General features: G+C 59.1%; 48 protein-coding genes, 1 tRNA gene and 1 riboswitch (2 of these 50 running past the window's edge). Of the genes, 17 read left to right on the top strand and 32 right to left on the bottom strand.

The window, feature by feature from the left end; all coding sequences use genetic code 11:
* From darG to N1937_RS20340, 6 genes are all read right to left on the bottom strand, one after another.
* Positions 1-486 carry the start of a type II toxin-antitoxin system antitoxin DNA ADP-ribosyl glycohydrolase DarG gene (gene darG / locus N1937_RS20315; RefSeq protein WP_260056854.1) on the bottom strand. The gene continues 615 nt to the left of window position 1, outside the view, so the window shows 486 of its 1,101 coding nt (coding positions 1-486); it begins with the start codon at positions 484-486; its stop codon lies off the left edge, out of view.
* A 13-nt stretch (positions 487-499) separates the two neighbouring features.
* Positions 500-1,147 carry a type II toxin-antitoxin system toxin DNA ADP-ribosyl transferase DarT gene (darT, locus tag N1937_RS20320; protein WP_260056855.1) on the bottom strand — a complete coding sequence of 216 codons (648 nt, stop codon included), beginning with the start codon at positions 1,145-1,147 and terminating at the stop codon, positions 500-502.
* A gap of 127 nt (positions 1,148-1,274) precedes the next feature.
* Positions 1,275-1,583 (bottom strand): hypothetical protein, encoded by a 309-nt coding sequence (locus tag N1937_RS20325; protein WP_260058990.1) that lies wholly within the window; start codon positions 1,581-1,583, stop codon positions 1,275-1,277.
* Positions 1,583-2,266: a ParA family protein gene (locus N1937_RS20330; RefSeq protein ID WP_260056856.1), complete on the bottom strand. Its 684-nt coding sequence runs from the start codon at positions 2,264-2,266 to the stop codon at positions 1,583-1,585. The genes N1937_RS20325 and N1937_RS20330 overlap by 1 nt, the downstream gene beginning before the upstream one ends.
* 451 nt (positions 2,267-2,717) lie before the next feature.
* Positions 2,718-2,792 (bottom strand) — tRNA-Val (locus N1937_RS20335).
* 31 nt (positions 2,793-2,823) lie between these two features.
* The gene (locus N1937_RS20340) at positions 2,824-3,969 is read right to left on the bottom strand and encodes a DUF2806 domain-containing protein (RefSeq protein WP_260056857.1); all 1,146 of its coding nucleotides are present in this window, start codon (positions 3,967-3,969) and stop codon (positions 2,824-2,826) included.
* A 194-nt stretch (positions 3,970-4,163) separates the two neighbouring features.
* Between N1937_RS20340 and N1937_RS20345 the strand changes: the two genes are divergently transcribed.
* Positions 4,164-4,931, top strand: a complete 768-nt coding sequence (locus tag N1937_RS20345) for a transglycosylase SLT domain-containing protein (protein WP_260056858.1) — start codon at positions 4,164-4,166, stop codon at positions 4,929-4,931.
* A gap of 109 nt (positions 4,932-5,040) precedes the next feature.
* Here the strand turns inward: N1937_RS20345 and N1937_RS20350 are convergent, their stop codons facing one another.
* Positions 5,041-5,589 carry a T4SS efffector SepA family protein gene (locus N1937_RS20350; RefSeq protein ID WP_260056859.1) on the bottom strand — a complete coding sequence of 183 codons (549 nt, stop codon included), beginning with the start codon at positions 5,587-5,589 and terminating at the stop codon, positions 5,041-5,043.
* 363 nt (positions 5,590-5,952) lie between these two features.
* Here N1937_RS20350 and ligD point away from each other — a divergent pair, with 363 nt between their 5' ends.
* Complete coding sequence (ligD, locus tag N1937_RS20355) at positions 5,953-7,035, top strand: non-homologous end-joining DNA ligase (RefSeq protein WP_260056860.1); 1,083 nt, start codon at positions 5,953-5,955, stop codon at positions 7,033-7,035.
* Between the two features lie 94 nt (positions 7,036-7,129).
* Entirely contained in the window at positions 7,130-7,960 is an 831-nt protein-coding gene (locus N1937_RS20360; RefSeq protein WP_260056861.1) for a GIY-YIG nuclease family protein, read from the top strand.
* Between the two features lie 96 nt (positions 7,961-8,056).
* On the opposite strand, the gene N1937_RS20365 is transcribed toward N1937_RS20360, so the two are convergent.
* The 5 genes from N1937_RS20365 to N1937_RS20385 all read right to left on the bottom strand — a co-directional run bounded on the left by N1937_RS20365 (position 8,057) and on the right by N1937_RS20385 (position 14,998).
* The gene (locus tag N1937_RS20365; RefSeq protein ID WP_260056862.1) at positions 8,057-8,236 is read right to left on the bottom strand and encodes a hypothetical protein; all 180 of its coding nucleotides are present in this window, start codon (positions 8,234-8,236) and stop codon (positions 8,057-8,059) included.
* A 466-nt stretch (positions 8,237-8,702) separates the two neighbouring features.
* Positions 8,703-9,680: a hypothetical protein gene (locus tag N1937_RS20370; protein ID WP_260056863.1), complete on the bottom strand. Its 978-nt coding sequence runs from the start codon at positions 9,678-9,680 to the stop codon at positions 8,703-8,705.
* Positions 9,681-10,079: 399 nt separating this feature from the next.
* A complete protein-coding gene (locus tag N1937_RS20375; RefSeq protein ID WP_260056864.1) occupies positions 10,080-10,583 on the bottom strand; it encodes a hypothetical protein in 504 nt (167 codons plus the stop codon).
* Positions 10,584-10,768: 185 nt separating this feature from the next.
* Complete coding sequence (locus N1937_RS20380) at positions 10,769-13,744, bottom strand: VPA1269 family protein (protein WP_260056865.1); 2,976 nt, start codon at positions 13,742-13,744, stop codon at positions 10,769-10,771.
* A 9-nt stretch (positions 13,745-13,753) separates the two neighbouring features.
* Positions 13,754-14,998 (bottom strand): hypothetical protein, encoded by a 1,245-nt coding sequence (locus N1937_RS20385; protein WP_260056866.1) that lies wholly within the window; start codon positions 14,996-14,998, stop codon positions 13,754-13,756.
* 1,734 nt (positions 14,999-16,732) lie between these two features.
* On the opposite strand from N1937_RS20385, the gene N1937_RS20390 reads away from it, so the two are divergent.
* Genes N1937_RS20390 through eat form a run of 3 tightly spaced genes read left to right on the top strand, consistent with a single transcriptional unit; the run spans position 16,733 to position 20,266 of the window.
* Positions 16,733-18,130, top strand: a complete 1,398-nt coding sequence (locus N1937_RS20390) for an ethanolamine ammonia-lyase subunit EutB (RefSeq protein ID WP_260056867.1) — start codon at positions 16,733-16,735, stop codon at positions 18,128-18,130.
* Positions 18,127-18,873: an ethanolamine ammonia-lyase subunit EutC gene (gene eutC, locus N1937_RS20395; protein WP_260056868.1), complete on the top strand. Its 747-nt coding sequence runs from the start codon at positions 18,127-18,129 to the stop codon at positions 18,871-18,873. The genes N1937_RS20390 and eutC overlap by 4 nt, the downstream gene beginning before the upstream one ends.
* 28 nt (positions 18,874-18,901) lie before the next feature.
* Positions 18,902-20,266: an ethanolamine permease gene (gene eat, locus N1937_RS20400; protein WP_017966314.1), complete on the top strand. Its 1,365-nt coding sequence runs from the start codon at positions 18,902-18,904 to the stop codon at positions 20,264-20,266.
* A gap of 156 nt (positions 20,267-20,422) precedes the next feature.
* On the opposite strand, the gene N1937_RS20405 is transcribed toward eat, so the two are convergent.
* The gene (locus N1937_RS20405) at positions 20,423-20,941 is read right to left on the bottom strand and encodes a DUF2937 family protein (protein WP_162116821.1); all 519 of its coding nucleotides are present in this window, start codon (positions 20,939-20,941) and stop codon (positions 20,423-20,425) included.
* A 147-nt stretch (positions 20,942-21,088) separates the two neighbouring features.
* On the opposite strand from N1937_RS20405, the gene N1937_RS20410 reads away from it, so the two are divergent.
* Positions 21,089-21,331, top strand: coding sequence for a hypothetical protein (locus N1937_RS20410; RefSeq protein WP_162116822.1), 243 nt, complete (start codon positions 21,089-21,091; stop codon positions 21,329-21,331).
* 129 nt (positions 21,332-21,460) lie between these two features.
* Positions 21,461-21,613, top strand: coding sequence for a hypothetical protein (locus N1937_RS20415; protein ID WP_017966311.1), 153 nt, complete (start codon positions 21,461-21,463; stop codon positions 21,611-21,613).
* An 82-nt stretch (positions 21,614-21,695) separates the two neighbouring features.
* Here the strand turns inward: N1937_RS20415 and N1937_RS20420 are convergent, their stop codons facing one another.
* On the bottom strand, positions 21,696-21,986 hold the full coding sequence (locus N1937_RS20420; RefSeq protein WP_018448136.1) for a BON domain-containing protein: 291 nt from the start codon (positions 21,984-21,986) through the stop codon (positions 21,696-21,698).
* A 63-nt stretch (positions 21,987-22,049) separates the two neighbouring features.
* Positions 22,050-22,700 carry a hypothetical protein gene (locus N1937_RS20425; RefSeq protein ID WP_170257084.1) on the bottom strand — a complete coding sequence of 217 codons (651 nt, stop codon included), beginning with the start codon at positions 22,698-22,700 and terminating at the stop codon, positions 22,050-22,052.
* A gap of 382 nt (positions 22,701-23,082) precedes the next feature.
* Between N1937_RS20425 and dxr the strand changes: the two genes are divergently transcribed.
* A complete protein-coding gene (gene dxr, locus N1937_RS20430) occupies positions 23,083-24,273 on the top strand; it encodes a 1-deoxy-D-xylulose-5-phosphate reductoisomerase (protein WP_260056869.1) in 1,191 nt (396 codons plus the stop codon).
* A gap of 55 nt (positions 24,274-24,328) precedes the next feature.
* On the opposite strand, the gene N1937_RS20435 is transcribed toward dxr, so the two are convergent.
* The 7 genes from N1937_RS20435 to hemA all read right to left on the bottom strand — a co-directional run bounded on the left by N1937_RS20435 (position 24,329) and on the right by hemA (position 33,065).
* Positions 24,329-25,402, bottom strand: a complete 1,074-nt coding sequence (locus N1937_RS20435) for an ABC transporter ATP-binding protein (RefSeq protein ID WP_222293023.1) — start codon at positions 25,400-25,402, stop codon at positions 24,329-24,331.
* 23 nt (positions 25,403-25,425) lie between these two features.
* Complete coding sequence (locus N1937_RS20440) at positions 25,426-27,348, bottom strand: glycoside hydrolase family 127 protein (RefSeq protein WP_260056870.1); 1,923 nt, start codon at positions 27,346-27,348, stop codon at positions 25,426-25,428.
* Positions 27,349-27,368: 20 nt separating this feature from the next.
* Positions 27,369-28,232 (bottom strand): carbohydrate ABC transporter permease, encoded by an 864-nt coding sequence (locus N1937_RS20445; protein ID WP_170257088.1) that lies wholly within the window; start codon positions 28,230-28,232, stop codon positions 27,369-27,371.
* Complete coding sequence (locus N1937_RS20450) at positions 28,229-29,146, bottom strand: carbohydrate ABC transporter permease (RefSeq protein WP_162116828.1); 918 nt, start codon at positions 29,144-29,146, stop codon at positions 28,229-28,231. The genes N1937_RS20445 and N1937_RS20450 overlap by 4 nt, the downstream gene beginning before the upstream one ends.
* A 75-nt stretch (positions 29,147-29,221) precedes the next feature.
* A complete protein-coding gene (locus tag N1937_RS20455; RefSeq protein ID WP_170257089.1) occupies positions 29,222-30,460 on the bottom strand; it encodes an ABC transporter substrate-binding protein in 1,239 nt (412 codons plus the stop codon).
* Between the two features lie 69 nt (positions 30,461-30,529).
* Positions 30,530-31,492, bottom strand: a complete 963-nt coding sequence (locus N1937_RS20460; protein WP_260058991.1) for a LacI family DNA-binding transcriptional regulator — start codon at positions 31,490-31,492, stop codon at positions 30,530-30,532.
* 358 nt (positions 31,493-31,850) lie between these two features.
* Positions 31,851-33,065 carry a 5-aminolevulinate synthase gene (gene hemA, locus N1937_RS20465; RefSeq protein WP_222293007.1) on the bottom strand — a complete coding sequence of 405 codons (1,215 nt, stop codon included), beginning with the start codon at positions 33,063-33,065 and terminating at the stop codon, positions 31,851-31,853.
* 326 nt (positions 33,066-33,391) lie between these two features.
* On the opposite strand from hemA, the gene N1937_RS20470 reads away from it, so the two are divergent.
* The 3 genes from N1937_RS20470 (at position 33,392) to N1937_RS20480 (ending at position 42,878) form a co-directional block, all read left to right on the top strand.
* Entirely contained in the window at positions 33,392-33,649 is a 258-nt protein-coding gene (locus tag N1937_RS20470; protein ID WP_017966299.1) for a YMGG-like glycine zipper-containing protein, read from the top strand.
* A 169-nt stretch (positions 33,650-33,818) separates the two neighbouring features.
* The gene (locus N1937_RS20475; protein WP_260056871.1) at positions 33,819-35,747 is read left to right on the top strand and encodes an autotransporter assembly complex protein TamA; all 1,929 of its coding nucleotides are present in this window, start codon (positions 33,819-33,821) and stop codon (positions 35,745-35,747) included.
* Positions 35,748-35,813: 66 nt separating this feature from the next.
* On the top strand, positions 35,814-42,878 hold the full coding sequence (locus tag N1937_RS20480; protein WP_260058993.1) for a translocation/assembly module TamB domain-containing protein: 7,065 nt from the start codon (positions 35,814-35,816) through the stop codon (positions 42,876-42,878).
* A gap of 60 nt (positions 42,879-42,938) precedes the next feature.
* Here N1937_RS20480 and N1937_RS20485 read toward each other — a convergent pair whose 3' ends face one another.
* Positions 42,939-43,376, bottom strand: a complete 438-nt coding sequence (locus tag N1937_RS20485; RefSeq protein ID WP_017966296.1) for an Lrp/AsnC family transcriptional regulator — start codon at positions 43,374-43,376, stop codon at positions 42,939-42,941.
* Between the two features lie 124 nt (positions 43,377-43,500).
* On the opposite strand from N1937_RS20485, the gene rocF reads away from it, so the two are divergent.
* From rocF to N1937_RS20500, 3 genes are all read left to right on the top strand, one after another.
* Positions 43,501-44,436, top strand: a complete 936-nt coding sequence (gene rocF, locus N1937_RS20490) for an arginase (protein WP_017966295.1) — start codon at positions 43,501-43,503, stop codon at positions 44,434-44,436.
* Positions 44,437-44,578: 142 nt separating this feature from the next.
* Positions 44,579-45,778 carry an ornithine--oxo-acid transaminase gene (gene rocD / locus N1937_RS20495; RefSeq protein WP_017966294.1) on the top strand — a complete coding sequence of 400 codons (1,200 nt, stop codon included), beginning with the start codon at positions 44,579-44,581 and terminating at the stop codon, positions 45,776-45,778.
* A gap of 297 nt (positions 45,779-46,075) precedes the next feature.
* Positions 46,076-46,552, top strand: coding sequence for a chemotaxis protein CheW (locus N1937_RS20500; protein ID WP_003543427.1), 477 nt, complete (start codon positions 46,076-46,078; stop codon positions 46,550-46,552).
* A gap of 87 nt (positions 46,553-46,639) precedes the next feature.
* Here N1937_RS20500 and N1937_RS20505 read toward each other — a convergent pair whose 3' ends face one another.
* The 9 genes from N1937_RS20505 to soxR all read right to left on the bottom strand — a co-directional run bounded on the left by N1937_RS20505 (position 46,640) and on the right by soxR (position 56,123).
* Entirely contained in the window at positions 46,640-46,903 is a 264-nt protein-coding gene (locus N1937_RS20505; RefSeq protein WP_222292985.1) for a formate dehydrogenase subunit delta, read from the bottom strand.
* Positions 46,893-47,720 carry a formate dehydrogenase accessory sulfurtransferase FdhD gene (gene fdhD / locus N1937_RS20510; RefSeq protein WP_222292983.1) on the bottom strand — a complete coding sequence of 276 codons (828 nt, stop codon included), beginning with the start codon at positions 47,718-47,720 and terminating at the stop codon, positions 46,893-46,895. Before fdhD ends, N1937_RS20505 begins: the two co-directional genes overlap by 11 nt.
* Before the next feature lie 271 nt (positions 47,721-47,991).
* Complete coding sequence (fdhF, locus tag N1937_RS20515; RefSeq protein ID WP_162116836.1) at positions 47,992-50,871, bottom strand: formate dehydrogenase subunit alpha; 2,880 nt, start codon at positions 50,869-50,871, stop codon at positions 47,992-47,994.
* A 201-nt stretch (positions 50,872-51,072) separates the two neighbouring features.
* Positions 51,073-52,629 (bottom strand): formate dehydrogenase beta subunit, encoded by a 1,557-nt coding sequence (locus tag N1937_RS20520; RefSeq protein WP_222292980.1) that lies wholly within the window; start codon positions 52,627-52,629, stop codon positions 51,073-51,075.
* Complete coding sequence (locus tag N1937_RS20525) at positions 52,626-53,105, bottom strand: formate dehydrogenase subunit gamma (RefSeq protein WP_162116838.1); 480 nt, start codon at positions 53,103-53,105, stop codon at positions 52,626-52,628. Before N1937_RS20525 ends, N1937_RS20520 begins: the two co-directional genes overlap by 4 nt.
* Before the next feature lie 135 nt (positions 53,106-53,240).
* Positions 53,241-54,134, bottom strand: a complete 894-nt coding sequence (locus N1937_RS20530) for a LysR family transcriptional regulator (protein ID WP_162116839.1) — start codon at positions 54,132-54,134, stop codon at positions 53,241-53,243.
* Positions 54,135-54,318: 184 nt separating this feature from the next.
* Positions 54,319-54,666, bottom strand: a complete 348-nt coding sequence (locus N1937_RS20535; RefSeq protein WP_162116840.1) for an ArsR/SmtB family transcription factor — start codon at positions 54,664-54,666, stop codon at positions 54,319-54,321.
* Positions 54,667-54,770: 104 nt separating this feature from the next.
* Positions 54,771-55,541, bottom strand: coding sequence for an SDR family NAD(P)-dependent oxidoreductase (locus tag N1937_RS20540; RefSeq protein ID WP_026154366.1), 771 nt, complete (start codon positions 55,539-55,541; stop codon positions 54,771-54,773).
* A gap of 117 nt (positions 55,542-55,658) precedes the next feature.
* Positions 55,659-56,123: a redox-sensitive transcriptional activator SoxR gene (gene soxR, locus N1937_RS20545; RefSeq protein WP_017966285.1), complete on the bottom strand. Its 465-nt coding sequence runs from the start codon at positions 56,121-56,123 to the stop codon at positions 55,659-55,661.
* Between the two features lie 83 nt (positions 56,124-56,206).
* Here soxR and N1937_RS20550 point away from each other — a divergent pair, with 83 nt between their 5' ends.
* Positions 56,207-56,803 carry an NADPH-dependent FMN reductase gene (locus N1937_RS20550; RefSeq protein ID WP_162116842.1) on the top strand — a complete coding sequence of 199 codons (597 nt, stop codon included), beginning with the start codon at positions 56,207-56,209 and terminating at the stop codon, positions 56,801-56,803.
* A 244-nt stretch (positions 56,804-57,047) separates the two neighbouring features.
* A riboswitch (TPP riboswitch) is annotated at positions 57,048-57,161 on the top strand.
* Positions 57,152-57,671: the 5' portion of a YkoF family thiamine/hydroxymethylpyrimidine-binding protein gene (locus tag N1937_RS20555; RefSeq protein ID WP_170278729.1), read on the top strand. 113 nt of this gene lie beyond the right edge of the window; only the first 520 of its 633 coding nucleotides appear in the window; the start codon lies at positions 57,152-57,154; the stop codon falls past the right edge of the window. (Overlaps the previous riboswitch by 10 nt.)

The following is a 57,671-nucleotide window of genomic DNA, read 5'->3' on the forward strand; positions in this document are numbered from 1 at the left end:
AAGCTTGTTTCGTGCAATTGCCGCGACATCTGGTGCGCCGTGTGGTTCATAAATCGCGACGTCAAGTTGTTGAAGCGGCGCGAGGGCATCCACGATGAGAGGTCGCACATCGCTCCAATCGAGTCCGCCGAGACCCGATCCCAAGGGCGGCACGGCAATCGATTTTATTTGGAAGCGACTGATAACTGCTACTAGATCAACCAGCCCACTCTCGATATCCTCGATACGGCTTTTCCCCTTCCAGTGCCTCTTTGTTGGAAAATTGATGATGTAGCGCGGATTGAGTTCGCCGGTTTCAAAGACAAACATACGACCCGGATTTACCTCGTTTCGCTTACAAGCTGCTTCATAAGCTCTGAAATTTTCGGGGAACACGTTTTTGAACTGAAGCGCAATCCCGCGACCCATGATGCCGACGCAGTTGACTGTGTTGATAATCGCGTCAGCGTTGGCCTGAAGGATATCGCCTTGAACGAAATTGATCATCGAATCCTCCATCTTAATAGTACCAGCCGGGCATGATTGCCACTTGAGGCTTGTGCGCGGCTGGGATCAGCGCGTTGTGGACCTGATTGTGGATCGGAAGCGTGCGTACACCAATACGCTCGACCAAGTGCCAAGGGAAAGACTTGTACATCAGAAACTCTGCTTGCTTGTCTTCTTTGACGTCAGCTGGCGACCATTGATTGGCAGCTATGTGCGGCCAGTTCAACTGCTGAAGCTGGTTCACATCGTTCCAAAAGGATGTGTAGGCCGCTCCAGCGTTGCTTCCGCTGAAGGCCCAGCTTTGACCCACGCCATTAGCCCAGGCAATGACGCTGTGCAGGTCGGCTTCGAGATGAACAATCGGTCCTTGTCCACCCTTATATGCTAACTCCGGGCTGTTTGCACAATGGATGACGTACAACATCACCGATCTCGGGCAGAAATAGAAGGGAACGAAGTCGGCCACCATCGCGCCGCTGTAACATTTGACCGGAAGCTCAAATCGCCTCTGTTTGATCGTCCCCATGCCAATCGTCGTACCGGCAGGATTCCTATTGACGATGGTGGAGTCACAGTGAAGCCGTTGATCAGCGATGATGGCGGGTAGCTTATCGACATGCACAATGTGATAGATTTTTGGGCTCTGGGGCGGCGGCGTCATGGCGATGTGGTCCTTGGAACAGCCGCAGCCAGGCCCAACATAGGTCCGGGCCTATCGTCTAGCTCAAACATATATCGCCTACCCCTCCAACTGCTAACTACTGACTGATGGCAGTGCCGCGCCATTTTTAGACCTTTGCCCGCCTCATCAGTTCTTCGAGCGCCTCGCCATAGCTCATACCGGTTTCGTTGCAGAAAATCTTGAAGCGATTGATAACGTCCAAGGGCGCTCGCACAAAAGCCTGATCGAAAGGCTGGGACGGTTTGCGGACACGAGCAACGCGCTCGACAACCTCACGGCTCTTGAAGCCCGCCCGAACGGCAGCGCTGTCACCCAACTCCGCCGGGTCTTGGGCGGGATCGACGCTCTCGCGCGGCGAGAACTTCGACACATCAAGTTTCTGGTCTTTATCGCCGAAACCCAAATCCCTTACCATCACGCGGCCTTTTCGCTTGCTAGCTTTTGAAGCGTTTCCAATACCTCGCCAGTGAAATGCATCGCATTCTCCATAGCCGCCGGTACGCCATTAACTTGGCGCTGATCCAACTCCCAGAGAGACACTCTCTCCATGAACATCGCGTTGAAAGCCTCTCGTCTATGAAGTTGGCTCCTTAGGATAGGGAGATTGCTTCGTTGCATCTGCTGGCCGATCTCGCGCTCGATCTTCCTGGTGAAGGGAGGTGGGTTCGTTCGGTTGAAAGTCAAAGCGAAGTTGATCGGCTTGCCAATGTCAGCCTCGCTTTCACGAACAAGCGCAACCGCGCGGGCTGCCTGCTGCGCATCAAGCGCACTCCCCGCCAGAGGAATCAAGGTCAGGTCGCTTCTAATGATTGTCCTGCTCGTCAGGCGGCTTGCCGTTCCCTCAAGATCGATAAAGACGAATTGGGCCGCCGAGGCTGTCTCGTTGATCAAGTCTCGAATATTCGCTTCTGTTGCATCGCTGCGAACCTGGATTTTCAGCTGACTGTCGCCGGATCGCCAATCAGTGATCGGCCTATTGGGGTCTGCGTCGATGATAATAACCGACGCACCCTGCCTCGCGAGACATGTTGCGGCTGCCAATAATGTGGTCGACTTCCCAGCGCCACCTTTCGGGTTGGCAGCACAAATCACTGGCATACGGCGCTCTCCGTGTTGACTTAACTGCATTTATCACAATTGCGAGAACTCAAGCAAGCGTGCAATCAAGCTTTCTTGCATGCAATATTTCTTGCTATCAATCTTGCTATCATATGTGATAGCGCGAATGCTTGATCGTCGCTTTTCGCCATTTTCGCTTGGCACATTTCTCTATTTGTCGCACGCTAGGACGTGAGAGAAATCCCCTCCTCCTCGACCACCAGCGATGATCCGGATCGCCACACGGCAACGTCACATCCGTGTTCCGGCCGCAAAAAAGCAGTCGATCCGAGAGGATTTAGATCGATTAGGGATCAACGAGTCCACACTTTTTCCAGAGCTTAACAAAGCGGCCGACCAGATCGTACGGCGTTACATCCGGCAATATGACCATGATAGTGTCCTCGATATTTGAGAAGCACTCATGTTGCTTGCCTTGAATAAGAAAGAATGGGACCCCGTAAAGGACTCGAACCAATAACCTCTGCGGTGTAAACGCAGCGCTCTACCACTGAGCTAACAGGGCTACATTTTAATAGAACCTTTTCGAAATACTGTCAACGGAACTTGGACTTACTGGCCACTGGCTCGTCGGGCCCAACTTTGTTTTTGAAAAGTTTTTTTACCGCTTTGAGATAAGCTTCGCTCTTTTCCCCTTGAGCGAGATGGTAAAGTTCCTTCCCCACGCTTGAAAGCGGATTGCAACGTATCGCGACTTTGTCAGTGATCTGGAATTGCTTATCAAAATATGTGAACCAGGCTCCCGCGTCTGCCTCAAAGGCCCTGGTACCAAGCGTGACGAGGCCAAAATCTGCTAGCTCCACTAAATCCGGAAAGTCGAGCCCGGTCAGCTTTAAGTAGTCAGGCATGCCGCCATCTAAGCGAATGGAAAGGTAGTGGGTATCTTCTTTGCCAGCTCGATCTTCCGACACCAACACCACGGACCCGCAAAGCTTTGCAAACAGATTTGCTTGCCTCTTGGTCAAGTCTTGGAGGACGCGCAATGTCTTCAACGATATCGAGCCGGAATCAGTGAACTCCCTTGCAAGGACCTGACCCCAAAGCGTCTGAAGGTCCTCGTCTGAAATTTTTTCCGCGAATGTGGAGTAGGTGTCCAGCCAAGTTTGATCAGGCATCGTCTCAATTGACGTAGCATCGCGGAGAAACGGAAGGGACTTTTCCGCAATTTTTCGGATATTTCTTTCGAAGCGGAGTTCACGTTCGGGGCTCCGTGCTGCGGCGAAGAATAGCTTTGCATTTTCAGATTGAACCTCCTTCGCCAGAGTGCCGGAAAGGATTTTGCTCGTAACTTCTGAATAGAATTCCTCGTCCGACTGCTTTTCAGGGCCGAGCTGCGCGATCATTCCATTGACCAGAGCGTCAACAAGTGCCCCGACAACCTCTTCATAAACGTCAAGCTGTCTGTTGTTGTCACTGACGACAGCGAGAGACCCGCTGGGACTTTCGTTGGCGATGAGCGTCTCGACGTCGGCTTTCAAAACCTCCGCGATAGCGCTCAGCCTCTCGTAGGTCGTTTTCATACCTACCCGCATATGCCGAAACGATCTGGGCGATACCGTTGGCCCCTTTCGTCCTACAGTAAGTCGCGCGATATCGTCGTATGGAATAGACACTTTCAGTAAACGCCTGTAGCTCTCAATTGCAGCGTCGAGCGCCTCCACGTCTGCTCTGACCCCCGCCATCGATATCTCCCCATCTCGAATTTTCCGAACGAGCGCAGATTACGCTCGTCGTAAAGCCCTGCAATGATGAATCGGCAACGCGTCGGCAACCCGTCGGCAACCGCTGCGGGGTCTTTATCGTGCCGACGGTTCCAAGGCACGTTCCCGGTCAGAGATCGGGCCCGGTCTCCTTTCACCAATCGAAAGGAAGACCAATGATCAGGACTTTCATCGCCGCTCTTGCGGTCGCCACCTGCCTCACCGGATGCACTGGTGTGGCTATTACGAACGGCACATTGGGCGTGAAATTTGCGCCCGACGATAGCGGCCACTTGCAGCCGTCGATCTCTCTTGATCTCAAGATAGAGGATCGTGAACCTGTCGATCATAAGCCATCGGTGTCTGGCAACAGCCAGCGGGACACCGAATCGGTGCGGTCCTCGGCTCGGTCACACATTCGGGCATCGACGACTTCGGCCTTCCTGTCTCCGTCACAACGCGAGATGCTCGACCTGACCATGCAGGTCGCTGAACGCCGAGACATCGACAAGGCAGACTTTGCGGCACTCGTCTGGATCGAGAGCAGATTCAACGCAAACGCAAAGAATCCCAATAGCAGCGCATCTGGACTGTGCCAGTTCACGGCGGCTACCGCCGCACAATACAAGCTGACCGCGCCGTTCGATGCTCGAAAGAACCTCGAAGCCTGCGCAGTCCTATGGAACGACAACTCGGCATTCTTTGAAACCAAAGTTGGCCACAAGCCGTCCGCTAGCGACCTTTACCTGATGCACCAACAAGGTGCCGGTACCGCAATCAATCTCGCACTTGGCGGAAATCGGCTTGCTAAAAGCGTCGCATCGCGAGACTCCATCGCCCTGAACCTTCCCGGCGGCAATCCTGACACCGTAAGCGCCGACGAATTTCTCCTCGTGTGGAAGGCGCAGTTCGAGAAGTCCCGGCGGTTGTTTACTTCCCGTTGACCGAAAGGGCCCCTACCGGGGCCCTTTTTCATTCCCGATTGAGAATGGACGGTAGCATTGTGAACCCTTATCAGAATGCCCAGCGGTCTCGAAGGAGCAGCTGTGGATTCTAGTCACCTTGTTTCGCGACGGGCGGGATTGCGAACATGCCAACCTTATTGGCGTTCTCCAGGCCCTCTTTATCCTGCCAACGGAATTTCACTTCTACCGTCTGCCCTGTGGTCATTGCCACGAAGGCAATATTCTTCCAGGCGTTATTGGCATCGAGGCCCTGGAGAGAGATGCCAGCCTCCTTGATCCACTTGTAGCCGTTGGCAGTTTTCTCGCCTGTTACGGTGTTCGCCTGCACGATAGCTCGAATGTCGGCTGGCGTTTTTTTGCGTACCGCCAGCTCCTTGATCATCGCAACCAATATGTTGTTCCAGAACGCCTCAGCCGACCTGAGCGGCATTCCATTCAACGTGGCCGAAAGGACTGTGGTGTGGAACAAGCTTGGTGGATTTTGTGGATCGTATAGTCGGTAGCCACCAGGAGACGCCTTCGGCGAATCCACGTAACCCTCCAACAGCCTCAGGATGACGGTTTCCGGAGTGTCGACCAACGGTTTGGCAATCGCCTGAAGTCTGGAAAAGGTCTCATCAGTCAACTCAATCTTCACGTCGCGCCTCCATCAGCCTCAACTGACAAATAAGGCGTCCGATATCATATGTCAACATTATGGATCGGTATGGGAATGTAAGATAACGTATCATCTTTTCTTACATTATCTCAGGGGGTCGGTTTAACGTGGTTTCTCCTGCTGTGGGACAGAGCTTTGATCTGTGGACACCCCCGCCAAGCCGTCTCGCCGGAGGAACGACAACGAATTTTGGGGCTCGCGACTTCTCCGGCACCAAAAAAGGCGGCGGGATAGCCTATTCGAAGCGTTTTTGTGCGGGGTCGTCACGCAGTAGGCCAATGAGCGCGGCCTTTGCGTCTAGCATTGGAGACTTTTAAATCAATTCCTGCTGAAATGGCAGGCATGGCAAAAGTCCCGCGTTCGCCACCCCGATCCAAACCCTTGCTTGGCCATGATAACGGTCAGCTACAAAGCAGTCCGATCCGCAAGCGAAACCGTGCGCAACCGCAACTGTTATTCGATCCCATGCCGGATCGTGTCGAACCAGCATTGGCAGCGTTGAAGGCAAAGGCACCGGCGGGCAACTTCGGGTGGGAGATAAAGTGGGACGGATACCGTCTTGCCGTCCATATCGAACCCAAGGGGGTCCGCTTGCTGACACGCGGCGGGTATAACTGGGTGGATCGGTTCCCTGCGATTGCGGAAGCTGCCCGCGAGCTTGGACCGGCCACGATGATCCTGGACGGTGAAGCGGTCATGCTCGATGAGCAAGGTCGCAGTGGCTTCAACCTCCTGCAGGCATCTCTCGGCGCGGATGGCCGGAAGAGTGGCAACCTGACGTCGCCAGCAATCTTATACGCATTCGACATCTTATACCTAGATGGGCACGACCTGCGGGGGCTCGATTACCAGGAACGGCGGCATCTGCTCGAAGATGCCCTTGCTGGTCACGAGGGAGCGATCCGTCTGTCTGAGGAGGTAGATGCCGACCCCTCCGCGCTATTGGAACATGCATGTCGCCTTGGCGTCGAAGGCATTGTCGGCAAAAATCGGGACAGCAAATATCGATCCGGTAGAACCGGCGACTGGGTAAAACTGAAATGTGTTTCAAGCGAAGGTTTTATGATCGTCGGATACGAACCAAGCAATGGGGCCCATGGCGGCTTTGCGTCACTCCTGTTGGCCGCCTACAAGGGTAACGATCTTATATACGTCGGATCCGTCGGCACGGGTTTTAAAGAATCCCAAACGTTGCAGCTTCGGAAAATGATGGACAAGCTACTTTGGAAGCGAAGGCAACCACCAGTGCCATATTCCGGAAAGCATCAGGTCATATGGCTCCAGCCCACCCTCATTGCTGAAGTCGAATTCAGGGCATGGACAACCGACGGCAAGCTCCGACACCCCGCGTACAAAGGTTTGCGTGAGGTGCAGGATAATGCCGATGTTTATCGGATCAAGGATGGAGATGACGAGGGAGCATGAAGTCGCCGTCTTGGGGCAACGTCAACCGGATTTTTACCCTGTGCATTCGCGGATTGCGGGAGGAAAAAGCTGATCTCGGACAGTGGGTTGCCGGGTGCTGACCTTCGCGACCCTTCTCGATCTAGCTGGCATTGCTCGTAGCTCCGTGCGGCTTCTGCGACATCAGGACAACCGCCACCCCGGCCATCCGTCACCCTATGCCCTCTGGCGGGATAACCGCCCTCGTTTCGAGGAATATCAGGCGACACAGGGGTTCGGTGACGCTCTCGACCTCAAGGCTCCCATCTGGGCGTCTTTCGTCGGTGTCCCCGGCCGAGAAACCCTCTTCGTAGGGCTTTATACCGCCGAGCTGATTGGAGCCCTTCCCGAAGATCGCGCTCATCCCATTACTGGCGGGATTGAACCGGCCGGGAGTTGCAATCTCTATCGCCTCGATCCGAAGCCAGAGCTGTCGGAATATGCGGGTCGCCTTTGGATCGAATGGGGCAAAGGCTATCGAGCTTGGATACAGCGAGGCGACCGAGTTCCAAAGCCCATCGTCGAGCTTCGACGCGCCTTCGGAGAAGACCCTTTCCCTGGCTTTTCCGCGTTGATCCTCAATTTGTCCGAGATAGAGACAATCCCGGCAAGCTGGTGGGCTGCACTGTCCTCCACAAGAGGCATCTACCTGCTCTCGTGCCCTCGTACCCGAGAACAGTATGTCGGCATGGCATCTGGTTCTGACGGGTTCATGGGAAGATGGCGAGAGTATTTCGCGACGGGTCACGGGGGAAACATCGGCCTGAAAAGCCGTGATCCAAGCGATTATCGCGTCTCAATCCTCGAAACAGTTGGAAGCGCCGCTACGGTCAACGACATGTTGGCCTTGGAAACGCGCTGGAAAACAAAATTACTCAGCCGCGAAATGGGCCTAAACCGGAATTAGCTCATTCATTCAGCGCCTTACGCACAGCAAGGCAATTCGATTTTTGTGGATAGATTACCTTGTAAAGACGAGGTCAGCGCAGTGTTGCAAGGAAATCTAAACGAAAATCGCAAGGAAATGCAGCCAAAAGTGCGCCGATAACGCCACGTTAATCGCCAGCAATTCAGGTGTTGCTATACCTGGATTGCGGAGAGTGACAAAATGATTTGGGTTTTCTTTGCGCTCGTCGGTCTCGCGCCAACGATTTTTTGTTTTTACCGATATGAGGCTGCCCATAGTCGTTATCTAGAGCTAACCAACTACGGGATTCCTGATTCCCTTGGATTGTACCCGAAGCGAGAGGGGCCAGCTCCATCAGCTTTTCCTTACATTGCGTGGTATGTGGTAGGGTGGATTTGCCTGTTCGCAGAGACAGGCTTTGTCGCCAGAGCATATAGCAGCCAATTCTGGTACTCTTGGCTGCATTAGCGAATCGAATACCTACTCCTAAGAACAAGCGGCGACTCAGCGGGTTGTGCTTTCGAAATTCGGGCGTATTGCCCAGTCGTCGCCCAATACGATCCAACTGATTTGCCCGCATGGGGGTGCCTGGAGTAGGCATACAGGCAAATCAGCCAGTGATGGTAACCCAACCCCCAAATATTTAGGGGTTGCGCAGCGCCTGCTGGAGAACCTCCCTTCGCTCGGGCAGAAGCCGATCAAAGATCGGGCTATCGAGCCAATGTGGGAGAAGAACAGACGATTAAGGTGTCGGTTGAAACCGCTGCATGCCCCCTTGCTGGATGAAACTCGCATAATCGCTAAAGGTCTGCTTCCGAAGGGGACTGACAATTTCCAGCTCCGTTATACGCTGCCCCGTTTCGTAGATTGAAACGAAGAACTCCGCTCCTGAATCCGGTAAGTTCAAGACTTCGTGGTATATCGACGCAACTTCGACCCGCACGTTTAGATCGATCATGTCAAGGAGGCTTGCAAGGACTTCGTCGCAGTACCCAAGAAGCTCCTCGCCCGGCAAGAATGCCCAAAGCTGAACTTCATCATGAGGATACTCGTTCAGGAACGCAACGTACGCCGCCTTTTTCGCTGGCGGACGTTCACCACGCTGTGGTTGGTACCTGCGTTTGCCCGCAAGCCGCCATGGTGGATGACCGGCCCCCTCGATGCGATCAGCGAATTTGGTCTGCCTTGGCCCAGCGCCCGCCTCGGTGCGTTCCAGGTGCCACCAGCCGTCCGACCCGGCCTCGTACATGAGGCGGAGGCCGTGGCTCTCATTCAACCCCGCGTCCTTAAGAACCCGGAGGTACTCTGCAGCCCTCCGGTCTAGCTCTTGCGGTGACACATGCATGCGGTGCTTTGAAGCTCGCACATAGACCCGTTGGACTATTTCCGAGCGCTCGCCAAAACCCCACCAGCCGCCGTACCGCAGGGTATCCACAATCTTCACAGCTTCTTCGCGACTGAAATCATTGTCAGCGATTGCGGCCACGTACTGCTCGTACCGCTTTGTTGCCACTTCGGGAGAAACAGATCGATCCGGAATTGACGGATCAGCGTAGCCGATCACTTTGACCAGGTCTTCGTACTCCTCGTAGCCGAAGGCCCGCGAGACAACCGTTAGCGCATTCATCAATTTGATGGTGTCACCCCATGAACGCACTTCTTTGGCTAATTTTTTCGCAAGTCCTCTGACGGCATCTGTATCGTTGAAATAAATTTGCATTTGTCACCCGTTCTCAAAGTTGGAGTGGGAGGGCAAACGGCACTTGCGCTTTTTCCCCTGTCGTCTAAAAGCGGTTGCAGTGTCCACGTAGCTCAGCAGGATAGAGCACAGGATTCCTATGAAATTGGGGGTTGCGATTGGAAACACCGCAACCGATCTGCTCAAAGTCGGGGAACGCTTCGCTGAACTCTCAGCATGCCAATCCCGAGCCAAGCTCCAGGGAAACCTGGTGAAGGTGTAGAGACTGGATGGGCAGCACCTAAAGGTCCTCGGGCCAATGGTGAAGGGACAGTCCAGACCACGAACGCTCTGCGGCGGCGAAAGCCGAAGTGGTATGAATCCTGGGGTCGGAGGTTCGAATCCTCTCGTGGACACCAATTTCCTGCTGACTTCTTATGATTATTCATCACCACGAGACTCTTTTCGTTCGCGGGTTGCGGCATCAGCAAAGCGCGTTAAACCCTCAAAGAGGGGTCTATCCATGATGATTGTTTCCGGCGGTGAATTGCGGGTAACAACCAGTCCAAACTCGCTGACCTCGAAGCCGTCTATGGTTACGTTCCTTAACCAGTCGGAAAGATCGTCAATGAAGTCGAAGTCACCACTCTGCACACGATCAGCATTTATTGGGACATTGTCCGTGACAAGCTGCTTTAACCCTTTGACTGTCTCGTTCAGTTCTCTGCAGAGGCGTTGAAGACTGCGGATGTTATACTGAGAGTTCGTATCGAGAGCTGCCGGGTCCCAAGCCAAAAGCTCTTCGGCAACAGTTGATGGCTCATTCTCGAGGTTGTTAATGTCTCGGTATGCTTTCCGCCATATCCCCAGCATCGTGCCGTAATCGTTGTAGATTGTCTGAGCAGATGGGAAGTTTTCGAATTCAAACGGCTTTGATCCCGACAACTCAGAGATTTCCTTTGCGCTGGGCATTATCGGTCGGCGACGCGAGACCAAGTGCTTACACACAAGATATATTCTGTGGTTATTGGAGCGCCTTATCGTTCTGTTTGACGGAATACTTTCAACTATCCTGATGGCTTCGTCTTCTGCCCAGGCCAGAACAATGCTTTTACGGGTTGCCATTATTTTTAGCTCAAGACTAGATTTCTGGAGTTCTGAGAAATTGCATTTGGCGGCTGATGGATGATGCTTTTTGCGAGGATGTCCTCTACTTGATTGGCAATCTCCAGATCGCGAAGTGATAGCTTCCCGTCACGTAGTGCGGTAATCTCATCGCTTCGAAACCTCTCTAGCAAGAATTTCGAAAACAGATCGCCGCAGGCAACGCGTTCTTCGTCGGTTATGTCGGCTCGCAACGACAGCGGCAGAATTCCAGATTTGAAGAGAATTTGGTCGAGCGTCTTTTGCTTCAGAGCTTCAAGTTCATCGCTGTGAAGAATGGAATAGACTCTGCTGGCAGCTGTTAAGACGGCTGCCTGTTCAAAATCGCTCACCTCCTTGAAAACCACAGCGCTCCCGTTGGGGTTCATCAAGCTCTGGTCTGGTCGTTGTTCGATCCCACGGTCCGCCGCAAGTATCTTTGCCGCCGAGGTCAAATGAATGACTGTGCGATATATCGCTTCGTCAACGATCTCGATGTGGTCTTTGACCTCATTGTTTTCGATTCTTAATCGGTCAATGGTCTGACGATAAACTTCGTTAGACAAATCACCGGTCCGACGACGTTCGCGAAGTGTGTTCAGCTTTCGCCGCTGATCGGCTTGCTGAACTGCGAGTCGTTTTCGTTTCGCGAGCAACGAACTTCCGAAAAGTTCCAAGGGAATAATAAAAGGAGGCCCAGAGATAAGATGCCTGCACATAATGCAGTTACGGGGGCCGCCCGCGACCGGTCCGTAGACATTTTTGGACGTCGCCCCCTTTACGTTCTCTTTTCGTAAAAGTGGGCCACCGTCATTACATCTGGTCCCGTCGAACGGGCACACCCCGATGTCGCTGTTGCAAAACTGAACACGGTCCGCCGTTGCGACCGCTTCCTCAAGCGAGGTATGCTCAGTGAACGTCGTCTTAAGTCGCGCCTCTTCAATTTTCATGTTGCGGAAGTCATTCATAAACTCCCGCACGGCGATGGACTGAGTTTCGACCGCTGCCTTCTCAAGCATATTGTGGATCGTCGATGCATCATACAATACGTAGTAAAGCGTCATGATGATGGAGGCGTGGCCTGCCACCATCTCGCTCAGGATGTCGATAGGTATACCGGCTCTGTAGAGATTGGTAATGCCCCGAACTCTCATGCCGTGTGGCGTGTAAATGGATTTTTGCGGCTGTCCGGTTTTTTCGTTGTACTTGACGACTATGGTAACCTGGTCGTCGGGATTCAGCTCGTTCCAAACACGTTCGACCTCCATCATCAGGAAGTTCCAGCTCAGATTGATATCCGCTGCGGTTGGAGGTCGACCTGAATAGGGCTGCCATCCATCAGGAAGAGTTCGGAAAAGTGCGAAGATATCAGGGAGACGAGCCTTTGCGCGGGCAGAATACTCTTTTGGATCGTCCAAATAATCATCTGGCCCCACCGGTGATTTGACCGGATTGAACTTAAGTTGCCATTCGAGAAGCTCAAAAAGTCGCAAGTGAAGCTCTTCGGCCATCCATGGGATACCGTAGGGAGACCCAGTTTTGTTCGTATTCACAAAGAAGCCGGTTATCGCGGGCGAGACTTCTTCATATAGTAGTGCATAGCCACGGGACTGAGGGGTCGAAAGCTTGTCGCGTGTTGCCCAAAATCCTGCATTTTCCGATGGATTGGTCTCCCAAGCCATTGTTGTGGCATTAAATCGGCGCAAGTCCCCCTCGCCAGAGTCCAGGCGACGCCATTGCGCCATACGAAGGGGTAGATCAAAGGCGCACCGCAAAAGTGTTGGAATCACAGGACAATAAACTTCCATCCATTGCCCGGATACAAAAGCGTTCTTCTTGAAAAATGACTGCCTACCGGCCCATCCGTTTTCACCCTCGTCCAAAATTTGCTTCGCAATATAATAGAGCCGTTCGGGTAGGGGCCGAGAACGAGCGCGAGGGTGCTTCCTATTTCCCAAATCATCAATCTGGCCTTTGATCCAATTGACGTCATCTTCAGTAACGAGGGGATAGAGCGCGATACCGTCGGAAGACTCGCGCAATTCAGCTATGACATAATTTTGGAATTGCTGGAGCTGCCTAATCTTGTCTAGGCACTTGCGAGTAACTCCGAAGCGTTTCGTGTAATTCTCAGCCACTTCTCGGCGCTCTAGCCTTATTTGGAGAGCTTCGAAAAGGGACGAGTGACCTGCCTCAGCAAGGTAAACGTCCAGGTCCATCAGCATATTCTTGTTTAGTGTGGGCCTGGCTCTCGATGCGGCAGCGTACTTAGAATAGTGCGAAAGAAGGTCCGCTTGCAAAGGCGTGGGACGCCCTTGGATGGCTGCCCATGTCGGTTTATTTCCGTTTGCCAGCCGTGATTGCGAGGCATGCTTTAGAAGGCTGTCATCTTCGTAATATCGGGCAAATGCCTGGGCGATCTCCTTTAGGCATTGATGCATACGAGCATTTTTGCCGACCAAATCGGTGCGCCATCGAAGACCGTCAGGGGTGCGCCAAAACGCAAGCCAAGATAGAATCAAATCTTTGGGTGCTTCATCTAAGTCTGCAAGGCCGGTCGAAGCCATAACCAGACTAGCGATCAAGCGAAGAAGAATCCTTGCAACGTAGTCGCGTGTCTCTTGATCTTCGAGCCTCTCGGCGAAACCCATCAATCCAACTTCAGTCAGAGCTGTGAGAATTGAGTCGCCGAATTCCGTCTCTTGAACGATGCGTTCCGCAATGCGGTAGTTCGGCATTCCCTTCGAAATGAAGTAACTTGGCGAGAGGCAAACTTCTTCCTCGATCAGAAGGTCTATTTCTGCTGAAAATTGGTCTATAGTAATGAAGGCGGTTGCTGCGATGGACTGTAGACGATCTATCGCATCCTTTGCTTCGCTCTCGCGGTGAGTATATCCAAACCAATGTTCCATTGTGCCGTTGAACGCAATGATACCTTTGTCTGTCGGGAATTCTGTGATCATTCGGGCACCCTACGCTGCTGCAGCGAAGCTGTGCGCTCGGCGTCGCGCGAATGATTGATCGAATTGCCGCTTCAGCTTACTTAGCAGAGCCGCATCACCCGGCACGGCCTTGGCGCGTCCCTTGAGAATGCTATTTATCTCTTCGTTCGATAGCTTCGTGTATCGTCGTTGGGTTTCGGCATTTTTATGATGCATGCATCGAGCAATCACCTCTCCTTCGCAGCCGAGGGTCTTCAAAAAACAACCGTAGAAGTGCCGAGCCCCGTGAATAGTCGTTCCCATGCGTTTGCGCACAGTTAGCGCTACGTCATTGCACCGCCGTGCTGTGGTTCGGATGGCACGCTTCCACGCCGCCTTAAAGGCGGCCATGGTATAAGGCTTTCCGATCTCGCGATTTCCATCCGAGTATCCATCGCCAGATGAAACGAAAAGGTAGTCGTGGTCGGACAAACCACGCGACGCCCGGAGCCTCATTGTGTTGGGGCGATCCACAGCGAGATATTTTGCCAACAGAAGAGATAGATGGTTCTGTAGTTCAGGAATAGGTAACCAATGAATCAGTGCACCGTCAGCCTCTCCATCCAAACCCTTCCAACCGGCACCATCCCTTTTTCGTAATTGAGTTCTCGGAAGCCGTCCTTTTGAAAGAAGGCGGTCTTTCCTTCGAACCGCTTTCCCGGTCCGGTCGATTACCATTGCGTCTTCAGGATGGTGGAGAAATAGAAAAACTTCCCCGTGCACAAATTGCACGTCCTGGACCCAAACGTGGAAAAGTTCACTTGCCCTCATTCCGCCTGCGAATAAGATGAACGCCACGATCTGGGCGACTACATTGCTCCTCCCGTCTTTCCTTACGAAACCATGGAAGAGAAAATCCCAAACATACTTGATGGGAAAGCGGTACGTCGCGCCCGACGTCTGAATAGGACTGAAATAGCCCGAAAAGGAATGCGGCGGTGCTGGATCGTCAAGGTCGTCGGCAAGATGAGCCAATAGGCTCATTTTGTTTCTGATCACAACCTGATGTGCAATACGAATTGCGCTCAATGGATCGATATACCAGCTTGAGGCTGCATGGCTCCAATCGTCGCTCTCGTTAGAAAGTGACGTCAAAAAATTCGTCAACGCCGACAGGCATTTTTTTGCTTCTATCTCAGCGCGAGGTCGCCAGTAGAGCCCGACGCCATCAATCCGAGCGCCATTGTTCAGCATAGCGGTGCCATTCAGGATTGCTTTGGCAAAGCGTTCCAACATCCGCCGATGCACACTCTCCGTGCTCCCCCTTGCGCTGGCCCGGCGTAAGAAAGGTAGCCAAGCAAACGTGTAGTCGATGAGGAGTCCAAGCGTTCTCACTCTGTAGAGGTGCCATGTCGAGGAACGTCTCCAATTGTCGTCGCAATAACGCAAGACGGAGTCGACGCGACACAGGCTCAGACTACCGTTGGAGGTCCGCTGCATCACATACAAGACGGGCAAGCATACCTTTCTTTTGTCCCTATAGACCCACTGCCAAACAATAAAATGGTTGAGCCCGCGTTCGATTTTGGAGAAATCTTGGTGCTCTTCAGATCGACGTTTCAACAATGTCCCTCGCAGTTCATCGCGGCAGATCGCATCCGCCTTCACAAACGGCAACAACTGTGAAGCACAATAGAATCACATTCCACATATGTCAATATGGTAGTATTTTAATGCCTATTTCCTTGGAGTGGACGCGTATTTAGGATTTTTGTTCTATTTCCTTGCGACCGAGAGGAAATCCGGAAATTTTGTGCCCGGATTTTTTTGCATTTCCTTGCAGCCTGATATTGTTGAGATATTCCTGTCCCCGTTGATCTGATTTGATCGCCAGTCACATCGAGTGGCGCAAAACCCGGAGTGGCCGGAGTCTTTGGCGGTGCGAAACTGAGGGGAGCCATTCTCGCGGGTCTGATAGCGACGACCGTGGAAACCTCGACGAGCCCTGGCGACCCTAAGTCGGACCCAAAGCTCAAGTCGGCATCGATCAGCCGCTCTTTTTGCCGCATGCAATCTTGCGGCAGGGCGAGCACTTATCCTTTTACGGCGCGGCACCATTAGACGGTTGATACCAGTGTCAAAGCCGCTGCGCGGGGCCTTGGCCTGCGGCTATCGGACGGCCTTTGGCCGACTTCTTTTTTTGCTTTCTTATATAGCGGCTGATTAGACCCTAGTAATGAGGCATGGGTCATCAGCCGCTATAGAAAGCGCTTTCGGCCGAGACGAAACAAGGCTACCCTTCAGAAAGCAGTAAAGACCGGTAAATTCTTAATCGGTCTTAAACGAGCACCAGATTCCTAATCTGGGGGTCGCGCGTTCGAATCGCGCCGGGATCACCAGTCAATCAGATGCTTATCTCCCTCGACAGAACGCACGTTCCTGCAGACATGCAAGAACGCAATAATGATGTCATGAGAAACCAGCCTTTGATCGGCAATAGCGAGGCCGATTGTCGCACTGAGGCCGCACGACCGAGCTCTTGGGACGAAGAAATTGGCGATCGATTAGACTCGTTCAACTGGCTAGTTTTTCAACATCGGCGCCGATCCACGGTCAGTTCGCTCAAAATGGACGATCGCGCGTCTCAGCGCAGACCGCCCGCCGAAAAAGCACTCGGGCCAGAACCACTGGATCAGGACGATCAACGAATATTTGCGCAATCAGTGTCGAGCCGGGCGCAAATCTGCGCACATCGGAGCACGTTTCGTAAAGTGGATACAACCACCCAAGCGAACCCACCCTAAATTGAAAGCAGTCTCTGCGATAGCCGCGCCGCGTAAGCGGTCATGGTCCAGCGATGCGAAGCCTCCGGCGTGGCCGCCTCGGCATCTTAGCCCGTAAGAATGGCACGCTTCTTGCGTTGCTTGGTATGGGGCCGAGCAAAACTGCTCGGCGGAAGCCAGCGAATGTCCACAAAAATCGGACGAGTTCTCGGACATTTGGAATAGACCGGTCGACGGCCAGGAGCAGATGACAACATATTCGATCGTTCTAGGACGCGAACGCCATGTCTTTCAGGATCTGAAATCGATATTGGCTTGCGCTTCGCCGCTGAAGTCAGGTGACGTGCTGGCCGGGATCGCAGCGTCGAGCAACGAGCGGCGGGTGGCCGCCCGCTACCTGCTCGCGGATATGCCTCTCAAAACTTTCCTGGAGGACCTCGTCATCCCATACGAGACCGACGAGGTCAGTCGGCTGATCGTCGACCGCCATGATTGGATGGCATTCGCGTCGGTATCTCACATGACGGTCGGTGAATTTCGCGATTGGCTTCTCTCTTATGATGCGACCTCCGAAAAATTGCTTGCCATTGCACCGGGCCTCACCCCCGAAATGGTTGCGGCGGTCTCCAAGATCATGCGCAACCATGATCTGATCACCGTCGCAGGCAAATGCAGGGTGGTCACTGGCTTTCGTTCCACGATCGGTCTGCCTGGCCGACTGTCGAGCCGTCTTCAGCCCAATCATCCCACCGATGATCCTGAAGGCGTCGCCGGCTCGACGCTCGACGGACTTCTCTATGGGATCGGCGATGCGGTGATCGGCATCAACCCGGCGACCGACAATCTCGAGGCCTGCACAAGATTGATGGTTCTTTTCGACCGGCTGCGCGAACGGTTCGAAATCCCGACCCAATCCTGCGTGTTGACCCATGTCACCACGTCGATCAAGGCAATCGAGGCCGGCGCGCCGCTCGATCTGGTGTTCCAGTCAATCGCCGGCTCTGAGGCCGCCAACAAGGGTTTCGGCGTCGATCTGGCCGTCCTTAGGGAAGGCCAGCAGGCAGCACTTTCCATGAAGCGCGGAACGGTCGGAAACAATGTGATGTATCTGGAGACCGGCCAGGGCAGCGCTCTCTCGGCCGACGCCCATCATGGTGTCGACGAACAGACGGTGGAGGCGCGGGCCTATGCCGTTGCACGTGAACTCAATCCGTTGCTCGTCAATACGGTGGTCGGCTTCATTGGCCCGGAATATCTGTTCGACGCCAAGCAAATTATCCGCGCCGGGCTCGAAGATCATTTCTGCGGCAAACTGCTTGGTGTGCCGATGGGGGTCGACGTTTGCTACACGAACCATGCGGAAGCCGACCAGGACGATATGGATAATCTGATGGTGCTGCTGACTGTCGCGGGCGTCAGCTTCCTCATCGCGGTGCCCGGCGCCGACGACGTCATGCTCAATTATCAGAGCCTTTCCTACCACGATATTGTCGGCCTCAGACACCAGTTCAATCGTCCGCCCGCCCCGGAATTTGAAGCCTGGCTCCATCGCATGGGCATGCTTGATCACACGGGTCGTCTTGCGCCGGCCAGCGCCTCGGGCGCCTTCTCCCGCAATCTCTTGAGCTACAGGGCATCGGCATGACTCCCTTCGAACGAGATCCGTTTGCGCGATTCCGCAATGCCACACGCGCCCGGATCGGGCTTGGCAGGGCGGGCGACGCCTTGCCGACATCGGCAATTCTCGACTTCCAGCTCGCCCATGCCCGGGCGCGGGACGCCGTGCATGGTCAAGTGGATTTTGTCGCCCTTGCCAAGCAGCTTGCGCCCATGGCTACGGTCCGCATTCGCTCTCGCGCCAAAGACCGCACGATCTATCTGGCGCGCCCGGATCTCGGCCGTCAGACCAATGCAGCCGATCTGCCAGGCCCAGGCGATCGTTATGATATCGCCTTCATCATTGCAGATGGGCTTTCAGCCTCGGCGGTCGAGCACCACGCGGTGCCGCTGTTTAAGGCATGCATTAAGCGCCTCGGCGACTTCAGCGTCGCCCCCGTGATATTGGGCGAGCAGGCGCGGGTGGCATTTGGCGATGAGGCAGCGGCAGCGTTTGGTGCGGAAGTTGCCATCGTGCTGATCGGCGAGAGGCCGGGATTAAGCGTGCCTGACAGTCTCGGTGCCTACATCACGTTCCGCCCGCAATCGGGACGGCGCGACAGTGAGCGCAACTGCATTTCGAATATTCATGCCGACGGGCTCAGCTACGAGGTCGCAGCGGACAAGATCGTTTGGATCGTTCGGGAGGCGCTTCGCCTGCAGCTGACCGGTGTCGATCTCAAGGAAAATGCCGAAGGCGCCATAGAAGCGCTGCCACACCAAGAAGCATAAAGTTCATCTGCAAAAAAGGGGAACAATCATGTCAAATCCTCAACCGACGCTCGCCAAAAGCCTGACCGGGCTGCATTTATGGGGACTTGCCGTCGGCCTCGTCATCTCGGGCGAATATTTCGGCTGGAGCTATGGCTGGGCGGCTGCCGGCACACTCGGCTTCTTGATCACCACGATCCTGATCGCCGTGATGTACACCACATTTATCTTTTCCTTCACGGAATTGACGACAGCCATTCCACATGCCGGCGGCCCTTTTGCCTATGCGCTCAGGGCTTTCGGCCCGCTCGGCGGCTTCGTTGCGGGCTTTGCGACATTGGTTGAATTCGTCTTCGCCCCTCCGGCCATCGCGCTGGCCATCGGCGCCTATCTCAATGTGCAGTTCCCGGGGCTCGATCCGAAAGTGGCGGCTGTCGGCGCATATATCATTTTCATGGCGCTCAATATCGTCGGAGTTACCATCGCGGCAACCTTCGAACTCTTCATCACCATTCTGGCGATTGCCGAACTGCTGATCTTTATGGGTGTCGTCGCGCCGGGCTTCTCTTTTGCCAATTTCGCGGCCAATGGCTGGGCTGGCGCCCCTGAATTCTCGGTCGGTGCCATTGGAGGCATCTTTGCCGCCATTCCATTTGCCATCTGGTTTTTCCTGGCGATCGAAGGCGCGGCGATGGCGGCTGAGGAAACCAAGAACCCCACCCGCACCGTTCCCATTGCCTATATTGCGGGTATTCTGACACTCGTCTTCCTCGCCTTCGGCACCATGATCTTCGCCGGTGGCGTCGGCGACTGGCGCACGCTGTCCAACATCAACGATCCGCTACCGCAGGCGATGAAGGCGGTCGTGGGCGAATCCTCCGGTTGGCTGCATATGCTGGTCTGGATCGGCCTGTTCGGCCTGATTGCTTCCTTTCACGGCATCATCATGGGCTATTCCAGGCAGATTTTTGCGCTGGGCCGCGCCGGCTACCTCCCGGAAGTCCTTGCAAAAATCCATCCGAAATTCCGCACGCCTTATCTCGCAGTCCTTGCAGGTGGCGCCGTCGGCATCGCAGCCATCTTTTCCGACAGCCTGATCCAGATCGGTGGTTTGCCGCTGACCGCCAATATTGTCACCATGTCGGTGTTCGGCGCGATCATCATGTACATCGTCTCGATGGCATCGCTGTTCAAGCTGCGCCAGGCCGAACCTGAACTCGCCCGCCCCTTCAGGGCCTGGGGTTATCCCGTGGTCCCAGCCATTGCCCTCGGGCTCGCCCTCGTCGCGCTGGCGGCGATGATCTACTACAACTTCCTGATCTTTGTGATCTTCCTCGCGATGGGCGTCGTGGCATTCGGCATTTGGCGTTTGCTTTCAGGTGGCATCATCAAGGAAGCGGCAGCGTCCACGTAATAAGGCTCTCTGGCCCGATCACCGGAAAGGCGATGCACGAACCGCTTCCGATCAACATCGATGCCCCCGCCGAAGTTTGGCGGGGGTTATTCCAGCGCAAAGCTTGACTGATATCATCCCGTTCCGGGGCCAGGGCCGCGTTCGCCGTAGATTAGTTCACCGCACCTGACGATGGAATCGCCGCGTCCTCGTGACGCGCCGCGCACCCAATCCCAATAGCGCCGCCACGGCCCAACCTCCGATAAATCCAATCGCGCCCCAGACGAGACCGGCAAAACTGACGGGCACGCCAGGCACGAAGTCGCGCCAAGTATTGGCGAAAACGACGTCATCCGCATTTCCCAGCAGGATGAAAGGCCTGGCGACGGGTGCGGCGGTGCCGAGGTGGAGTTGCTGCGACTGCAGCGTTTCGTAGCGCGAGATCGTGCTCTGCATCGAGACGCCGCGGTCGCGCAGGAAATCGTCGGATGATTGGGCATAGGCGCTCAGCGCCTGCTGGCGATCGAGATGGTGCTCGGCGGCTTGGCGGTTGAAATCCTCGACGATGACGCGCAATTCGTCGATCGCCCCGCCGATCCGCTGGCGGTATTGCTGCGCAAATTCCGGCGCCTGCGAAAAAATCGTACCGCCGGCAAGCCCGGCCAGAATGGCGATGATCCTTGCAATCAGTCCCATGATCGATGCCTCTGGCTGTCCCCTTGCGCTAACGATCGGCGGCCCAAAAGGTTTCTGACATCGACACAATCGGTAACTCTATGTGATTGAACCGACAGCACTTCCGGCGAGTTGATCTCCTGACAAACTCAGAAAGAGAGGCTCGTCATGAAACGGATTATTCTTGCCTGCACGCTCGCTGCTGCGTCCATCTTTTCCGCAATGCCGTCCCAGGCGGCAAGTGTGACCATCACCACGGATGATGCGCGTCCCTATTATCGCCATTCGGACCGGCCCTATTACCGCCATCACATGAGGCCGCGCCACATCTCCGAGGAGTGCTTCACCAGGGTGGAAAAAATCCGCCGCCACGGTCACACGATCGTCAAGGAAACCCGAATCTGCCGATAAGGCAATCCATGCAGGAAAAGCCCGGCTGATCCTCCCCAGCCGGGCTTTTCATCTGATCGCGCCCTGATCGCGCCGATGAGGAACTTCACCATATCAGCCGCGTTTATTGCGAAAACAGGAGTACTCATCATGCGTATCAAGATGATTCTTTTGGCCATCGCCTATGTCGCCGTCAGCGCCGTGTTGCTTGCCACTGCCTATCACCCACAAGGGTCGGGCGCCATGCAGAAGACGGATCGTCTGGCCGGCTCGTCCTTCCTCGTTGAACGCTTCGCCGGTTGATTAGCTCAGTGCCGACTGATAGGCGGCGATGCTGAACTGTCCTCGGCCGGCAGGTCTGGGCTCGGAGCAGCCTGCCATCTCGTTAATGCGTGCCATCGAGCGAAGATCCGCCAAGCAATATCCGGTTCTGCACCGCATGCACACCCTCGACGGCCTTGGCGACCGCGGTTGCCCGTTCGATTTCGCCGACCGTGCCGACGGTGCCGCTCAGCACGATCTGGTCGTTCTCCATCGTCACCTCGACATCAGAGGCATCGATGCCGCCGGCGATCGCAAGCGCATTGGCAACGGCCGCCTCGACCGATGCACGATTGGCGATTTCCGCTTCCATTTCGGGTTCGAGCCCGTGAAATGTCTGCTCCTTGAAAACCATGATCCGTTCCTCCGTGAAAACCTGCGGAGGAAACGCTGATCGGCGGAGATTGGTTCAGCGCCGCTACCACTGCACGCGATAGCGGAGATTGACGCTGCCTGCCTCACCCCCCGAAAATGGATTGCTGACCGAGGCATCGAGATTGAGGTTCGGCAGGATGGTCTGGCTGACCCCCACCGTGCTTGAGAAGTCGCCGCTGGCATTGCTGACGCCGGTCCCTGCCGAAAGCGAGGTTCCCGTCCAGGGATGGATCAGCTTCAGGGCCTGCGATGCCGTCACCGAAGCCTGCCGGGCTTCGACCGCGTCATATTGGACACTGATGGACCGGCTCGATTGCATGTCGAGCGAATCGGAGAGGATCCAGCTGCGGGAGCGGCTAAGCGTCAGCGCGCCGCTGCCGCGCAGCGTATCGACGCTGACGCTGGCACCCTGCTGTGACTGGCCTGCCGGGGTGACGTTCGTCCTGGTGATCCGGCCCCAAAGCATTGCCTGTTCGGAATCGGGCAGCAGCGCCCCGCTTTTGGTCGAGGCCAGCGCGATGTCGGCGCCGGCGCTCGTTTCCCATTCCGCCGGCAGGCGAAAACCCATCGTCGCCTTGTAGGACCGGTCCGAAAGCTTGGCCGGCGACCAAATCACCAGGTCGTCCGCCCTGGCTGCGGCGGTGAGCGAGGATAGGATGGCGAAAAGAATGCATGCTGTTTTAAGTATCTTCATGAAATCCGATCGTTTTGACCTGACACAGGGCTCTAGCGCCGAACCGACGCGACGGCACATATGAAGGCGCTCGCAGCGAACGCGATGGGGATTGCGGCCAAGCCGCCAATCCCGGTTTCAACCTCGATTTGATTTTGGCCGGAAGGCCTGTGGCACCGCGTGCCTGTTCTTCAATGGACGCCGCAGCGTCCCGATTGCGCATGCGACCGTGAACGGCCGCGGCGGAACCTCCCAATCCCCATGAGGATTGTTGTAAGGATCACATCCAACCGCCGCTCTGTAAACCCCTCGCGGGTTGAAATCTGCTGCACCGCACACTTGCCGCCCCCTCCAAAGCCTAGTAGAGCCTGAGCCTACGAGAGAAATTTTCGCGAAATACCACATGATAACCGGCAAAAGCGCGCCGCGGCGCCTCAGCATCTTCGGTTCGACGGGTTCGATCGGCCAGAATACACTCAATGTCGTCGATCACCTGGGCGGACGGGAGAACTTCGAAATCTCCGTGCTGACAGGCAACGGCAATGTCGAATTGCTGGCCCGGCAGGCGAAATCCTCCGGCGCGCGGCTGGCGGTCACGGCAAACGACCGCCATTACGAATCGCTGAAGAGCGAACTTTCCGGCAGCGGCATCGCGGTCGCTTCGGGAAAGTCCGGCCTGATGGAAGCCGCCGACTGCGAAGCCGACTGGGTGATGGCGGCAATCGTCGGCACCGCGGGCCTGGCGCCGACGCTTGCCGCCGCCCGCCGCGGCGCCGATATCGCCCTTGCCAACAAGGAATGCCTGGTATCGGCCGGCGATCTCTTCATCGCAGCGATCCGGGCGGGCGGCGGCAGGCTGCTTCCGGTCGACAGCGAGCACAACGCGATTTTCCAGGTGCTGGAAGAGAACCAGCGCCACGCCGTCGAGCGGGTCATCCTGACGGCGTCGGGTGGCCCCTTCCGCACCGCCTCACTGCGTGACATGGCGGATGTGACGGTGGAAACCGCGCGCGCCCACCCGAACTGGTCGATGGGATTGAAGATCTCGATCGACAGCGCCTCGATGTTCAACAAGGCGCTGGAGATGATCGAAGCCCGGCACCTTTTCGGTCTCAGACCCGAACAGATCGAGGTCATCTTCCATCCGCAATCGATCATCCACTCCATGGTCGGCTATACCGATGGGTCGGTGCTGGCGCAGCTTGGCGCGCCGGATATGCGCACTGCCATCGGTTATGCCCTGTCCTTTCCGCGCCGGCCGAACCTGCCCGTCGAGCGGCTGGATTTCGCCAAGCTCGCCAGGCTGGATTTCGAAGCACCGGATGAGACGCGGTTTCCGGCGCTGCGGCTCGCTCGCCTGGCGATGACGCGCGGCGGCGTTCAGGGCGCGGTGCTGAACGGCGCCAAGGAAGTGGCGCTCGAAGCCTTCATCGAAGGGCGGCTGTCTTTCCTGACGATGGCCGAGATCACCGAGAGAGTCATGGACGATCTGGCCGGCCTGCCCCCGGCCTCCAGCATGGACGATGTCTTCGCCGCCGACAGGCAAGCCCGGCAAAGGGCGGCGGAGCTCATGACACTCGCGATCGCCGAGTGAAGTTCGGGCGGCCGATCATCGAGTGGTCGCCCGCCTGTGATCGCGACCGGCGCCATTACCGCAACCGGTTGCCGCCCTCATCGAACAACCGGCAATCCGACGGCTCAAACAGCAGGCTCACCTGCTCGCCTGCCGCGATGCTGATCGGCGAGCGATGCTCGACGGTGAGTGACTGGCCATCGGCAAGCTGGCAATAGAGATATTGCGTCCCGCCGAGATATTCCGAAAAATCGACCCTGGCCGTCAGGCTGCCCGATAGATCGGAGGCCACCCTCAGATGCTCCGGCCGCAGGCCGAGCGTCACCGCGCCACCAACCGGCCTGTCTGCCGGCGGCAGGCCGCTTTCGATCTGCCGGCCGGCGACTTCGACCATGCCTCCCTCACCCCAACGGGCATTCAGCAGATTCATCCTCGGCGAGCCGATGAAGCCCGCCACGAAGGTATTCGAGGGATTCTCGTAGATTTCCCGCGGCGTTCCGGCCTGTTCGACTCGGCCGTCGCGCAGCACGACGATCTTGTCGGCGAGCGTCATCGCCTCCGTCTGATCGTGCGTGACATAGATCATCGTATTGCCGAGTTCGCGATGGAGCCGGGCGATCTCGATGCGCATCGAAACGCGCAGTTCCGCATCGAGATTGGACAGCGGTTCGTCGAACAGGAAGACATCGGGCTTGCGCACGATCGCTCGGCCGATCGCTACACGCTGCCGCTGGCCGCCGGAAAGCTGTCCCGGCCGCCGGTCGAGAAGATGGTCGATCTTCAGGATTGCAGACGCGGCCTTGACGCGCGTCTCTATCTCGGCGGCACTGGTGCGCGCCATCTTCAAGCCGAAGGCCAGGTTGTCGCGCACGCTCATATGCGGATAGAGCGCGTAGGACTGGAAGACCATGGCGATACCGCGCTCGGATGGATCGAGATCGGTGACAACACGTCCCTTGATCTCGACCTCCCCGTCGGTCACGTCTTCCAGGCCGGCGATCATGCGCAGAAGCGTCGATTTTCCGCAGCCGGAAGGGCCGACGAAGACGACGAATTCGCCCTCCGCGATCGTCAGGTCGATGCCGTGGACCACCTGCAGATTGCCATAGCTTTTTCGCACGTCCTGGAGCACGACGCTCTTGTTAGCCATACCGTTCGACATCCCCAAAAGACCTATCTGTCCGACTGGACCCAGACGAGCATCTCTCCGGGCGCGCGGTTGTCCCAGAGATGATAGGGCACGAAACGCGCGGTGGCGACCTGCCTTTCGGCCGGCGCCTTGCGGTAGAGCGCTGTTCCCCAGTTCGATGTTTCCTCGCGCTCGACCTTGAGATCGAGGGCGACGGCATCATTGAGATCCTTCAGCACGACGGTTTCGGCGGCCGGGAGCTCACGCGGCAGGACGATGGCATTGAGGTCTTCGCCATTGTCCGTGGTTTCCAGACAATAGACCAGCGGCCCGCGCATCAATGCGACCCGGCCGGCGTCCTGGCGCACCTTCGGGTTGGCATATTGCGGCCGAAGCGCCAGCGGCAGGTAGAGGGCGACACGATCGCCCGCCGCCCACTCACGATCGATCCTGGCATATCCGTCGTGCATATTGGCGTTGAGATCGAGCATCTCTCCATTGACGCTGAGGGTTGCGCCTTCGGCCCAGTCCGGAATGCGCAGCGACAGCGCAAACCGCGCCGGCTTCTCCAGCCTGGTGGTAAAGGCGACCGCACCGTCCCACGGATAGTTGGTGGTCTGCTCGAGTTCGACCTCGGCACCGTTGGCAAGCTTCAGCCGCGCGGTGCTTTCGCCATAGAGGTGCACGGCGATCTCGTTATCCGAAACGGCGTACATGTAGGAGCCGATCGAGGTCACCAGCCGGGCGATGTTCGGCGGGCAGCAGGGGCAATGGTGCCACTTCCACCGATGGTGCTTACCAGCACTTTCGAGCGGATTGTCATAGAAGAACGTCTTGCCGTCCGTGGAAACCCCCGGTAGCGCGCCGTTGTAAAGCGCCTGCTCCATGATATCGGCATAGCGCCGGTCCGGCCCGCGGCCGAGCATGCGGCTTGCCCAGAACACCAGGCCGACCGAGGCGCAGGTCTCCGCATAGGCGGTATCGTTCGGCAGATCGAAATAATCGGTAAAGCCTTCGTTGGAGGCCGCCGGCCCAATGCCGCCGGTGATGTACATCTGCTTGGTCGTCAGATCGTCCCAGAGCGTTTCCAGCGCCGCCGTCAGGCTGTCGTCCTTGTATTCGGTGGCGATATCGGCCATGCCCGAATAAAGATACATGGCGCGCACGGCGTGGCCGACGACCTTTGTCTGCGCGCGCACCGGCTGGTGCGCCTGCGCATATTCATAGGTCTTCTGGTGGTATTCGGAGACATCGCGGCCGTCGCGGCCTGCCTCGGCGGTGAAGAAATGCGGTTCGGTGCCGCGTTCGTCGATGAAGTATTTCGATAGTTCGAGATATTTCTTTTCTCCCGTCACGCGGGCGAGCTTGACCAGCGCGAGCTCGACTTCCTCATGGCCGCAATAGCCGGGGATCTGGCCTTCGCCGTGCCCGAAAATCTTGATCATATAATCGGCATAGCGGCTCATGATGTCGAGCAGCTTGCGTTTGCCGGTCGCCTGGTAATAGGCGACCGCGGCTTCGATCAGATGGCCGGCGCAATAGAGCTCATGATGGTCGCGCAGGTTGGTCCAGCGGCGGTTCGGTTGCACGCGCTGGAACCAGGCGTTCAGATAGCCGTCCTCATCCTGCAGCTTCTCATACATGTCGATGATCTCGTCGGCACGCGCTTCCAGCTTCGGGTTCGGCCGGCGATAGAGCGAATAGGCAATCGTCTCGATCGACTTGCCGAGGTCGGAGTCCCAGAACATCTGTGTCGTCCCGCCCCATGGCTGAATGGGAATGACGACCCCGGGACTCGGCTGATCGACGTCGATCGCCTTGAGCATGCCGGCCTCGACACAGCGGTCGAGCAAGGTCTCGGCGGTGGAATTGCAGACGGCGTCCTGCCACTTGCCCCAGAACCCGCCGAGCTCCACATCGGGAACGGCGACGGGACGAAACTGGCGGTCGTTGCTTGGTTTGGTCATGGGCTCCACTTTCTCTAAGATCATTTCACCGCGCCGGCCATCAGCCCGCGCATGTAATAGCGTTGCAGGAGCAGGAAGACGATCAGGCAAGGGATCGTCATGACGACGACGCCGGCCTGGACCGCTCCCCAGTTGATGGCGCCGAGCCGTCCGGCGCGAACCGCCGTCATCAGCACTGGCAGGGTGTATTTCTCATTGCTGGAGAGCAGCACGAGTGCTGCGAGAAACTCGTTCCAGGCATTGAGGAAGGCAAAGATCGCCACCGTCGCGACGCCGGGAAGCACCAGCGGCAGAAGAACCCGGACCAGAAGCCTGAGGTCGCGCGCGCCGTCGATGCGTGCGGCCTCTTCGATCTCCTTCGGCACGGCGTCGAAGGCGTTGCGCATCATGAAGACCGAGAAGGGCAGTTGCAGCGTCACATAAACCAGCGTCAGCCCAATCAGCGAATTGTTGAGGCCGAGCTTTGCCAGGATGATGAAGAGCGGCGTCAGGATCGACTGGAACGGGATCATCAGCGTCGCGATGATCAGCACGAAGAGCGCATTCTTCAGCGGGAACCGATAACGCGAGAAACCGTAGCCGGCGAGCAGGCTGACGGCGACGGTGAGCACCACGGTGGCGACCGAAACGAACAGCGAATTGATCATGTGCCGCCAGATGCCGGCGCCGAACGTATCGAGCAGCGCATAGGAATCGATGCTGACGCCGGAGGTCGGCCATGGCGGCAAGGGCGGCAGGCTGGCCTCCGTGCCATGCCGGAAGGATGACAATAGCGTGATCACGAAAGGGGCGAGAAAGAAGATCGATATGACGATACCGGTCAGATGATAGACCGATTTCGCACGGATGGCCTTGCGCGCGCGGCGTTCCCTTGAGGTGGTCATGGACGCTCCTCCCCGACGCGAAGCAGCCAGAGCTGCACGATGCTGATCGCCACCAGGATGGCGAGAAGTACGATCGACAGTGCTGCTCCATAGCCGAGATTGAACGACACGAAGGACTGATTGAAGATGTAATAGACCACCGAGATCATTTTGTTCTGCGGTCCGCCTGACGTCATGATGTAGAACTGGTCGAAAGCGAGGATCGAACCGGTGACGGAGACGATCAGCGCCAGCGCGATCGTCTTGCGCATCAGCGGCAGCGTCAGATGCCGGAAACGCTGCCAGCGCCCGGCGCCGTCGATGCGGGCGGCCTCCGTCAGCTCGGACGGAATGGCCTGAAGCCCAGTCAAAAGAATGATCATGGTGAAGCCGGCGATCTTCCAGACGACCATCACCACGATCGTCAGAAAGGCGGTGTCGAAAGTCGCCAGCAGATTGGGGCTCTTTTCCAGAAGACCGAGCGCCTTCAAGGCCGGCCCGATGAAGCCGCTATCGACATTGGCGAGCCAGACCCAGAGCAGGGAGGCGGTGGCAAGACCGACCACGACGGGCAGGAAGATGATCGTCCGATAGGCGCTGACGAACTGCCGTTCCTTTTCGACGAAGATGGCGAGCGGAAAGGCGATCGCGAAGATCGCGATGGTGACGATCACGGTGTAGTAGGCCGTGAAATTCAGCGCCGCCATGAAGCGGGTGTCGTTGGCCATGCGAAAATAATTGTTGAAGCCGATCCAGCGCGACGCCCCCATCAGCGGCCAGTTGTGAAGGCTCATCCATCCGGTGAAGAGAACCGGCATGATGAAGAAGACGATGACGAGCGCCATGGCCGGCGCGATATAGGCAAGACCTCGCCAGTTCGATCTGCGCCGTCGCCTGCGCTGAGGCAATAGAGTCTCTGAACCGGAACCGGTCATCAAAACGCTCCGCGTCTGTCGAGTGGGATTGGCCGGGAAGCTGCCACCGCTCCCCGGCCGCGGCCGGGGGAGAGATTACTGGCCGCTATCGATGATCGATTGCATTTCCGACTGGGCGCTCGAAAACGCGCCGTCGACATCGTCGCCGAAGATCGCGGCATTGGTGAAGCTTGCCCATGGCCCGTTGGCGCTGTTGATCAGGTCGTTGAATTGCAGCGTATAGGGTGTCTTGGCGACGCTGATCGCCTTCAGGCCAACCTGCATGCGCGGATCGAGGCCCTCAAGCACCTTGTCGGCGATATCGCCGCGCGTCGGCAGGCTGCCGTATTTCGCCATGATCTTCTGGCCGTCCATCGAATACACATATTCGAGGAAGCCCTTCACCGCGTCGATCTTCTTCGTGCCCTTGGTGATGACGAAGTTGTCGCCGCCGGCAAAGGACGAAGGCTTTCCGTCGACGCCGGGGATGAGCGTCACGCCGAAGTTGATATCGGGATGCTCGGTCACCAGCGTGCCGATGGCAAAGGCGCCGAGGCTTTGCTGGCCGATCTTGCCGTTGGTAAAGGTCAGGAAGTTGGCGCCGGTGTCGCTGGCCGCACCCGCCGGCACCAAGTCCTTCTTGACCATGTTGCGGTAGATATCGACGGCCTTGCGCATCTGAGGCGTATCGAGCGTTGCCGTCTTGCTGTCGGCCGACAGGATATCGGCACCGGCACCCCAGGTGAGCGGCGTGAAGGTGAAGATCATGCAGCCGCCGCAGCCGCCACCGGAGAAATAAAAGCCGTAGGTATCGTCACCCAAGGCCCGGATCTTCTCGGCATTGGCGGTGATTTCATCCCAGTTGGCCGGCGCCTTTTCCGGGTCGAGACCCGCCTTCTTGTAGAGATCCTTGTTCCAGGCGAAGACCGATGTCTCGACCGACAGCGGCAGGCCGTAAATGCGGTCCTGATAGGTACCGAGGCGAACATGCGATGGCGACAGCGAGTTGAAATAGGGCAGGGATTTTGCCCAGTCCGTCAGGTCTTCCAACTGGCCGGCCGCAGCAAAGGCCGGGTTATAGATGAGATCCATCGACAGCGCGTCCGGCGCCTGCCCGCCGGCGATTGCCGTCGCATATTTCTGTACCAGCTCGGAGAACGGCACCTCGGTCATCACGACCTTGTTCTCGTGACCGGAATTATAGGCTTCGACGACCTTCTTGAAGGCGTCGCCGATCCCCGAGCGAACCCACATTTCGACATTTTCGGCAGCCGATGCAGCCGACACCAGACATAAGGTAGCGATGCTGGTCGCCGCCAATAGACGCTTGATCATGACACTCCTCCCGATATGGCGCATCTCCTCGCGCCTTTGCTCATTCACGTGTTCTCATCCCCGAGGGCTTTACCCCCCGCATGATTGCCGGACGATCAGCCGGCACGGCAATTTCCTCACTCCCGGCTCGACAGGCCGTCCTTCAGCAAGCGCAAGCACCGTCAATCCGGCTTGCCGCCCGAGCTCCTTCAATTCCATATCCACCGTCGTCAGCGGCGGCCGCGTCTGGGCCGCGACAATCTCCCAATTGTCGAAGCCGACGACCGAGACGTCCTGCGGCACCTTGACGCCGCGCTCGCGCAACGCATCCACAGCACCTCGGGCGATCTGGTCGTTGCCGCAGAAGAGCGCATCCGGTTTTTCTCCCGGTCTCTTCCAAAGCTGTTCGACCGCCTCATGGCCCCAGCTTTCCGACCAGACGCCGTAGAGCACCGGCTCTCGGTGACCAGCCACCTCGTGATAGGCGCCGGCACGTTCCCGCACCGAGAAGAAATCCTGCGGCCCGGTGATGTGCGCAATCCGCCGCCGCCCGATCTTCACGAGCCATTCCACGGCCAGCTTCGCACCCTGCTCGTCGTCCGACCGGAAGGTGACACTGTTTTGCGCCCCCTCAGTGAACGCATAGACGACGGGCACATGCAGATTCGACAAGTCGACAGGCAGGCGTCTGTCCAGGCGTTTTCCCGTCGCAATGATGCCGTCGACCTGTTTGTCCAGCATCGCGTCGACATGGATCTGGGCGAGCGCCGGATCGTCTTCGATGGCGCACAGGAAGACCGAAACACCGTGATCGACGAGTGCGTCCGAAATGCCGGCCATGACAGGCAGCGTGAACCGGCCGTAAGTGTCGTTCGTCAGCAGCCCGATGGTGAAGCTGCGCTTGCTGAGAAGACCTCTGGCCAGCGCATTCGGCCGGTATCCAATTTCCGCGGCTATCCGTTTCACCCGTTCGCGCGTTTCCGAGCCCATCCGGCCGGTATCGTTGAGAGCTTTCGACGCCGTCGAGATGCTCACCGCGGCAGCCGCCGCCACCTCGTGGATGGTGATCCTGCCTCTTTTTCCTCCCGATATGTTCAGAACGTCCTCCTTCTGAAGTGATCTGAGAAAAGCTTTTACCAAACCTTATGTCAAGTGAGAAAAGGTTTTCTCATGCGGCACAAAGGCCGGATCGGCAATGCAGTTTGCGGGAAGGGCAAGCACAGGGAGAGTTCGACGCGCATCGATCAGGCCGATTGCGATGTGTCATCGGTGTTGAGACCAAGCACAGAGCGGATGATCTTGGGCGGGTAAGGAGGTTTGCAGCAGCGCCTTGCGGGAGCAAGACCGATCGCTGTCAGAGCCTCCAGTGGAGGCCCTGAATTACGGTTCGAACCGAGCGATCATCGAAAAATCAGGCGACGTGCCTTGCGAGCGCGCAGCGCGACCAGAGCGAATGCAGCGCCTCAACCAGATGGGCGATATCGGCGTCGGAATGCAGCGGTGTCGGCGTGATGCGCAGCCGTTCGGTCTTCTTCGGCACGGTGGGATAGTTGATCGGCTGGACGTAAACGCCGCAATTGTCGAGCAGCAGGTCGGAGATCCACTTGCACTTGGCCGCATCGCCGACCAGCACCGGCACGATATGGCTCGGATTGGGCATATGCGGAATGCCGCGCTGGTCGAGCAGCGCCCTCAGCTTGCGGACACGGTCCTGATGCCGGGCGCGCTCGAACTGGCTGATCTTCAGGTGCTGGATCGAGGCGACGGCGCCGGCGGCAAGCGCCGGCGGCAGCGCCGTGGTGAAGATGAAGCCCGACGCAAACGAGCGGATGAAATCGCAAAGCGCCGTCGAAGCGGCGATATAGCCGCCCATCACCCCGAACGCCTTGCCGAGCGTGCCCTCGATTACCGTCAGCCGGTCCATCAGCCCTTCGCGCTCGGCAATGCCGCCGCCGCGCGGGCCGTACATGCCGACGCCATGCACTTCGTCGAGATAGGTCATCGCCCCGTATTTGTCGGCGAGGTCGCAGATTTCCTTGATCGGGGCGATATCGCCATCCATCGAATAGACGCTCTCGAAGGCGATCAGCTTCGGCGCCTTCGGATCGGCGGCCTTGAGCTTGGCTTCGAGATCGGCCACGTCATTGTGCTTCCAGATCACCTTGTCGCACTTGGCGTAGCGGATGCCCTCGATCATCGAGGCATGGTTCAACGCGTCGGAGAAGATGATCAGGCCGGGGATCTTGGCGCCGAGCGTGCCGAGCGCTGCCCAGTTGGAGACATAGCCAGACGTGAAGATCAGCGCTGCTTCCTTGCCGTGCAGATCGGCAAGCTCACGCTCGAGCATGACATGATGATGGTTGGTGCCAGAAATATTGCGGGTGCCTCCCGCACCCGCGCCACAGTGGTCGATGGCGTTCTTCATCGCCTCGATCACCTTCGGATGCTGGCCCATGCCGAGATAGTCGTTGGAGCACCAGACCGTGACTTCCTTTTGGCCATCCGCGGTGTGACGCGTCGCGCGGGGGAAATTGCCGCGGTGACGCTCGAGATCGGCAAAAACGCGGTAACGGCCCTCGCTATGAAGCCCGTCCAGCTCGTTTTTGAAAAACGCTTCGAAATCCATCATATGCTCCAGTATCACGCGGATGTTCTTGATGACTGGACGTCCGCGCGTCAATGCTTACCCTTTGCTTTAACATCAACTGCGGCAAAAGGCCCAGATTTTTGAATGATTCCAGATAAAAAATATGCGCGCCGCAATCAACGAAATTGATGCCGCAGAAGGCAGGGGGAGCTTGCGCATCGTGCAAAAGGCGACCCAGCCCGATCGCAAAAAAATCAGCACACCGGATGGACAACCCTTTCTTCCGACATAGTTTTCGGTCTAGCCTGACAAAAAAATAGAAGGGACGGCCTTTGCCCGCTGGGCAACAACCTCGGAGAGAAAAGATGAAGAAAGCTGTCATACTCGCATTGGTCGGCCTGTCGATTGCAAGCTGCACGCCGACGCAGCAGGGCGCCGGCATCGGCGCTGCATCAGGCGCCGTCATCGGCGGCGCAGTCACCGGCAATGTTCGTGGCGCGGCAGTCGGCGCCGCGATCGGCGGTGTGTCCGGCGCCCTCATCGGCAGCGTCGCCGAACAGCCCGGCCAGTGCTACTATCGCGACCGTTACGGCCGCCGCTACATCGATAGCTGCCCGCGCTGAGAGCACCCTGAAATCGCTAAATCCAGGAAATCCCGGACACACGTCCGGGATTTTTTGTGCTAAATTAACGCGTTGGCAATTTAAAATGGTACACCCCGCGCGATTTTATCGCTAAGCTGTTCACGGCTGGGCAACGAAGCTTCATCGTAGGCGTAACCAAAAGCGGCGGATGCGGATTAGAGGGACAGGTCCGAAAACAAGTACTGCGTATCGGCGAACAGGCACCATGATGGTGGTCGCAGCGGCAGCTGCGTTCTCACCGGTCCTGATCGGCGACGCTTACGCCTTCAAGCTTTTCGGCATCACCATTTTCGGCAAAGAGGAAGACGAAGGCGAACAGGTGCCCGATCCGGTGCGCTACCACGTCGACCTCAGGGCCGATACCGCCGATCCCGACCTGAAAGAAGCGTTGGAAAACAGTTCCCGTCTTGTCAGCGACCAGAAGCAGCCGGTGTCCGGCGATCTCGGCATCGTCGTCAAAGCGCGCGACGACCGAGAGCGCCTGATCGCCACTCTCTATGAAAAGGCCCGTTATGGCGGCCTGGTGACGATCACCATCGACGGCAAGAATATCGACGACCTGCCACCCAATCCGACATTCGACCGGTCCGGCCCGATCCGCGTCACCGTCGACATTGCTCCCGGCCCGGTTTTCAAGGTCAGGGAAGTTCAGTTCGGCGGCGATGCCGCAAACCATAATCCCGCCGATTACGATCTCGCCCCGGGCGCTGAGGCCGGCTCGCTCGCCATCATCAAGGCCGGCGACAAGATTGTCGAACAATTGAAGAGCGAAGGTCGGCCGTTTGCCAAGTTGACCGAACGCAAGGTCGTCGCCGATCACAACAGCGATACCGTCGATATCGTCCTTGCTGCCGAGGGCGGTCCCGTCGCCCCGATCGGCGATGTGGGCGTCACCGGCGAAAAGACCGTCAAGCCGACTTTCATCCAGCGTTATTCCCGGCTGAACAAGGGCGAAGCCTATTCCCCGGAAGCACTGAAGAAAGCCGGCGAGCGCCTTCGCGCCCTCGGCGTCTTTTCGAGCGTCACCATCCACCAAGGGGATGCATTGGCGCCTGACGGCACCTTGCCGATGACGATCGAGGTTTCCGAGGGCAAAAGGCGCTACTTCGGCGTCGGCGCTCAATATTCCACCACCGACGGCTTCGGTGTTCAGGGTTATTGGGGCCACCGCAACCTGTTCGGCGAAGCCGAAACGCTGAGGATCGAGGGATCGGTCTCCAGGCTTGGCGAAACGACGGATGTCGGCAGCCTCGACTATTCCGCCGGCATCCTCTTCACCAAGCCCGGCGCCTTCTTTCCCGCCGCTACTCTGAAGGCCGGCATCGTCGCCAAGACCGAAAATCCGGATGCTTACAACGCGACGCTCGTCACCGCCTCGCTCGGCCTTTCCTACGAGCTGACCGACCGGGACACCGTCTCGGCGAGCGGCGAGGTCAGCTGGGAGCGCGACGACGACGCCTTCGGCACGAACGACTATCTGACCTTTGCCTTGCCGATCAAATATGATCGCGATGCACGCGACGACAAGTTCAACCCGACAGAGGGCTATCGCGCGACATTCTCGGCAAAGCCTGGCTACGAAATCTTCAACGCCACGCCCTATGCGGCATTCGAGGGCTCGATTTCCGGCTATTTGCCGTTCGGCCAGGAAGACGGCCTGGTGCTTGCCGGCAAGGTTGCCGCCGGCGTCCTGATCGGCGGCGATAGCATTGGGGACATTCCCGCCACCCAGCGCTTCTTTGCCGGCGGCGGCGGTTCTGTGCGCGGATACAGCTATCAGGAAATCTCGCCCTACAACGACAATGGCGATGCCACCGGCGGCCGCTCCTATGTGACCGGTTCGCTGGAGGCTCGCATCAAGATCACCGATACGATCGGCATCGTGCCCTTCGTCGATGTCGGCACGGTATCGGACAGCACCTTTCCGGGTTTTTCCAATATCCGCGCCGGCGCCGGCGCCGGAATACGATATGCAACGCCTTTCGGCCCGCTGCGGCTTGATTTTGCCGTGCCGCTAAACAAGTACGAAGATGGCACAGATTACGGAATCTACGCCGGCATTGGCCAATCCTTCTAGGGTTGCCGGTTCCGCTGTGTTTACCGATCTGTGAGCCGTCATGAAAACGGGGTAGTGTCCGCGCCGATGCAAACGCTGGCAAAAATCGTTAACTGGATCGTACGGCTCACCGGCTATGCCGTCGGTGCCACTTTGATTCTCGCCGTCGTAGCGCTGGCGATCTTCGGCTTCACCAGTTTTGGCGCTCGCATCGTCACCGAAAAGATAGCCTCCACGCTTTCCAACCGCGACATGACGATCGAGGTTCGCGAACCGCAAGGCCTTTTGACCGGCGGGCTGCGGGCCGCCGAGATTTCCATCTCCGACACCAGGGGCGTCTTTGCGGAAATTCATGGCGTCGCGATCGACTGGAATCCGCTTGCGCTGCTGACGGGAACTTTCCATGCCAAACGCTTCGAGATCGAAGCGATCAACGTGCTGCGCAAGCCGGTGCGCACCCTCCCCTCGCGGCCCGGAGCTGAAAATTCCGGCGGATTTAATCTTCCGATCAAGGTCGATATAGACCGTGTCGCACTGCCCGATATCAAACTTGCCGCACCTGTTGCCGGCCGCGCCTTTGCGCTCGCCGCCGAGGGCAGCCTTTCGGCAAATGGCGATGGCGGCGAGGCCGTCGTCAATGTCAGCCGTCACGCGGTCCCGGATGCGCGGCTTGCCGCCGACATCGCCTTTGCGCCGGCCGAAAACCGGCTGCGGTTGAAGGCGCAACTGTCCGAGCCGAAGGGCGGGCTGCTGGCGGGCTTTCTCGGCTTGCCGGACAGCCCGGCCGTCAACATTGATCTCGACGGCCAGGGGCCGATATCCGATTGGAAAGGCAAAGTGCAGGCCGCCCTCGACGGGCAGCAGCGCGCCGCAATCGAGGCCCGGCATCAGATCACGGCAGACGGGCTGCACCATCTCGACCTCAAGGGTGGCGGTGACCTGAGCTCGCTGCTTCCATCGGCATTCCGGCCGCTTTTTGCCGGCCAGACCAATATCGATCTTGCCACGACCTTCGACAATCACGGCAAGATCGATATCCAGACCGGCAATATCGCCACCGGCAGCGTGGTGATCGCCGCCTCGGGCACCCTCGATCCGGCCGGCAACAACAGCCTGAACGCCAATCTGCTCGGCACGTCGGGGCCTGTCGATTTCCGCTGGCCGCTCGCCGAAGGCGAAGCGCGCTTCCTCATTTCTGGCCTCAACCTGGCACTGACAGGCGATGCGCAGGCGGCCCGGCTGAACGTCAGCGGCTCGCTCGACACCGCAACCCTCCCGCAGGCCAATATCGGCAATATCAAGCTGACCGCAAAGAGCGACGCCTTCAATCTCGCCGCCCGTTCCGGCAGCGTCCAGCTGCGCCTCGTTGCCGGCGACGTAACCTTCTCCGACCCGAACCTCAATCGCGCCGTCCAGGGCCCGGTCACGATCGCCTCGCCGCTGCAGATCTCGCCCAGTGGCATCGGCTTCAACGCCACCACCGTCGAAAGCGCCAATATCAACGGCGGCCTTAACGGCTCCTATCGGCTGGCAGACAAGGCGCTGACCGGCAACCTCAAGCTCACCATCGACCCGGCAGCCCTGCCGGCTGCGGTGACAAGCAGGTTCGACGGACCGATCTCGTTCGAAAGCCAGATGGTCGGCACCATCCCGTCAAAATTCGCGCTGTCCAACATCGTCCTGAAATCCGGCACGCTCGAAGCCGCCGGCAACGTCGCGCTCGACGGCGGGATGTTGAATGCCGATCTCTCCGGCCGGTTGCCTGACATCGGCAAGCTCATCCCCGGCGCCAGTGGTGGCGCGGGTTATGCATTGAGAGTTGGCGGTGAGCTCCCGGCAATCTCGGTGACGGCCAATCTGAAGGCCGCCAGCCTTGAAATGGCCGACCGCGTGCTCGGCAATCTGAATATCGACCTGTCAGGGCTCGCCGATCCCAAGGCGCCGCAGGGCAGGATCGCCGCCACCGGCACGATCGACGGCCAGCCGATCGGCATCAACGGTGACATCAGTTCGCGGGACGGCAAGACGAGTATTCCGGCTTTGACCGCTGATATCGGCGGCAACCGGCTGACCGGCAATGTGGAATTCTCGCCTTCCCTGGAGCCAACAGGCGCACTGACTTTCGATTTCCCCAATGTCGGCCTGCTTGCCGCACTCGGCGGACAGAAAGCCGACGGTGATCTCAAGGGGTCGCTTGGCGTGAGCAGCGATAGCGGCAGGATTGCGCTCAAGCTGCTTGCAACAGGCGGATCGATCCGCCGTGATACGCTTGCGATCACCAAGCCGGATATCGATGTCACGGTCAGCGATCTCAAAGCCCTTGCCGCAAAAGGTACGGTCAAGGCCGCGGAGGTGAGTGTCGGAACGAACAGGCTGGCCGGGTTTTCGCTCGATTTTACCAAGCAGCAAGACCATACCGACTTCCATCTCGATGCTGCCTATGACGGCAATCCCGTGCTGGCGGCCGGCAATATCGAGGCGGCGGCCGGTACGATGCAGCTGAACCTCGATCGCTTTTCGGCAAGCCCCCGCAATATCCCGATCGAGCTTGCCGCACCGACGCAGGTCACCATCGGCGGCGGTGCCGCCAGTCTGAACGGACTGACGCTGAAGACCGGCACCGGTTCGGTGACTGTCACCGGTTCCGCCGGTGAAACGCTGAAGCTCGATGCAGACATCCACGAGCTGCCGGCAGCGCTCGCCAACGGTTTCGTGCCCAACCTTTCAGCCGGCGGCACGATCTCCGGAACGATTGCCGTAACCGGAACGCCGGCAGCACCGGTCGCCGACTTCAAGCTCGACTGGAAGGATGCGACGACGGGCCAGATAAAGGGGGCGGGCCTGGCACCGCTCGGCATCACCGCCGGTGGCAAATTCGCCGACAACAAGCTCGATTTCGACACGACGATTGGCAGCAATGACGGACTGTCGCTGAAGGCAGCCGGCAATGTCGCGCTCGCCGACCCGAAGGCGCCGGTGCTTGATGTCAATGCCGATATCCTCAACCTGCCTGCCCGCATTGCCAATGGCTTCGTTCCCGATCTCGCCGCCGAAGGCACGATTACAGGAAAACTGGCCGCCTCCGGCTCGCTCGCTGCTCCCACCGCCAATTTCGATCTCGATTGGAAAAGTGCTGCGACCAGCCAGACGAAGCGTGCGGGCCTTGCCGACCTCGCCGTCAAGGCATCCGGAAAATTCGGCGACAACAAGCTCGATTTCAACACGGCGATTGGCGGTGCCAACAGTCTCTCGCTGAAGGCAAACGGCAATATCGCCATCACGGGTACGACGATCGGTAACGTCACGGTCGATGCCGCACTGGCGAATGTTCCGGCAAATATCGCAAACAGCTTCGTCCCCGATCTCGCCGCCGAAGGCGCGATCTCTGGAAAGATCTCCGCCAGCGGGTCGCTCTCCGCCCCGAGTGCCGATTTCGATCTCGATTGGAAAGACGCTGCGACGAGCCAGACGAAGCGTGCGGGCCTTGCAGCGCTCGGCGTGACCGCATCAGGAAAATTCACCGAAAACAAGCTCGATTTCGACGCGGTGATCGTCGGCGCCAACAGCCTCTCCTTAAAGGCAACCGGCGATGTCGCCATCACGGGCACGACGATCGGCAATGTCACGGTCGACGCCGCACTGGCGAATGTTCCCGCAAATATCGCAAACAGCTTCGTCGCCGATCTCTCCGCCGAAGGCGCGATCTCAGGAAAGATCGCGGCCAGCGGGTCGCTCACCGCCCCGAATGCCGATTTCGATCTCAATTGGAAAGATGCTGCGACCAGCCACACGAAACGGGCTGGCCTTGTAGCGCTCGGCATGACCGCATCAGGAAAACTTGCGGATAATAAGCTCGATTTCAGCACGGTGATCGTCGGCGCCAACAGCCTCTCCTTAAAGGCAAACGGCAATGTCGCCATCACGGGCACGACAATCGGCAACGTGAAAGTCGATGCCGCGCTGGCCAATGTTCCCGCAAACATCGCAAACGACTTCGTCGCCGATCTCGCCGCCGAAGGCGCGATCTCGGGAACGGTCTCTGCCAGCGGCTCTCTTTCCGCCCCGACCGCCAATTTCGATCTGAATTGGAAGAATGCCGCGACGAGCCAGACGAAACGCGCCGGCCTTGCAGCGCTCGGCGTGACCGCATCGGGAAAACTTGCGGATAATAAGCTCGATTTCGACACGGTGATCGGCGGCGCCAACAGCCTCTCGCTGACGGCAAAGGGCAATGTCGCCATCACGGGCACGACAATCAGCGACGTCAAAGTCGACGCCGCGCTGGCCAATGTTCCCGCAAACATCGCAAACGACTTCGTCGCCGATCTCGCCGCCGAAGGCGCGATCTCAGGAAAGATCTCGGTCAGCGGGTCGCTCTCCGCCCCGAATGCCGATTTCGATCTCAATTGGAAAGATGCTGCGACGAGCCACACGAAACGGGCCGGCCTTGCAGCGCTCGGCGTGACCGCATCGGGAAAATTTGCGGAAAACAAGCTTGATTTCAACGCGGCAGTCAGCGGCGATAAAGACCTTTCACTAAAGGCCATCGGCAATGTCGCATTGGCTGGTACGGCGATCGACAGCATCAAGGTCGATGCCGAGATCGCCAAGCTTCCCGCCAGCCTCGCAAATGCCTTCGTTCCCGATCTCGCGGCCGGCGGCACGATTTCCGGCACCATGGCCGCCGCCGGAACATTCGCCGCACCGAAAGCCGACTTCAAGCTCGACTGGACCGACGCTGCGACCAGCCAGACCCGACTCGCGCACCTCTCCGGCCTGGCACTTGCCGCATCGGGACACTTTGCCGACAACCGGCTCGATTTCGATACCAATCTCGCCGGCCAGGGCGGCCTTTCGCTGAAGGCCGCCGGCAACGTTGCGATTTCAGGCACGTCGGTTCGCAACCTTGACGTCAAGGCCGATCTCGCCAACCTTCCGGCAGGCCTCGCCAACGGCTTCGTCCCGGGTCTTGCCGCAGAAGGCACCGTCTCGGGAACGGCATCGGCTTCTGGCACACTTCCAAAGCCGGCGGTCGATTTCAAGCTCGACTGGAAGAACGCCGCGACCGCCCAGACCAAGAGCAGCGGCCTTTTGGGCTTGAACGCTGCGGCATCCGGCAAGTTCGCCAATGACCGGGTCGATTTCGACGCTAATCTCGCCGGCAAGGACGGCGTGTTGGCCAAGGCAAAGGGCGGCGTCACGATCGCGGGAACCGCCATCCGGGACCTTTCGATCAATGCCGATATCCCGGCGCTGCCGGCAAATATCGCAAATGCCTTCGTTCCCGGCCTCGGTGCCGAAGGCACGCTTTCGGCAAGCGCCATAACGTCGGGAACGCCGGCCAATCCGATCGTCGACTTCAAGCTCGACTGGAAAGATGCCGCGACCAGCCACACCAAGGCTGCCGGCCTGTCCCGCCTCGCGCTGGCGGCAACGGGAAAATATGCCGGTGACAGGCTGGATTTCGACGCGAACCTGACTGGCGGCGGCGGCATGGCGCTGAAAGCAGCCGGCGATCTTTCGATCGCAGGCACGTCGATCCGCTCGGTCGACGTCACGGCGAACGCCACCAATGTTCCGGCCGGCATCGCCAACGGCTTCGTTCCCGGCCTTGCCGCCGAGGGCGCGGTCTCGGCGACCGTAAAGGCCACCGGCGCGCTATCGGCGCCGTCGGTCGATTTCAAGGTCGACTGGAAGAACGCAGGGACGAGCCAGACAAAAGGCGCCGGCCTTTCGCCGTTCACCATCGGTGCGTCAGGCAAACTTGCCGGAAACAAGCTGACGGTCGACACCAGCCTTGCCGGTGACGCCGGCATGTCGCTGAAGGGCGGCGGCAGTGTCGTGATCACAGGCAATCGCGCCATCGACATGCACTTCACAGGCAATCTTCCCTTTGCCGTGCTCGGCGCCCCGCTCGCGCAGCAGGGCCTCGTCGCGGACGGCGTCGCCACTGTCAATCTCCAGATTGGCGGAACGGCCGCAGCACCCGTCATCAATGGCACGGTCTCCACCAACGGCGCCAAGCTCGTCGACGTCCGGCGCAATCTGGCGGTCAACAATCTCGCGGCAACCGTAACCTTCAATGGCAGCCAGGCCGTGATATCGCGTCTCAGCGGCAACCTTGGCGGCGGCGGCACGATTTCTGCAAGCGGCACGATCGGCATCCAGCCGGCTGGCGGCTTTCCCGCCGACATTTCGATCAAGCTCGACAAAGCAGTCTACGTCGATGGAACGCTTGTCGTCTCGACCGTCAACGGCACGGTCGGCCTGCGCGGGCCGATCGCCAGTGCGACGCTGAGCGGCAAACTGCTGCTGGACAAGACCTCAATCACGGTCCCGGAAAAACTGCCGACCTCGCTGAGAGAAATCGACATCCGGCACAAGAATGCGCCGCGCGCCGTGCTTGCGCAGATGCGCGATAACGGCGAGCGCAAACCTGGGGAGAAATCCTCCGTGATCACGCTGAATCTCGAAATCGACGCGCCTTCGCATATCTTCGTTCGCGGCCGCGGCATCGACGCCGAACTCGGCGGCCAGGTGACGATCCGCGGAACGGCGGCTGCACCCATCGTGACCGGCGGTTTCACCATGCGCCGCGGCCGCCTGACCATTCTCAACCGTCGCCTGGACTTCTCTGACAAGAGCAGGATCACCTTTGCCGGCGACTTGACGCCGGCGCTCGATATGGAAGCGACATCGTCCTCCGGCACGACGACGCTGACCGTCGACGTCGCGGGCCTTGCCACCGATCCCGCAATCACTTTCTCCTCCTCGCCCGAGCTGCCGCAGGACGAGGTGCTGGCACAGCTGATCTTCGGCCAGTCGATGTCGAAGCTCTCGCCGGTGCAGATCGCTCAGCTCGCCGATGCCGTCAGTCAGCTGGCCGGCAACCGCTCCACCTCGCTTTTCGAAGGCCTACGCAATCAACTCGGCGTCGACGATTTCGACGTCAGCACCGATTCCAAGGGCCAGACGAGCGTCAGCGTCGGCCGCTATCTCAACGATCGCACCTATTTCGAATTGCAGCAGGGCGGTTCGGCCGGCGCCAAGGCGGTGATCAACCTCGATGTCGGCCGCGGCGTCAAGCTGCGCGGAGGGGCCGGTGGCAACGGTGAGGGCGAAGCCGGGATTGTCTACGAACGAGAATACTGATGCATCTCTCCCGAAGCTATGCAGCAGTTTGCGGACAGCATGCACAAGCTTTAAGCCGGTTTAGAAACCGGTTTTGCTTGTCTTGAGAAGGATGTTGGTCTCGGTCGAATTGATGCCGTTGATCAGCCGGATGCGGCGCAGCGTCTCGTCGAAGGCGGCAAGATCGCGATCCTCGAGCTCGGCGACGAAATCCCATTTGCCGTTGGTGCTGTGAAGCGCGCGCACCTGCGGCAGGCCCCTCAACTGATCGGCCACCCTGTCGGCGAGCTTGCCAAGCACCTCGATCATGACGATGGCGCGCACGCCGGCGGACCGCGTCTCATGGCCGGTGCGAATGGTGAAGCCGACAATGGTGCCGCTGGCGACCAGCCGGTCGATACGGGCGGCAACCGTTGCCCGCGATGCACCTGTCGTCGCCGCAAGCGACGAGACGGAAATCCGGGCGTTATGGCGAAGTGCACTGAGAAGTTCGGTGTCGAGATCGTCCACGCTGACCACTTTGTCAAAATAGATTTATCAATCTGCGCAAACATAATCCATTTCTGACGTTTTTCCATCTTTTTGCTACCAGCACTTTACCCCAATATCGGTCGAAACAGCCCACAACCACGGAGCCCTCGAAATGGATGCCCAATCGCGATCTGTCACCCTCATCGGCGCGCCGCTGGAAGAAGGCTCCGGCCGCAGAGGGGCTGCCATGGGCCCTTCCGCCCTGCGCATTGCCGGCATCGACCAGACGTTGATCGAGCTTGGCCATGACGTCGCCGATATCGGTGATCTCAGGATCGTGCCGGCGATGGACCTGCCGAATCACCCGAAGGCTCACAATTTGAGGATTGTCGGCGCCTTCACCCGCGCGCTCGAAAGCAGCGTCCACGACGTGGCCGCCTCCGGCCGTTTTCCGCTAATTCTCGGCGGCGACCACAGCCTTTCTATGGGCACCGTCTCCGGCATGGCCCGCTATGCCGCCAGCAAAGGCCGCCCGCTCTTCGTGCTCTGGCTTGATGCCCATGCCGATTTCAATTCTCCGGCAACGTCGCCCTCCGGCAATATTCACGGCATGCCCGTCGCCTTCTTCTGTGGCGAGGCGGAGTTCGCCGAGATCCTGCCGAAGGACCGTCCGTTCGTCGATCCCAAGAACGTCTTCCAGGTCGGCATCCGTTCGGTTGATGCGCGCGAACGCGAGGAAATCCACGAACACGGCGTCAATGTCTTCGACATGCGCGCGATCGACGAGCAGGGCGTCGGCGCCATCATGCGTGAAATCCTCGATGTCGTCATCAAGGCGAACGGCCTGCTGCATGTCAGCCTCGACCTCGATTTCCTCGATCCCGAGATCGCTCCCGGCGTCGGCACGACGGTGCCTGGCGGCGCGACTTTCCGCGAGGCGCATCTCGTGATGGAAATACTTTCCGACAGCGGCCTCGTCTCGTCGCTCGATCTCGTCGAGCTCAATCCGTTTCTGGATGATCGCGGCAAGAGCGCCCGCATCCTGGTCGAGCTGACGGCAAGCCTCTTCGGCCGCCGCATCTTCGATCGTCCAACACGCGCCGCATAGGGCACGCGCCGCATAAAACAGGATGATTTTAGGCCGGGACGGCCTAAAATCTGAATCCTGTTCTAAATTAAATAGTTAGAGCATGATGTTGCCCGAAAACCGCTTACACTTTTCGGCATCATGCTCTGGAGGGAGAACGACCATGAATACTTCGGAAAAACTGATCGCCACGGAACAACGGCTCGGCGCCCATAACTATAAGCCGCTGGACGTGGTGCTGACGCGCGGCGAAGGTGTTTATGTCTGGGATACCGACGGCAACCGTTATCTCGATTGCCTCTCGGCCTATTCCGCCGTCAACCAAGGCCATTGTCATCCGAAGATCCTCGCCGCCATGGTCGAGCAGGCGGGCAGGCTGACGCTCACCTCTCGCGCCTTCCGCAATGATCAGCTCGCCTATCTCTACGAAGAGCTTGCAGCTCTCACCGGCTCGCACAAGATCCTGCCGATGAATTCCGGCGCCGAAGCGGTGGAAACCGCCATCAAGGCGGTGCGCAAATGGGGATACGAGGTCAAGGGCGTGCCGGAAGGCAAGGCGGAGATCATCGTCTGCGCCGATAATTTCCATGGCCGGACGCTGAGCATCATCAGTTTCTCCACAGATCCCGAGGCCCGCACGGGCTTCGGCCCCTATACGCCAGGTTTCCGCACCATTCCCTTCGGCGATGCCGAGGCTTTCGAGGCAGCGATCAACGAAAATACGGTGGCCGCCCTGATCGAGCCGATCCAGGGCGAAGCTGGCGTCATCATTCCGCCGGCGGGTTATTTCACCCGCATCCGCGAGCTCTGCACGGCAAATAACGTCACCCTCATCCTCGACGAGATCCAGACCGGCCTCGGCCGTACCGGCAAGCTGCTGGCCGAGGAGCACGAAGGCATCGAGGCCGACGTGACGCTGATCGGCAAGGCGCTGTCCGGCGGCTTCTATCCCGTGTCGGCCGTGCTTTCGAATTCCGAAGTCTTGGGCGTACTGAAACCCGGCCAGCACGGCTCGACCTTCGGCGGCAATCCGCTCGCCTGCGCGGTGGCGCGTACCGCACTCAAGGTGCTGACGGAAGAGGGCATGATCGAGAACGCCGCCGTCATGGGCGACTACTTCCTCGAAGGCTTGAGGTCGATCCGCTCGAACATCGTCAGGGATGTGCGCGGTCGCGGCCTGATGATGGCCATCGAGCTGGAACCCGAAGCCGGCGGCGCACGGCAATATTGCCATGCGCTGAAAGAGCGCGGCCTTCTCGCCAAGGACACCCACGATCATACGATTCGTCTCGCTCCGCCGCTGGTCATCACCAAAGAGCAGGTGGATTGGGCCGTCTCGCAGATTGAAAAGACGATAGGCTGAGTAAATCGGCGCAATTCTTCTTCGCCATCCCGAAGAAGCCTGGAAGATCCTGAATGCCAAAAATCGGCTGGAACAGATCGACAGCAAAACCGCCTGGTTTTCATCCGAGATAAAAACCTTTCGCAATCTCGTCGCCCAATTTAGATTTGGGCAACACTCTTTCGCTAATGTCGTCGATAACCGTAACGATGCTTCGCCGAGCGCAAAGCCATCGCGTGGTATGAAGGCAAAGCTTGTCCGCGCCAATGGTGGCGCATCCGCTTCTGCCCTAGCTTACGACAGTTGGGAAGAATTCTAATGGCCACGATCAATTCGACTAACTTCAGCGGCGATACGCTCGAAATTATTGCCTTCCGTCTGCATGATCAGGAATTCTGCGTCAAGACCACGACCATTCGCGAAATCCGCGGCTGGGCGCCGTCGACGCCGATCCCGCATGCACCGGCCGATGTCATCGGCGTCATGAACCTGCGCGGTTCGGTGATCCCGATCATCGATCTTGCTTTCAAGCTCGGCATGAAGAGCACGGTCGCCAATGAGCGCAGCGCCATCGTCGTCGCCGAAGTTCACAGCATGGTCATCGGCATGCTGGTCGACCGCGTCTCGGATATTCTCACCATCTCATCCAGCCAGGTCCAGCCGGTGCCTGAAGTGACCGCCTCCTTCGACCGCGCTTATTGCGAAGGCATCATTGCCTCGGAAAATGGCATGATCTGCTTCCTGAACCTCGCCAAGATGTTCAAGGAAAACGAGACGGATGAACTGGCGGCCTGATTCGGACCATACGATCGAATATTAGAAAACCGCCCGCTTGAGGCGATTTTTTATTGCGGCACCACAAGCAGCCTTCAGCAGCGGCTATCATTTTCCGGGCTCTGATACCCGAAGGTTAACGATCACCGGCTCCGGCTTTCTGATGAGATGAACGGCCTGAAGCACGAGCGCATCCAGCCCGTTCTCCTCATTCTCCAGAATTTCGAACAATTGCCGCCGCATGCGCGGGTCCCAGAATTTGTTGATATGGGTGGCGACCCCCTGCGCGGCCTCGCTTTGCGGCTGGCTCTTGAAGAAGGTGGCGATCTGGTTTGCCATATAGACGAGCTTGGTCTTGGTATCATGCGACATCGGCAATGCTTCCGGGCGAGATGCGGTGCGGGTGGGTGAAGATCTCGAAATCCTCGCCGCGCACCAGCGCGACGAGCGTCATGCCGGCTTCTTCGGCTGTGCGGATGGCGAGAGCCGTCGGCGCCGATATGGCGATGAGCACCGGGCTGCCGAGGCTCGCCGCCTTCTGCACCATCTCGACGGAAAGCCGGCTGGTGACGACGACGGCGCCGTCCGCGCCTCTTTCACTGGCACGGATGATGGCGCCGCAGAGCTTGTCCAACGCATTGTGCCGGCCGACGTCTTCACGCACGGCAATCAGCCCGCTGCCGGGACGATAGAACCCGGCGCCATGTACCGCCCGCGTCTCGCGATGCAGCGGCTGTGCCTCGTTCAGAAGCGAAACGGCGCGGACGATATCCGCATGCGACAGCGCCAGCGGCGATGTCGAAACGTCAGCCACCGGCCGCACCGCCTGTTCGATCGATTCGATGCCGCAGAGCCCGCAGCCGACCGGCCCCGCCATGCTGCGGCGCCGGGCCCGCAGCCGATCGGCGACATCGTCGACCAGGCTCACCTGCACATCGATCCCCTGCTCACCCTCGACGACCTCGATGCCCGATATCTCCGCCGGCCCGGCGATGATCCCTTCGGTCAGGCTGAATCCGACGGCAAAATCCTCGAGATCCGCGGGCGTTGCCATCATCACCGCATGCGAACTGCCGCCGTAGGAAAAGGCGATCGGCACCTCTTCCGGCACGATTCGCGAACCGGTCTGCAGGATGCCGTTGCGGCGGGTGGTTTCGGGGGCATGGGCAGTGACGGTGAATTTTACCATGCAGCGCCAGGATGAAAGACACCCTCCTCCACAACTCGGCCTCTTGGGAAGACAACGTCAATCGCTTGCCCCCCCTTCTCCCCAGCGGGGAGAAGTGCCGAGCAAAGCGAGGCGATGAGGGGGGCGAGCGACGACAGGAGCGAGCGCACCGAGCGCAAGCGAGGGGCAACACCATTTGCCGCGCCGCTCCCCTCATCCGCCCTTCGGGCACCTTCTCCCCGCTGGGGAGAAGGGGGAGGCTCACCGACAATGCCACCCCGTCCCCGCATCGTCACTCCGCTGCCTCGAGCTTGCCGGCGATGCGGCGCGATTGCCGCGCCTGCTCGTCATATTCCAGCTGCCATTCGCTCGGCCCGTTGGAGGGCGAGACCTGCACCGCCGTCACCTTGTATTCCGGGCAGTTCGTCGCCCAGTCGGAGAAATCGGTGGTGATGACATTCGCCTGCGTATTGGGATGATGGAAGGTCGTATAGACGACACCCGGCGCGACGCGATCGGTGATCAGCGCCCTGAGCGTCGTGTCGCCGGAGCGGCTGCCGAGCTTCACCCAGTCGCCGTCGCGAACGCCGCGCTGCTCGGCATCGTGCGGATGGATTTCCAGCCGGTCTTCCGCATGCCAGACGACATTCTCGGTCCGCCGCGTCTGCGCCCCGACATTGTACTGGCTGAGGATGCGGCCGGTTGTCAGCAGCAGCGGGAAGCGCGGACCGGTGCGCTCGTCGGTCGCCACATATTCGGTGCGGATGAACTTGCCCTTGCCCCGCACGAAGCCATTGACATGCATGATCGGCGAGCCGAGCGGGTTCTTCTCGTTGCAGGGCCACTGCACCGAGCCCATTTTGTCGAGATAGTCGTAGGAGACCATCGCAAAACTCGGCGTCGTCGCGGCGATCTCGTCCATGATCTCCGACGGATGGGTGTAATTCCAGTCGAGCCCCATCGCCTGAGCAAGCTTCTGCGTCACTTCCCAGTCGCCATAGCCGTTGCGCGGCGACATCACCTTGCGCACGCGATTGATGCGGCGCTCGGCATTGGTGAAGGTGCCGTCCTTCTCGAGGAAGGTCGAGCCCGGCAGGAAGACATGGGCGTAATTGGCGGTCTCATTGAGGAAGAGGTCCTGCACGACGACGCATTCCATCGCCGCCAGCCCGGCCGCGACATGTTTGGTATCGGGATCGGACTGCAGAATGTCCTCGCCCTGAACGTAAAGCCCCTTGAACGAGCCGTCGACCGCCGCATCCAGCATGTTCGGAATGCGCAAGCCCGGTTCATTGTTGAGCTTCACGCCCCAGAGCTTTTCGAAGATATCGCGCGTCGCATCGTCGGAAATGTGCCGGTAGCCCGGCAGTTCGTGCGGGAAGGAACCCATGTCGCAAGAACCCTGGACGTTGTTCTGGCCACGCAGCGGATTCACGCCGACGCCAGGACGGCCGATATTGCCGGTCGCCATCGCCAGGTTGGCGATCGCCATGACCGTGGTCGAGCCCTGGCTGTGTTCGGTGACGCCGAGGCCGTAGTAGAGTGCGCCATTGCCGCCCTTGGCATAGAGCCTTGCCGCACCGCGCAGATCCGCCGCCGGCACGCCGGTGAAGATTTCCGTCTCTTCGGGACTGTGCTGCGGTTCGGCGACGAAGGCGGCCCAGTCCTCGAATTCCGACCAGTCGCAGCGCTCGCGGATGAACCTCTCGTCATAGAGCCCTTCGGTGACGATCACATGCGCCAGCGCCGTCATGACCGCGACATTGGTGCCCGGCTTCAGCGGCAGGTGGTAGGAAGCCTCGATATGCGGCGACCGGACGATGTCGGTGCGGCGCGGGTCGATGACGATGAGCTTGGCCCCTTGGCGCAGCCGCTTTTTCAGCCGCGAGGCGAAGACCGGATGGCCATCCGTCGGATTGGCGCCGATGATGACGACGACATCCGAATGTTCGATGCTGTCGAAATTCTGCGTGCCCGCCGACGTGCCGAACGTCTGGCCGAGACCGTAGCCGGTCGGCGAATGGCAGACGCGGGCGCATGTGTCGACGTTGTTGTTGCCGAAGCCGGCGCGGACCAGCTTCTGCACCAGGTAGGTTTCCTCATTGGTGCAGCGTGAGGAGGTGATGCCGCCGATCGCGTCGCGGCCATATTGATACTGGATGCGGCGGAACTCCGACGCGACATGCGCGAAGGCCTCGTCCCAGCTCACCTCCCGCCAGGGATCGCTGACCTTTTCACGGATCATCGGGTTGAGGATGCGATCCTTGTGGGTGGAATAGCCGTAGGCAAAGCGACCCTTGACGCAGGAATGGCCGCGATTGGCCTGGCCCTCCTTCCACGGCACCATGCGCACCACTTCCTCGCCGCGCATCTCCGCCTTGAAGGAGCAGCCGACGCCGCAATAGGCGCAGGTGGTGACGGCCGAATGCTCCGGCTGGCCGATCTCTATCACCGACTTCTCCGTCAGCGTCGCCGTCGGGCAGGCCTGAACGCAGGCGCCGCAGGAGACGCATTCGGAATCGATGAAATGCTCGTGCACGCCGGGCGAGACGCGTGAGCCGAAGCCGCGTCCCTCTATCGTCAGCGCAAAGGTGCCCTGGACTTCCTCGCAGGCGCGCACGCAGAGCGAACAGACGATGCACTTGGAGGGATCATAGGTGAAATAGGGATTGGATTCGTCCTTCGGCATCCATTTCAGATTGATATCGCCATTGCTGCGCGCCTTGACGTGATTGTCGCCCTCATAGCCGTAGCGTACGTCGCGCAGGCCGACGGCGCCCGCCATGTCCTGCAATTGGCAATCGCCATTGGCAGCGCAGGTGAGACAGTCGAGCGGATGGTCGGAAATATAGAGTTCCATCACGCCGCGGCGGATATCCTTCAACCGCCCCGTCTGCGTGTGCACCACCATGTTCGCCGCCACCGGCGTCGTGCAGGAGGCCGGCGTTCCGGCCCGGCCCTCGATTTCGACGAGACAGAGGCGGCAGGAGCCGAAAGCGTCGACCATGTCGGTGGCGCAGAGCTTCGGCACCTCGATACCGGCCTCCATCGAGGCGCGCATGATGGAGGTGCCCTCCGGCACGCTGATCTGCTGTCCGTCGATGGTGAGCGTCACCATAGTTTCGGATTTCGAAGCGGGAGTGCCGTAGTCGATTTCATGGATGAGAGACATGGATTGCTCCTCCGATAGATTTCCTTGTCGGCCGCCTCGGGGCGTGCCCCTCATCCGCCTGCCGGCACCTTCTCCCCGCAAACGGGGAGAAGGGAACACGCCGCAACCTCTCCGTTCCCCGCCACGTCTCGTATGGCACGTCCCCTCTCCCCGCAAGCGGGGAGAGGGTTAGGGTGAGGGGCAAAGTTTTAAAAAACCCCGTCATTCTGCCGCCTCCACCAGAGGTGCCGGCGAAAAATCCTCCGGGAAATGCGTCATGGCGCTCATCACCGGATAGGGCGTGAACCCACCGAGCGCGCAGAGCGAGCCGAACTTCATCGTGTTACAGAGATCGGCAAGCAGCGCCCGGTTCTTCTCCGGCTCGATGCCGTGCGCGATCTTGTCGGCCGTCTCCACGCCGCGCGTCGAGCCGATGCGGCAGGGCGTGCACTTGCCGCAGCTTTCGACGGCGCAGAATTCCATCGCGAAACGCGCCTGTTTCAGCATATCGGCCGTGTCGTCGAAGACGACGATGCCAGCATGGCCGATCAGCCCGTCCTTGGCGGCGAAGGCTTCGTAATCGAACGGCGTGTCGAACAGCGCCCGCGGGAAATAGGCCCCGAGCGGTCCGCCGACCTGTACGGCTTTGACCGGTCGTCCCGTAGCCGTCCCCCCACCGATCCTGTCGACGATATCTCCGAGCGAAAGACCGAAGGCCGTCTCAAAGAGGCCGCCATATCTGACATTGCCGGCGATCTGCAGCGGGATGGTGCCGCGGGAGCGGCCCATGCCGAAATCCCGATAGAAGGCGGCGCCCTTATCCATGATCACGGGCACGGAGGCGAGCGAGATCACGTTGTTGATGACGGTCGGACAGTCGAACAGTCCCTTATGCGCTGGCAGCGGCGGCTTGGCGCGCACCACGCCGCGCTTGCCTTCGAGGCTGTTGAGCAAGGCGGTCTCCTCGCCGCAAACGTAGGCGCCGGCGCCGGTGCGCACCTCGATATCGAAGGCGCGCCCCGAGCCGAGCACCGACAGGCCGAGTATGCCTGCCTGTCGCGCGATGCCGATGGCCTCGCTCATCGCCGCAATTGCGTGAGGATATTCCGAACGCGTATAGATGAAGCCCTTCGTGGCGCCGGTGGCGAGCCCCGCGATCACCATGCCTTCGATCAGCACGAAGGGATCGCCCTCCATGATCATCCGGTCGGCGAACGTGCCGCTGTCGCCCTCATCGGCATTGCAGACGATATATTTGCGTTCGCCGGCGGCATCGAGAACGGTCTTCCACTTGATGCCGGTGGGAAAGCCGGCGCCGCCGCGTCCGCGCAGGCCGGAATCGGTGACCTCCTTGACGATATCGACCGGTGTCATCGAAACGGCGCGGCGAAGGCCGGCGAGACCGCCGTGAGCCTCGTAATCCACGAGCGAAAGCGGATCGGTGATGCCGCAGCGGGCGAAGGTCAGGCGGGTCTGTTCCTTGAGGAATGGGAGGTCGTCAACCTCCCCGAGACAGAGCCGATGCTCGTCTCCATCAGTCATCCCGGTATCGAACAGATCGGGCACGTCCTTCGCCTTCACCGGTCCATAGCCGATGCGCTTGCCGGCAACCTCGACTTCGACCAGCGGCTCCAGCCAGAACATTCCGCGCGAGCCGTTGCGCACGATCTCGGCATCGAAGCCGCGGGCGGCGATCTCCTGGGCAATCGCCTTTGCCACCTTTTCGGCCCCGAGCGCCAGCGCTGCGGCATCGCGCGGAACATATATCCTGACCGTCATCGGCGCGCCTCCGCGACGAGTTCCACCGCCGTCTGATCGTCGACCCGGCCATAGACCTCGCCGTCGAGCATCGCCGACGGCCCGCAGGCGCAGAGCCCGAGACAGTAGACCGGCTCCAGCGTCACGGCGCCGTCGAGCGTCGTCTGATGAAAATCGATGCCGAGCAGTGTCTTGACGCGCTCGGCCAGCGCATCGCCGCCCATCGACTGACAGGCTTCGGCGCGACAGAGCTTCAGCACGTGCCGGCCGGCGGGATGATCGCGATAATCGTGATAGAAGGTCACCACGCCATGCACCTCGGCACGGGAGAGGTTCAATTCCTCCGCGATGACGGGCATGGCTTCCTGCGGCACATAACCGAATTCTTGCTGAACTTCATGCAGAATGGGAAGCAGCGGCCCTTCGAGAAAGCGAAGATCGGCGACAATGGCTCGGGTGCGCGCTGCAATATCGCCTTCGGCGATATGAATGGTCATAAGGCAGCCCTCCCAGCGGCTTGCTCGTTGCGAAACAGCGGGGCTCCCCCGGCCGAGTGCTATTCCGCAACCACCATCTCAGGGAAGCAGCCGGCGATCAATAAAGCTATCTCGTTGCTTGATAGGTTTTTTCTATCAAAGCTCTTCGTCTCGCACGAGTGCCCTCGCCTCGTACAGCAAGGCCGAGACAAGCGGCGTGAAGGGCTCACGATAAGGCGCAACAAGGCCGACCAGATGATGCGCCTCCGGCTCGACAATCGGGATCATGCGGATTTCCACTGGAAATCCGAAGGATTTTGCAACGTTGCGCGGCATGATGCTCGCCCAGCGTCCAGTCCTGACATGCGAGAACAACACGATCATCGAATTGGATTCGAGCGTCGGATGCGCTGTGGCGCCCGCTTCCGTCAAGTGGCGGTTGATGATGCGGCGGTTCTGCATGTCGGCAGTCAATAGGCAAAGCCGAAGATCGCCGATCTCTCGCCAGGTCACGCTGTCGCGATCGGACAGCGGGCTGCCTGCAGCCGTGATCAGATTATAGCGCTCGGCATAGAGGGGAACGGTCGTGACGCGGCCGAGCGGCTCGTTTTCGAGATAGGTGATGCCGGCATCGATTTCGAGGTTTTCGAGCATGCTCAGCACCTGCAGCGAATTCCGCGAGACGATCGAGAAGGTCACGCCGGGATGCCGCTCCTGAAATGGCGTGGTGATGCGCGACAGCATGGCAAGCGCGGTCGGAATGGCGGCGAGGCGGATGTGGCCGGAAAGACCGCGGCGCGCAGCGCGCATCTCCTCGCGCATGGTGCGGGCATCGCCGACGATGCGTCGGGCCCATTCGAGCACGCGCTGCCCCTCAGGCGTCAGCCCCTGGAACCGCGAACCGCGCTGCACCAGCATGACGCCAAGCTGATCCTCGAGCTGCCGGATGGCAGCCGAAAGCGTCGGCTGCGAGATCCCGCACTCCTCCGCGGCGCGGCCAAAATGCTTTTCATTGGCAAGGGCGATGAAGAATTCCAGCTTGTCGATCATCCGGTCTCCCGATCCGGCATGACATCATCCGGGTCAGTTCATCTTTGACACAGCAGCGGTGCTCCGCAAGGCCGGTCTCTAGATCAGGGTGATTTTAGGCCGATCGGCTTAAAAAGCTGAATCCTGATCTAATTCAAACAAATAGAGCATGATGTCGTCCGCAAACCGCGCACAGTTTTCGGTGTCAGGCTCTAACTGTTTCTGCAGCCGGAAAAAGATCGAACAGCGATTCGAGGAAGCCAAGCACGTTGACATTGCCGATGCTGTAATAGACCAGCCGGCCCTGACGGCGCGTGTGGACCAGGCCTTCGAGCCTTAACCGCGCCAGTTGCTGCGAGACCATTGCCTGCTGCATGCCGAGGATATTTTCGATTTCACTCACCGTCCGCTCCTCGTTCGCCAGTATGCAGAGGATCAGAAGTCGCGTCTGGTGCGCTAGCGCTTTCAGCAGATCGCTCGCCTCGTGGGCTTTTCCAGCGAGTTTGTGCAATTCCTGGCCGGTGATCCCCGGCTCGGGTTTGGGCAACGGCATTCTGGATCTCGGAAGAGAGGCGATGAGGTAGATCAGCACAAATAGCATATTCGCAAATGCGAATTGGTCAAAAGTGATGAAATGCCAAAAAAGGTCCAAGCAAATCAGCAGATAAGCTGACCGCCGTTGATCTCGATCACCTGTCCGGTGATGTAGCCCGAGAGCGAGGGAGCCGCCAGGAACAGATAGGCGGGAGCGCAGTCCTCCGGCGTGCCGAGCCGCTGCAGGGGGATGGATTTTCTCGTCTGCTCAAGCTTTTCGCGGGAGGAATAGCGTTCATGGAAATCCGTCTCGATCGTTCCTGGCGACACGCAATTGACGCGGATTCCGTCCGGTGCGAGCTCACGGGCAAGCGCCTTGGAATAAGTCGCAACGAAGGCTTTCGAGGCCGAATAGATCGAAGAACCGGGGCTGCCGCCGGTCAGCGCCGAAATCGAAACCGTGTTGACGATGGCAGCGGCTTCAGCCGCCTTCAATGCCGGCAGCAGCGCCCGCGTCAGCGCCACCACCGATGTTTGGTTGAGCCGCACGACCGCCTCATATTCTGCGTCGGTGAGTGTGGCAGCGGGAAAACGGCCAAGCATGGTGCCGGCATTGTTGACGAGCACATCGACCTTGTCGAAGAAGGCGAGAGCATCTTCAGCAAATTGCGCTGCCCCGCCGGCCGCGGAGAAATCGGCGTGCAGCAGCAGCGCCCGTCTTTCCGATTCAGCCGTCAGCAGGAAATCCGGCAGGTCGCGTCCCGGCTTTCGCCCGGTATGGACGATCACCCTCGCACCGCAGTCCAGGAACTGCCGGGCCACCTCAAGGCCGATGCCGCGACCGGCGCCGGTAACGACCACATTGCGATTTTCGAATAGTCTGGGATGGAACACGAAGCCGTCCTCCTCGCGGACAGTGCCGCCGGTTGCGTCATTCGCCCTTAACATATGAGCGCGCCGACCGAAAGAAAGGCGCGCATCGATCTTTCCGGCAAGGCTTCCGGCGGAAGATTAGCTTTCGGCCTCCAGAAGCCGCGCGCCTGGCCCTTCCTTGCCCAGCCGGTCGCAGGGATTGCGCAACGGACAGCTTTCGATCGACAGGCAGCCGCAGCCGATGCAGCCGGTCAGACGGTCGCGCAGCAGACTAAGGCGCCTGATTCGCGCGTCGAGATCATCCTTCCAACGCGCCGACAGCGTCTGCCAGTCGGCGACGGTCGGCGTGCGCCCCTGCGGCAGGGACGTGAACGCCGCCTGGATTTCCGAAAGCGGAATGCCGACACGCTGCGCCACCTTGATGATGCCGAGCCGACGAAGCACGTCGCGCCCATAGCGCCGCTGATTGCCGCGGGAGCGGATGCTCGAGATCAGCCCCTTGGTCTCGTAAAAATGCAGCGCCGAGACGGCCAGGCCGCTGCGCTCTGCCACTTCGCCGACCGTCAGGAGCTTGCCGAGCGGCGCTGCAGGAATTGTGTCCATCGCCTCTTGACCTCAATATTAGTTGAGGTTTTATAACCCTTGCTCCCGCAATCGTAAAGTCCAATCGCAACAAGGAGCAACGCATGCAAACACCCACCAGGCTGGCTGTCATCTATGGGAGCACGAGAGAGGGCCGCATCTGCGACCGGGTGGTCAAATGGCTGACGCAGGAACTCCTCCGCTTCCCGCAATTTTATATCGACATCATCGACCCATTGGATTTCGCGCTGCCGGCCAACCGTGACATGACGCACCCCGAAATCGACAGGCTCGCCAGGCGACTTGGCATGGCCGACGCCTTCATCATCGTCACGCCGGAATACAACCACAGCTTCACCGCCTCGTTGAAGTCGATCATCGATTTCTTCTTCGAGCCCTGGCAGGGCAAGCCGGTCGCCTTCGTTTCCTATGGCGGCATATCCGGCGGCCTGCGCGCCGTCGAACAGCTGCGGCTCGTCTTTGCCGAACTCCACGCCGTCACGATCCGCGATTCGGTGAGCTTTGCCGCACCTTGGAACCGCTTCGACACGGACGGGCGGCTCGACAATCCCGCCGATGCACTGCGTTTGCTCGATCGGATGATGGCGAGGCTGGAATGGTGGACGCGGGCACTCGTCACTGCCCGTAGCGATCGTCCTTATGCCGGAATAGAGCGCCGCGTGTCTTTTCAGACCCGCTAAGGGCGCTCTATCACTTTGAATCTGCGCATGATCCTTTCCGAAAATCGATTCCGATTTTCGGGGTTATGCGCCAGCCGCCTGAGGCAGGAAGCTCCGGTTTCGTTCCCGGCAGGTACGGAACCATTGGGAACACCCGGGCAGGACCCCGTCCGGGGTGTTTTCCGTCACCTCGGCTTCATTCCGACCGCACGGACGGGCTCGCAATTTTGCGGTTGCGGGGAGAAAACCCCGGTGATAGTTTCCGCGCAGATAACAGGGGAGCTCCGTATCGCCGGGGCTGAGATGTGAGGCGCAAGCCTCTGGACCCTTCAAAGCTGATCTGGGTAATGCCAGCGGAGCGAGGTTCAGATGTTCTCAGGCGCACAAGTGTCACTCTATCCGATGTCCGGCAATTTCGTCGGCATCATTCTCGATGCCGTCAAGGCGCTCGATCCCTATCGCGACCGGCTGCGCATCGAGACCGATGACATCTCCACACTGCTGGTCGGCCCGCCTGACATCCTCTTCGCCGCCATGCACGACCTTTTCGTCGCCGCCGCAAGGACCGGCGAGCATTGCGTGCTGTCCGCCGCCGTTTCACGCGGCTGCCCCGGCGAGCCCGACGACGCCATCTGCGGTGTCAACCCTTCCCTCGGTCACGCGGAGCCGCTTGCCGAGCGCATAAGAGCCGCACTTGCCGCCGTTGACATCGCCACCGAGAGCGGACGGCCGACCGCTGCGCAATTCTCGCTCTACGTCATGGGCACCGGTACCCATATGGACGAGATCTATGGCTGCATCGACTTCCTGAAGCGCTCCGGCACTTTCGACCGCGCCAAAAATTTCTGCACTAGGCTTTCCGGCGATGCCAGCGCGGTCTTCGCCACCA

It is taken from the genome of Rhizobium sp. WSM4643 (assembly GCF_025152745.1).
GTDB lineage: Bacteria > Pseudomonadota > Alphaproteobacteria > Rhizobiales > Rhizobiaceae > Rhizobium > Rhizobium leguminosarum_I.

Excerpts from the sequence above, each read along its gene's own strand:
- N1937_RS20500 (WP_003543427.1), top strand. The coding sequence starts at position 46,076 with ATGGCCACGATCAATTCGACTAACTTCAGCGGCGATACGCTCGAAATT.
- rocD (WP_017966294.1), top strand. The coding sequence starts at position 44,579 with ATGAATACTTCGGAAAAACTGATCGCCACGGAACAACGGCTCGGCGCC.
- N1937_RS20415 (WP_017966311.1), top strand. The coding sequence starts at position 21,461 with ATGCGTATCAAGATGATTCTTTTGGCCATCGCCTATGTCGCCGTCAGC.
- N1937_RS20445 (WP_170257088.1), bottom strand. The coding sequence starts at position 28,232 with ATGACCACCTCAAGGGAACGCCGCGCGCGCAAGGCCATCCGTGCGAAA.
- N1937_RS20390 (WP_260056867.1), top strand. The coding sequence starts at position 16,733 with ATGACAACATATTCGATCGTTCTAGGACGCGAACGCCATGTCTTTCAG.
- fdhF (WP_162116836.1), bottom strand. The coding sequence starts at position 50,871 with ATGTCTCTCATCCATGAAATCGACTACGGCACTCCCGCTTCGAAATCC.
- eat (WP_017966314.1), top strand. The coding sequence starts at position 18,902 with ATGTCAAATCCTCAACCGACGCTCGCCAAAAGCCTGACCGGGCTGCAT.
- dxr (WP_260056869.1), top strand. The coding sequence starts at position 23,083 with ATGATAACCGGCAAAAGCGCGCCGCGGCGCCTCAGCATCTTCGGTTCG.
- N1937_RS20435 (WP_222293023.1), bottom strand. The coding sequence starts at position 25,402 with ATGGCTAACAAGAGCGTCGTGCTCCAGGACGTGCGAAAAAGCTATGGC.
- N1937_RS20455 (WP_170257089.1), bottom strand. The coding sequence starts at position 30,460 with ATGATCAAGCGTCTATTGGCGGCGACCAGCATCGCTACCTTATGTCTG.
- rocF (WP_017966295.1), top strand. The coding sequence starts at position 43,501 with ATGGATGCCCAATCGCGATCTGTCACCCTCATCGGCGCGCCGCTGGAA.
- N1937_RS20505 (WP_222292985.1), bottom strand. The coding sequence starts at position 46,903 with ATGTCGCATGATACCAAGACCAAGCTCGTCTATATGGCAAACCAGATC.
- eutC (WP_260056868.1), top strand. The coding sequence starts at position 18,127 with ATGACTCCCTTCGAACGAGATCCGTTTGCGCGATTCCGCAATGCCACA.
- N1937_RS20450 (WP_162116828.1), bottom strand. The coding sequence starts at position 29,146 with ATGACCGGTTCCGGTTCAGAGACTCTATTGCCTCAGCGCAGGCGACGG.
- N1937_RS20420 (WP_018448136.1), bottom strand. The coding sequence starts at position 21,986 with ATGGTTTTCAAGGAGCAGACATTTCACGGGCTCGAACCCGAAATGGAA.
- N1937_RS20525 (WP_162116838.1), bottom strand. The coding sequence starts at position 53,105 with ATGACCATTCATATCGCCGAAGGCGATATTGCAGCGCGCACCCGAGCC.
- hemA (WP_222293007.1), bottom strand. The coding sequence starts at position 33,065 with ATGGATTTCGAAGCGTTTTTCAAAAACGAGCTGGACGGGCTTCATAGC.
- N1937_RS20425 (WP_170257084.1), bottom strand. The coding sequence starts at position 22,700 with ATGAAGATACTTAAAACAGCATGCATTCTTTTCGCCATCCTATCCTCG.
- N1937_RS20475 (WP_260056871.1), top strand. The coding sequence starts at position 33,819 with ATGCGGATTAGAGGGACAGGTCCGAAAACAAGTACTGCGTATCGGCGA.
- fdhD (WP_222292983.1), bottom strand. The coding sequence starts at position 47,720 with ATGGTAAAATTCACCGTCACTGCCCATGCCCCCGAAACCACCCGCCGC.
- N1937_RS20345 (WP_260056858.1), top strand. The coding sequence starts at position 4,164 with ATGATCAGGACTTTCATCGCCGCTCTTGCGGTCGCCACCTGCCTCACC.
- N1937_RS20440 (WP_260056870.1), bottom strand. The coding sequence starts at position 27,348 with ATGACCAAACCAAGCAACGACCGCCAGTTTCGTCCCGTCGCCGTTCCC.
- N1937_RS20470 (WP_017966299.1), top strand. The coding sequence starts at position 33,392 with ATGAAGAAAGCTGTCATACTCGCATTGGTCGGCCTGTCGATTGCAAGC.
- N1937_RS20380 (WP_260056865.1), bottom strand. The coding sequence starts at position 13,744 with ATGATCACAGAATTCCCGACAGACAAAGGTATCATTGCGTTCAACGGC.
- N1937_RS20385 (WP_260056866.1), bottom strand. The coding sequence starts at position 14,998 with ATGTTGGAACGCTTTGCCAAAGCAATCCTGAATGGCACCGCTATGCTG.
- N1937_RS20530 (WP_162116839.1), bottom strand. The coding sequence starts at position 54,134 with ATGATCGACAAGCTGGAATTCTTCATCGCCCTTGCCAATGAAAAGCAT.
- N1937_RS20325 (WP_260058990.1), bottom strand. The coding sequence starts at position 1,583 with ATGGTAAGGGATTTGGGTTTCGGCGATAAAGACCAGAAACTTGATGTG.
- N1937_RS20535 (WP_162116840.1), bottom strand. The coding sequence starts at position 54,666 with ATGCCGTTGCCCAAACCCGAGCCGGGGATCACCGGCCAGGAATTGCAC.
- N1937_RS20550 (WP_162116842.1), top strand. The coding sequence starts at position 56,207 with ATGCAAACACCCACCAGGCTGGCTGTCATCTATGGGAGCACGAGAGAG.
- N1937_RS20340 (WP_260056857.1), bottom strand. The coding sequence starts at position 3,969 with ATGGCGGGGGTCAGAGCAGACGTGGAGGCGCTCGACGCTGCAATTGAG.
- soxR (WP_017966285.1), bottom strand. The coding sequence starts at position 56,123 with ATGGACACAATTCCTGCAGCGCCGCTCGGCAAGCTCCTGACGGTCGGC.
- N1937_RS20365 (WP_260056862.1), bottom strand. The coding sequence starts at position 8,236 with ATGGGCAGCCTCATATCGGTAAAAACAAAAAATCGTTGGCGCGAGACC.
- N1937_RS20410 (WP_162116822.1), top strand. The coding sequence starts at position 21,089 with ATGAAACGGATTATTCTTGCCTGCACGCTCGCTGCTGCGTCCATCTTT.
- N1937_RS20405 (WP_162116821.1), bottom strand. The coding sequence starts at position 20,941 with ATGGGACTGATTGCAAGGATCATCGCCATTCTGGCCGGGCTTGCCGGC.
- N1937_RS20370 (WP_260056863.1), bottom strand. The coding sequence starts at position 9,680 with ATGCAAATTTATTTCAACGATACAGATGCCGTCAGAGGACTTGCGAAA.
- N1937_RS20520 (WP_222292980.1), bottom strand. The coding sequence starts at position 52,629 with ATGACGGTCAGGATATATGTTCCGCGCGATGCCGCAGCGCTGGCGCTC.
- darT (WP_260056855.1), bottom strand. The coding sequence starts at position 1,147 with ATGACGCCGCCGCCCCAGAGCCCAAAAATCTATCACATTGTGCATGTC.
- ligD (WP_260056860.1), top strand. The coding sequence starts at position 5,953 with ATGGCAAAAGTCCCGCGTTCGCCACCCCGATCCAAACCCTTGCTTGGC.
- N1937_RS20330 (WP_260056856.1), bottom strand. The coding sequence starts at position 2,266 with ATGCCAGTGATTTGTGCTGCCAACCCGAAAGGTGGCGCTGGGAAGTCG.
- N1937_RS20480 (WP_260058993.1), top strand. The coding sequence starts at position 35,814 with ATGCAAACGCTGGCAAAAATCGTTAACTGGATCGTACGGCTCACCGGC.